This is a genomic window from Dyadobacter sp. 3J3 (assembly GCF_009801115.1).
Taxonomy (GTDB): domain Bacteria; phylum Bacteroidota; class Bacteroidia; order Cytophagales; family Spirosomataceae; genus Dyadobacter.
In genome coordinates, this window is the sequence record NZ_VTOL01000011.1 from 173015 (window position 1) to 230685 (window position 57671).

Genomic DNA, 57671 nt, shown 5'->3' on the forward strand with positions numbered 1-57671 from the left:
GTGGCCGTTACGGGCGTTTTGGCGGCATCTTTTGCACATCCTGACACCTATCCTATAATTGTTCCTGTTTTCATTGGTCTTGTCGGAGGGCTAGCCATTGGTGCTTTTAACGGATTGGTTATTACAAAAAGTAAGGTGCCGCCATTTATTGTAACACTAGGAACAATGACGATCGGAAGAGGTTTGGCCTTGATTCTTAGCAATGGAAGGCCAATTTCCAACCTGTCCGATTCCTTTAATTTTATTGGCGGCGGAAATTTATTTGGAATACCATTTCCAATAATCATTCTTATTCTGGCCTTTTTTATTTGCTCCGCGATTTTAAACAAAACAATTCTGGGACGCTACATGTATGCCGTAGGAGGAAACGAACCTGCGGCGCGGGCTTCCGGAATTCGTGTTAATCATGTTAAAATGTGGGTTTACACCATTTGCGGATTACTTTCTGCTGTCGGGGGAATTTTACTGACGTCCAGAATTACCACCGGACAACCCAATGCCGGAGCCGGATTTGAACTGGATGCTATTGCAGCAGCCATTATTGGCGGCACAAGCACTTCTGGTGGTACCGGTACCATGACGGGCACGCTAATCGGTGCATTGTTGATTGGCGTTATTAGTAATAGTCTTGATTTACTGAATGTTACATCCTATTACCAACAAGTTGTCATGGGTGCTATCATCATTGGAGCAGTGGTTCTGGATAGTATGGGGAAAGATAAAAACTAGGATTTACAGGGTTTGAATGATACTAAAAAAGTGTCTTTTTTGATTGTATTAAAATGAATAAAACATTTATGAAACTGAATTTCTTTTACTCATTTGTATTTCTTGCTTCCGTTCTTGTGGGATGTAATCAGTCCAATAAATCAGAATCTGAAACAAAGGACGGCGCGAAAAAGCTTGTCATCGGAAGTACGATGTTGAGTATGCAAAACGAATTTGTTGTCAACGTGAGTGACGAAATGGAAGCGAAGGCAAAGGAACTTGGCGTAGAGCTCATCACGGTTGACGCCGAACGTTCCGCTTTGAAGCAGGTTGAACAGGTTGAAAGTTTTATTGCGCAAGGCGTGGATGCCATCGTTATGAATCCTTGTGAAGTGGAAGCCAGCTCGCCGGCAGTAAAACTTGCTCTGGATGCCAAAATCCCGATCATCAATGTCAACTCGGAAACTACGGCAAAACCGACATCTTTTGTTGGTTCTGATGATGTTGAATCCGCCAGAATTGCAATGAATTATATTGTCAAAAAGCTGGGTGGAAAAGGGAATGTGATCATGATGCATGGTTACATGGGACAAGCGGCTCAAATTAAAAGAGATAAAGGAGCGAAGGAAATCCTGAAAGCGAATCCGGGTTTGAAACTTCTAGCTGAACAATCAGGAGAATGGGACCGCGCCAAAGCCATGTCTTTGACCGAAAACTGGATTCAGTCGTATGGTACTAAAATCAACGCCATTTTTGCTCAAAATGACGAAATGGGACTCGGTGTTGTGAAAGCCCTGGAAGCCGCCGGACTGAAAGATAAAATAATCGTGGTAAGTATTGATGCAATTCCGGATGCATTGCAGGCTGTCAAAAAAGGAACGCTTGATGCCACCGTTTATCAAAATGCAAAACAACAAGGCAGCAAAGCTATCGAGAATGCGGTAAAAGCTGCCAAAGGTGAGGCATTTGAAAAGGAAGTTTTAATCCCGTTTCAGCTCGTAACAAAAGAAAATTTGAATGAATTTTTGAAATAAATCAAAGTCGATTTTGACATAATCTCATTTGGAAAATATAAGAAATCAATCCTGAACCATGAATAGAAGAATCGGAAAAATAAAATTAGCATTAGCAGGAATCCTTGTGGGAATCTGTTTTCTTACATCGGCACAAGCGCAGCAAACTGAAAAAAAAGCGACGCCTGTCCGGTTTGAAAAAAAGCAGATTGCGTCAGAAAGTAATGAATCGGTAGCGGTTTTTGATGTAAATAACGACGGGAAACCGGATCTTGTCTCGGGTGAATTCTGGTATAAAGGTCCTGAGTTTTTTGATCGCTTTTATATTGGAGAAGTGAAGCGGCATGGTGAGTATTGGGATGATTTTGCAACCATACCCATGGATGTCAACGGTGATGGAAATATGGATTTTATCACAGGTGGATGGTTTAATAAAAGTCTGATCTGGCGCGAAAACCCAGGAAATAACGGGCCCTGGAAAGATCATCTCATTGATGAGACCGGGAATGTTGAAACCGCAAGAGCCTGGGATATTGATAATGACGGCTTTCCTGAAATTGTTCCTAATAACCCAAATCTGCCTCTCAAATTTTACAAACTGGAACGCGACAAAGCCGGGAACGCAACCGGAACTTTTACCAAAATACAGGTTGCTGATAAACAGGACCACGGTATCGGATTCGGTGATGTAAACGCGGATGGACGTGGCGATTTTATTATCAGCACAGGCTGGCTGGAAGCTCCAAAAGATGTATTAAAAGACAAATGGATCGCACATAATGATTTTAAGCTTGGAACAGCCAGCGTGCCGATTCTGGTAGTCGATGTGAATGGTGATAAGAAAAATGATATCATTGTAGGCCAGGCACACAGCTATGGACTTGACTGGTACGAGCAGACCACCAAATTAGGAAAAATTGATTGGATCAAGCATGTTATCGATCCGTTTAACTCGCAATTTCATTCCATGGAATGGGTGGATCTGGATAACGATGGAAAGAATGAATTGCTTACGGGAAAACGATACCGCGCTCATAACGGGAACGATCCCGGAGAAAAGGACCTGGTTGGTATTTATTATTTCCAGTGGAATGGAGAATCTTTTGTGAAACAGGTAATTTCTCACGGTCCGTATGGTGTAGGGAAAGGAATTGGTGTTTACTTTTCAACAGCAGACTTGCACGGAAGTGGCCGTAAGGATATCATAGTGGCCGGAAAAGATGGTTTGTTTGTCTTTTTCAATCAGGGTAATAACTAATTTTGATTTATTCGTTCAGTGGCGGCGCTGGTTAGTAAAATATCCTCGTTGTAATATATTTTTGACATCATTACCTAAACCCCAAATGCATGAGAAAGGTATCGGTCACATTTGGCCATATTTTACTATTGTTACTTACAATTTTTTATAAGCCCGAAGAGGTTCTGGCACAATCAAAAACTTCCGGTTTGGATTTGAAGGACGGGGACCGTGTTGTTTTTCTTGGAAATTCGCTTTTTGAAAATGATTTTCAGTACGGCTATCTGGAACTGGCGCTTACCACCCGTTTTCCTGACAAAAACGTGACTTTCCGTAATCTGGGATGGTCGGGCGATAATGTCTGGGGAGATGGACGCAGCACCTTTACGAATCCGCCAACTGCATATCAGCATCTAATGCAAAACATTATCAAAACGCAGCCAACCGTCGTTTTTCTTGGATATGGTGGTGTGGAAGCACAGGAAGGTGCCGCAGGTTTGGCACATTTTAAAGATGGGTTAAACAATCTGCTGAATAAAATTGATTCCCTGGGTGCAAAAACCATTTTATTGTCAACCATTCCGGTTGCTTCAAGCGATACTTCGATTAATCTTTCCAAACGTAACGCAGATCTGGAACTATACTCGTCGGCGATCGCGAAAATAGCGGCGGATCGCGGGAAGCAGTTTATTGACATTTATAAGCCGATTCTGGATGCCAGCAAACAGATTACCATTATTGAAAATGGTGTTCATTTGAACGAAACAGGATATTACTATCTGGCTAATGTTTTGGAAAATGGTTTAGGTTTGAAAACTGAAAAACCGGTAACGACTATTTCAATTTCCAAAACAGGCGCAGAAGCTTCTGCCAATGCGAAAATTCTGGATTCAGGAAAGGATTTGACCAGTCTGCAATTTGTAATACCTGAAAAATTCCTGCCTCTTCCGGTTTCTCCGGAAGGTGAAAAATTGGCAGATACGGCTCCCGTACTTAAAATAACAGGTTTGAAAAAAGGATTTTATACGCTTACGGCAAATGATGATCAGATTGTAAGCGCTTCTGCCAAAGACTGGGAAAAGGGCGTTGAAATAAAACAAGGTCCGTCTTACTTTCAATCGGCAGAAATAAAAGATATGATATTGAAAAAAAATGAACTTCATTTTTTCCAATACAGACCTATCAACGAAACATACATTATCGGCTTCCGGGCTTATGAGCAAGGCAAACATGTAAAGGATTTGGAGGACCAGGATATTCTGATCAAATGGCTGGAAGGACAAATTGCCTTACAAAGAATGCCGAAAGAAATAGTGTATAGGTTGTCAGCTATTGGCAATTAGCGTTTAGCTAAATCACGACATAAAATCAGAGTTAAATTAAGAAAAGAATTCAGGCGAAACAGGGCTAAAAGCTAAAAGCTAATAGCCAACAGCTAAATAAATATGAAAGCAATAAAACTACTTATCGGGATCATGCTACTGCCGCTGGTCTTGCTTATGACCTCATCGGTAAATCAAAAAAATGTATATGAAGATCCCGATCCAAAAAAAGAATTGGCGTCATTCAAAGTTGCAGATGGTTTTGAGGTAACACTCTGGGCGGCAGAACCGCTTGTGGCAAAACCTATTCAAATGAATTGGGATGCTGACGGCCGGTTATGGGTTGTGAGCAGCACAGCTTATCCACATTTGAAAACAGGGGAAGTTGCCAATGATAAAATCTTCGTAATTGAAGATACGGATGGTGACGGCAAAGCGGACAAGACTACCATTTTTGCAGAAGGTTTGACAACACCAACAGGAATTTTGCCGGGTGACGGTGGCGTTTACGTAGCCAATTCAACGGAAATATTACATTTTTCTGATACCGATGGTGACGGAAAAGCAGATAAAAAACGCAGAATTCTCAATGGTTTTGGAACAGGAGATGCGCATCATTTAATTCATACTTTTCGCTGGGGACCAGAAGGGAAATTGTACTTCAACCAGTCCATTTACATTTTCAGCCACGTTGAAACGCCTTTTGGTACCAAAAGACTTGAAGCCGGTGGTGTGTGGCAGTTGAATCCAAAAACGTTGGAAATTGATGTTTATGCCCGAGGCGGTATTAACTTTTGGGGATTGCAGTTCGATCGTTGGGGGCAGTCATTCCTGACGGATGGTGCGGGTGGTGAAGGAATTAATTATGCTTTTCCGGGTGCTGCGTTTGTTGCTGCCCAGGGTGCTGAAAGAACTATCCGGGGACTAAACCCTGGTCAGCCAAAACATAGCGGATTGGATGTAATATCAGGAAGACATCTGCCGGATGCATGGCAGGGTAGAATGATTGCTAACGATTTCCGGGCAAACCGCATTAATAGTTTCAAGCTGGAAGAACAGGGTAGCGGGTATGCTTCAAAACAAATGGAGGACCTGATGTGGACGGATGATATCGCTTTTCGTCCGGTTGATATTAATGTTGGGCCGGATGGAGCAATTTATGTTGCCGACTGGTATAATCCAATTATTCAGCACGGTGAAGTTGATTTCTTTGACCCGCGTCGTGATCAGGAACATGGTCGTATCTGGAAAATTACGGCTAAAAACCGTCCGTTGGTAAAAGTACCGAAACTGAATAAAGCGCCTGTTGCTGAGCTTTTGGAAGCTCTGAAAGTACCGGAAGAACTTACCCGTACCAATGCAAAACAAGTATTAAAAGAACGCGGAGCTAAAGAAGTTATACCGGCTTTGCGCGCCTGGGTAAGTGCCCTGGATAAAAAAGATAAGGATTACGAACACAATTTACTGGAAGCGTTATGGGTTTTCCAGGCGCTTGATACTGTAAATGAACCTCTTTTGCTAAGTTTAATTGGTGCGGAAAGTCACAATGCACGTGCTGCCGGATTGCGCGCCTTGACATTCTGGTATACCAAAATCAATAATGTGCCGGGTATTCTTGCCAAAGCGGTGACCGACAAACATGCCCAGGTTCGCTTGGAAGCGGTGATTGCGCTTCGTAAAACGAAAACGCCGGAAGCTGCCCGTGCAGCACTTTCTGTCCTTGATTTGCAGATGGATGAGTTTATTGATTATGCACTTTGGCAAACAATTCGTGAATTGGAACCGGTTTGGATGGCAAAATTGAAAACGGATCCAAATTATCTGGGTGATTCCAAAAAGACGGTTTATGCCTTGAAATCTTTGAGTTCACAAGAAGCCGTTGCACAATTGATCAGTTTATATGGAAAAGGCCAGGTGCCGCAGGAATATCAAAAAGATGTGCTCAATGCAATCGCTAAATCCGGACAAACGGCGGATCTGAATATGCTGCTTGATTTGACGGTTCAAAATAAAGATAAAAACATAACACCGCAGCTGGCAACTCTGGAAGATGCAGCGCGCCAGCGGAAAGCAAAACCGGATAAAGATCCTGAACGCGTTGCTGATTTTATTGGCAATGAGGATGAGGCTGTGAGTCTGAGCGCAATCCGTCTTGCCGGATTATGGAAGATGGAAACACTGAACGATCGCCTTACCGGCCTGATCAAAACCGGAACGCCTGCAACCAAAAAAGCTGCATTGGGTGCTTTGGCATCTATTGACAAGGAAAAAGCGATGAAGTTAATGGTCGAAATGACGGGTCCAAAATATACTCCCGAAGTTCGAATCATTTCTGCGGCTCAGCTTGCGGCTTTAAATCCTGCGGAGGGAGCAAAAATTGCTTCGGAGCTTATGCGCACTTTGCCTGCTGACACGGATGTAACTGATCTTTTTATGGCATTTATTCCAGATAATGCAGGAGCAGCTGCATTGGCAGATGCAATAGCGACAAAAAGAATTCCGGCAGAAGCAGCGAAAACAGGACGGCAACTTGTGCAAACACGGGCCGGTTGGAATCGCCAGCGAATTGATGAAATCACCGCATTGAATAAGGCATTGGAAGCTTCTGGCGGAACCTTGCCGGTTCAAAATATGAAACAGGATTTGAATGACAAAGAAATTGCAAGTCTGGCGAAGGTGGTTACGGATCAGGCTGATCCTGCAAAAGGGGAAATTATTTTCAGAAGAGCTGCCACAAGCTGCACAACTTGTCATGCAATTGGTGGCGCGGGTGGCCGTATTGGTCCTGATTTAAGTAGTTTGGGGACTAGCTCTCCGGTTGAAACCATTATTCGTTCTGTACTATATCCAAGTGTATCCATTAAAGAAGGTTATGATCTGAAGCGGGTTGTTAAGAAAGATGGTTCTGAGCTTATGGGGTATCTGGCGAGTGACGGCGCTTCTGAAATTGTGATACGCGATGTAACGGGTAAAGAAGTTTCAATAGCCAAAAGTCAGGTTCAATTGATGGAAAAAGTACCGGGTTCTCTGATGCCACCGGGATTAACGGCTAGTCTGGATAAAAAAGAATTTGTTGATCTGATTGGATTTCTTTCAAAAATGGGTGAATCGGGCAAATTCCGTGTGCCAACCACGCGGTTTGTTCGTAGATGGACCGCTGTTGAAGAAAGTAAAGAAACAGCGAAAAGGATCCTAACCGAAGGCCCGGGATATGTTGTAAAGGATAAATCGAAAATCAGTTTTCAGCCCGTTTATAGTAAAGTTGCAGGAGATCTGCCTCTGGAAGATCTGCCGGTTATTGAAGGTAGTGCTGGTAAAAAATACAGTTTTGTACGGTTTGAAATTGAAGTACTGACCAAAGGAAATGTTGATCTGGCGTTTAGTTCAATTGCCGGAATTACAGCTTGGTCAGATGGGAAACCACTTAAACTTGCTGAAAGTGGAGCCTTGGCAGATTTTTCTCAGGGTATTCATACGATTACATTGGCTGTTGACAGAAGTTTGTTTAAAGACAGCTCATTAAATGTTCAATTGCAGGATGCACCAAACGGAGGCGCGCAGACTCGTTTGGTTATGGGGAAATAATTTTTTTAAGTTAAACAGGAAGAAGAGGTTAGCTCAAAAAGCTGACCTCTTTTTTTGTATCAAAAACAGAAAAATAGAGGTCATATCAAAAAATAGTAAAATCATTCAATCTCTTTCTTTTTAGCCTGAGTGTAAAACAATGTACATCAGCCAATAATATTTCTCGCAACGTTCACTTTCATTTACTTATGGTTCAAACAGACAATCTTTTGGGCAGGATTAATAACAAGAATTTCGTTCCGCTGTTGCTTGTTTTAGCATTTGCCGGTTTGGTAGCCTACCAAACCAAAACCGAAGATGACCGCACATGGAGCATTTATAAAGCTGATAATGAAAGTACCAGTTATTCAAAACTAGATCAGATCAACACCAAAAATGTGACTCAGCTGCAACCTGCCTGGACTTTTGCTTTGAAAGATATGAAAGAAGGTGCGCGATCCGGAAGTAGTGAGTGTAACCCGATTATTGTCGATGGCGTCATGTATCCAACTTCTGCCAAACATTGGGTATATGCCATTAACGCAGAAACCGGCGAACAAATCTGGTCGTTTGATCCGTTTGACGGAGCCGAAGGTGGTGGTGTTAGTCGTGGCGTGACGTATTATGAAGAAGGGAATGACAAAAGAATTCTGGTAACAGGCGGGGATAAACTTTTTGCACTGAATGCTAAAACCGGTAAACCGATTTCTTCTTTTGGAGAAAGAGGATATGTGAATTTGAATGTAGGATTGAGAGATAATCCTGAAACCATTTATGTAATTCCTACTTCGCCCGGGATTGTATTCAAAAATCTGCTGATCATGGGAGCGGAGGTTTCTGAATTGTATGGCGCTCAGCCGGGTTATATCCGCGCTTATAATTGTATTACCGGAAAACTTGAATGGACTTTTCATACGATCCCGCTTCCGGGTGAGCCAGGTTATGAAACCTGGCCGAAAGGTGCCTACAAATATGCCGGAGGTGTAAATGACTGGTCGGGGATGAGCCTGGATATTAAACGCGGGATCGTTTTTCTTGCTTTGGGATCACCTTCCTATGATTATTACGGAGCCGACAGAACCGGCAAAAATCTGTATGGAAATAGTGTGGTTGCCCTGGATGCAGCAACCGGAAAATACATCTGGCATTTCCAGACCATTCATCATGATCTGTGGGATTATGATCTGCCCGCTCCGCCAAATCTGGTGACGGTAAAAAGGGATGGGAAAGATCTGGATGCCGTAGCGCAAATTACCAAACATGGATTTGTGTTTGTTTTTAACCGTGAAACCGGCGAGCCATTATTCCCGATTGAAGAACGAAAAGTACCGGTTTCACATATTCCGGGAGAACAATCCTGGCCGACGCAGCCCTTTCCGCTAAAACCGAAACCTTTTGCAAGACAGTTGTTCAGAGAGCAGGATCTAACATGTTATTCGGAAGCTGGTTATGATTCATTATTAAAAAAATACCGGTCTATGCGTTATGAAGGACTTTTCACACCGCCCGATTTGAAAGGTACTTTAATGCTGCCCGGATCACGTGGCGGAGCAGAGTGGGGCGGAGCAGCTTATGACCCTTCCAGTAGTGTACTTTTTGTCAAATCAAATGATTCCCCTGAAATCGAATCCATGCAAAAAATGGATGAAGAAAAAGAGGCAAAAAATCAGACTGTTTTTGAGCAGGGGAAATCCGTTTACATGACTTATTGCGCTACTTGCCATGGCAAAGATAAAAATGGAGATGAGCCAAATTATCCTTCTTTGGTTTCTTTGAAATCCAGAATTACAAAGGAAGCAGCTTTGGATAAAATCAAAAAAGGCGGTGGAAAGATGCCTGCTTTTGCCAGCATTATCAAAGGAAAAGAAAAAGGAATTATTGCTTTTTTGTATGAAAAAGAACAAAATTCATTGAAAGCTACAAAACTGGAAACCATGCAAACCAAAGCCGGCGCAGATAAATATTTGAACTTAACCGCCTATGGACATTTTCGGGACATCAATGGAAATCCTGCTTTAACACCACCATGGGGAACATTGAGCGCAATCAATTTAACAACTGGTGATTACGAATGGCAGATTCCATTAGGAAATAATGAAAAATTACAAGAAAAGGATGGGCCAGAAACCGGACAGGAAGGTTCTGCTGGTCCGATTGTCACAGCCGGAGGTTTGATTTTTATTAGTGGAACCAACGATAAAACGCTTCGTGCTTTTGAAAAATCAACCGGAAAATTACTTTGGCAAACTGCCCTTCCCGGTGTGGCCAATGCAACGGCTTGTACATATATGGCCGGGGGAAAACAATTTGTGGCACTTTCTGTCGGCGGGAATAATGAAAATCCGTCGGGTTTTATTATGGCTTTTAAATTGCCTTGATTAAAAAAATAAGTTTTTTATCTTAGGTAGGGCCAGGTCAAACCGTTCAGGCCAATTTATTTTTGCCTCTGATGTTTTTTCCTTTTCATTAAAATATAATTATCAAATCCAAGTATTCTGTTATCTTTTTGCAGTATCGGTTATTATCCCTTTTTTAACTGAAATCCTCGCGGATCAGTATTGAACACCCAAAAATTAGCGAAATTTAACCAAATCTCCTTTTGTATAAAATCTGAAAGCCGACTGCCGAAAACCGACAGCAAAAGTATTTTTCCTCTCCATACAACCATTCCGTCCTTAACTTGCCTCTTTAATATAAATACACGTAAACCCTTTCTATGACGACGGAGGCAGAATTGATTTCGGGATGCCTATTACATGACAGAACAGCGCAGCGGCTTTTGTATGACCGTTACAAAAATGCTATGTACACGCTTGCTTATCGGATCACCGGTGATTATGATGATGCAAACGATGTGTTGCAGGACTCGTTTATGGAGGTTTTTCTTCATCTCGACCAGTTTCGCGGTGAAGCAAAACTGGGTGCCTGGATTAAGCAAATCGTTGTCAGGAAATCCACAAAAAAGAAGCGGATCGTAATCTGGCAAAATGTGGAAGAGGAAACGGGTGAAAGTATTAACTGGGGAGAAATAGATATCAATGTGGCGCATTTGCAAACAGCGATTCTGGCTTTGCCCGATGGTTTCAGAACCATATTTGTACTGGCCGAAATTGAAGGATATACACACCGGGAAATAGCGGAGATGCTGAATATTTCGGAGGGTACCTCCAAATCGCAGTTATTTCATGCGAAGAGGAAATTACGCAGCATGTTAACCCAGAGATGATCTTGAAGAATATGGAACATCATAGAAATAGTTTAAAGGACGCATTAGCAAAACTACCCTCTTTTCAGCCAGCCGATTTTATCTGGACTGAAATTAACCGGAGCCTCAATGAGGAGCCGTTACAGAATGCTCTGAAAAGTCTACCGACGCAGGAACCGGATGATTTTATTTGGGAGAATATTGAAAATAAAATCGATGGAACAAAAAGGAAAAGCAAAATGTGGTGGTACGCCGCTGCTATGATTTTTACGATTGGTTTTACCGGCTTTTTGTACAATACCAATAAGAGTGATTCCAGCATTTCGTACTCTCAGGAAGTAATTGATAGCCGTTTACAAACGAAAAAAGATCCGGTAACGGATCAGGAATATGCAAAACTGGTATCCTATTGTGAAGCTGAAACAGTTGTGTGTAACGACAAGAATTTCAAACGATTAAAACAAGAGTACGAGACCCTTCGCTCGGCGACTCAGGAATTGCAAAGGGCGATGGGAAATTATAACACCGAGCCGGAATTAACCCGTCAGTTTAGTATTGTGGAGCAGGAAAAGGCAGAGGTTTTGAATAAAATGGCTAAGATGATCTAGGACAAAATTATGAGAACTACATATAAAAATATTTTCGGACGGATACCGCTTTTCACAATCCTCCTTTATTGGGTTGTTTCTAATGGTTTTCAAATGGCTGAGGCGCAAAATGTATTACAAGTTGCCACCAAAGCTATTGAGAAAACTGTGGCAGCCCCTGCTATACGCACACTTCACATTAATGCAGAAAAGGCTGATATTGAGCTTATTGCCTGGGATAAGCCCGAAATTACGATCAGTATGCAACTCTCGGCCAGGCACCCGGACAGGGCAACTGCAACGACGGATCTGGCTAAGATTCAGTACGTTGCGGATCGGAGCGGCAAGGATTATTTCCTGAGGAATTACATTTTGCTCAAAGAAGGAGAGGCTAAGCCATTGTCAAACTTAAAAGCAAAATACACCATTCACTTGCCCGCATCCTGTGCCATTGATCTGAAAAATACTTTTGGTACGATTCAGATGAAAGGACTTACAAATAATCTGAAACTGAACGCGGATTTCTGTACCACAACGCTGCTGAATATCAAAGGAAAAGGGCTGTTGGAAACCACTTTTGGGGAATTGAAAGGAATTGAAATAACGGGAGATTTTTCGTTCACGAGTGATCATACTAATCTGCGACTGGAAAATATTGGTGGGGCGATTAAAATGAACACCTTATATGGAAATGTGGAGATTCAACCGTCTTCTGGCCTTACCAGTCTGGCGATACAATCCAAAAAGGCAATTGTCACGATGTTTTCAAAAAACTGGCAGCAATTCGACTACGATATCAACAGCGCATACACAACCATGAAGCTCCCAAACGGATTCAAATGGAAGCGGAATACGAGCGATTTTAAGGACGCTTTTTATTCTAAAAACCAGATCGCCAGTGTGCAGATTAATGCAGAATTCGGAAATCTGACGATAAAATAATACTACTTGCCCCTAACTATTAGCCATGAAAAAATTTATACTTTCTTTGAGCATATTGTTTTTCTTTCAATACTCCTATGCTCAGGATGATGTGAAAGTTACGCTTACAGAAGAAACGGACACGCTTGTAAAACAACGTTTTATCGATCGCTACGAAAACGTTTTTATGACCAAAGTGCAAACGCGTCATATGTTTAAAATCGGTTTGTCGCAATATTATCAGTCAAGATGGTTTTCTTTGAAAGAAGGAAATGTGCTGACAAACACTTCTTTGCAATTGGGGTATGAGTTTAAGTTCCTGCCGGCATTTTCAATCGCTATTTCTGGTCACATGCCTTTTTATGGTTTTGATATTCCAATTAAAGATGCCTGGCAAAATACAGTTATTGATACGCAGTTACGCTGGTATGTCAACATGCGTAAAAGAATTAAATCCGGTAAAAGTGCTAATAATTTCAGTGGTAATTATTTGGCGCTCAACTATACACTTCCCGGGACTTTATACGAAGATCCAACGATCGGTTTAAAGTTGGGCTTTCAACGGCGTTTTCTAAACTCCGGATTTATGGATTTTGCAATTGCACTGCAACAGGGTACACCCTGGTTTCATTACGGAGTTTTATATAATTGGTCAATTTCCTCACAAGCCAGTTTCGGGCTCGCATTCGGTGACTGGAAGAAAAGTTCTAAGTTTCCACTTTGTGATCTATTGCTATGCAATGAGCTGATTGGGCAGCAATGGAAAATTCGTTTGCCAGAATTAACAATTGGTCGGTATTTATATCGATTGAATTTAAGTTTTGCATATGAGCGAAAGTTTAACGAATCGCCATTTTCAATTAACTACCAAACTGATATTGGGTTGAATAAGGGATACAATTATATGTTAACACAGATTCCCAAACCAACTAATTTCTTTTCAAAATATCAGGATACACATTCGACAGAAGCTTCAATAACCTTTTCAATTCAACCTAGATATTATTTTTTGCAGGAAAGACAAAAGGTTCGATCGGGAGGTGGAAATGGCATGTCAGGGGTATATGCTGGAATTAATACGGAATATAATTTTTACACGGGTCGTAACAATCCCCTTAGAGGACCTGATACGAAAATAATCACTCAAAATAACATAAGGACCGGCCCGTTACTTGGCTTCCAGCAGCGACTTTTCAGTCATGGTTATATAGATTTTAATACCTCTTATAATTTTCAAAAAGATCTGAATATCCCATCAAGCCATTCCTTTGGATTTAGAGGTAATCTTGGAATTGGATTTGCCTTTTAATTTATTGATAGTTGCATAATTATCACGTTATGAAAAAAAGTTTTCTCCTTCTTTTATTAGTATTACTGACTAAAATTTCCTTCGGTCAGGATACATTAAAAATTATTTATTTTCAGGAAACGGAAACACTTGTAAAACAACGTTTTATCGACCGTTATGAAGATGTTTTTATGACTTATGTTCAACCGCGGCATATCAAATATTTTTTCGGCCTCGGATTTCTTGATTTTAATGTATTACATAATTTCAAAAGAGTGTATTTCGGTACATAATTTCCTGGAAATCAAGAAAAATTTCGGTAAGATTTGCATTTCAAAAGCTAAAAAGCAATCCCGAAAAATTACTTTTTGCTCAATTTAGACACATATAACACGCCATTTTCTCCTTTACAAAAGGAAAAACTATTTCCACCTCCGCAAAAAGCAGCGGAAGCTGATACATAAAGTCGATCCTTTTTGTCAAAATACAGACTATTAATCTGATGATTTTGAGGTAAATTTATTTTCTCTCCTTTTGAAGTTACAATGCCGGACGGTTCAAGACTTCCGCCAATTTCAACCTGATCAATTTTGTATTCTGTGCCTGCCGCTGTAACTGCTTTGTTCAATAATACCCTTGGGTCTTTTTCAGTAAAAGTTACGTTTTCGTAAGGAAACCAACTTATTCCTTTATCCATACTGTAAAAAGAAGGGCGTGTTGCATAAATTAACTGCTCCTTTGCTTTGTTGGATATGTAAGACTTGGTGTTGAAAACTAACAGCGTGTCCTGCACCTCTGTGAAACTAAAAATTCCAATTGGCTTATTATAATTTCCGGTTGTCCAGGTTTTTCCTTTGTCATCGGTTTTATAAATTTTTAAACCGGTGGTAATAACAAGCGATTTATCAATGTCTCCATAAACGCCTTCAATTGGCCTGGCATCGGGTGCGGTTACTATATACCAGTCTGGATTTTCAATTTGGGTTTCAATTTCGACGGGATTTTGAATTTCGATATCATTTTTATCTTTTTGACACGACGACAAAATAAAAATGGACAGGCAGGCTAATAAAATGGGTTTCATAAAAGTGGATGTTTGGTGAGTTTTACTGTTTCAATTTATACATTGTCACCATAATTGTAGTTAATTGGTATGTTATCAAATGATTAAGAATGGACAGTAGGATCTTATAAATCTAAACATGTTAATTTTATGGAAATCTTTACTGATGACGATCTGAAAAATGAAACAAGGCATTAGTTTCGTATATAGTACAGGGGTATTTTTTTTGTACTATTTCCCGATAATACAAACACATTATTTATCAGAATTTTTGGCATCAATCTAAAAGACTGGTGTAGAGGTAGTGTCTCGTTGGTTGAAGTTCCGGCACTTTAATGCTTTTCAATATTTTAAAAAGACTGCGAAGAAAATTTTATAAAAATGAAGTTTGGTAAAATAAAAATTATATATCGAAGAATAATTTCATCGTATTATATATGACAATAATGCACTAACCATACATTATGCTATATTTAAGATTATTAATAACATGACTGGCATGCTCAACATGGTAGACCCTAAATATCTAAATAAAGTATTCAATGCGTTTCCCACCCCAGGAGCAGTACTACTTCCGGATTCTCCTAAATTTACGGTTGTTTACGTAAATCAGGCCTATCTCAATATTACCAATATTGCACGGGAGGATTTTGTCGGAAAAGGCTTTTTTGACGCCCTCACCGGAAATGCCTATTTCAAAGCACAACTTTGGAAAGATCTTCTAGAAGAATCAGTACGAGAAAAAAAGCCTGTTCAAACACCCGTTTTTGATTATAATGTACCGGTGCAAGGCACTTCTGATTATGTAATAAAAAAACTTATAACTTCAATCACCCCAGTTTTAGATGCAAATAATGAAATTGAATTCATTATCCGATCAGTCACAGATGTCACTGAAACGCTTGCTGTTAAGGAAAATGAAAGGGCAGTCAGCGATAACCTGGCCAGGAATGAAAAATTTCTAGAAGAGACTGAGCGTGTAGCAAGAATTGGAAGCTGGGAGGCAAATTTGGTAAATCAAAAGATTACCTGGTCCGATGTGGTGCGGGAAATACATGAAGTCGGGAAAGACTATGTTCCATATGCAGATTCACCAGTTTATTTTTATAAGGAAGGTGAAAACAGAGATTTATTTATAGCTGCTATTGATAAGGCCATTGAAAACGGTTCCGGATTTGACCTTGAACTCCAGATTATTACAGCAAAAGGAAATGAGCGCTGGATCAGGTTAACCGGTCAGGCTGTTTTAAAGGATGGAATTTGTACCAGAATTTACGGTTCTATTCAGGATATTCATGATAGGAAAATCAATGAGGAAGAACTAATTGTTTCAAGAAACCGCTTTGAATCATTGGTCCAAACTGTTGACGGAATTGTATGGGAAGCAGATGCACAAACTTTTGAATTTTCTTTTATCTCCGATCAGGTAATTAATATTCTTGGCTATACGCCACAGGAATGGCTGGCAGAACCTGATTTTTGGGCAAATCATATTCATTCGCTCGACCGTGTACAGGCCGTGGCTTATTGCCGACGTTGGGTGCAAGACGGCCGTAATCATACATTTGATTACAGAATGACCCGCGCTGATGGAAGTATGGCCTGGATAAAGGACGTGGTTTCTGTTATCCGTGAAGATGGTAAACCGATGCTATTGCGTGGTATCATGATGGATATTTCCGAAAGCAGGAGGTTTACAGAGCTTGAATATCTTGAAAAAAAAATACTGGAACTGAATTCTCACAAGGAAATAGCAATTAAAGACATTCTGACTGAATATCTGACCGGAATTGAGACTATTTTTCCTAATATGAAGTGTTCAATTCTTCAGGCTAAAAATGGTCGCCTTTACAACTGGTCGTCGCCATCATTGCCACCTGCTTATGTATCAGATATTCAGGGATTATTAATTGGAAAAAACACGGGTTCCTGCGGTTCTGCGGCTTTTCTGAAAAAACCGGTCATTGTAAGTGATATAAAAAATGATATCCGATGGGCAGATTATAAAGATCTGGCCATAAAATATAATCTGCGTGCCTGCTGGTCGTATCCGATTGTAAATTCTGAAGGCGATGTAATTGCTACTTTGGGTATTTATTATCGGGAAGTAAAAGTGCCGGTAGAAGAGGAATTGAAAGTTATTGAAAAATCAAGTGCCATTTTAAAAGTAATTCTGGAAAATCGGCAAAGCCTGGAAATGCTGGAAGAAACCTTTTTTTTGATGAATCAAGGTCAGGAACTAGCACATTTTGGAAACTGGCAATGGGATATCGTCAATAATGTGGTAAGCTGGTCGGATACACTTTATGATATCTACGGTCTGACTCGAACCGGATTTAAGGCTACTTTTGAAGGCTATCAGGAATTGCTGCATCCGGATGATAAAATACGTGTGTACCAGACAATCCAGAGTGTATTAGAAACCGAAAAAGACGTTGTTTTTGAAGAAAGAATAATTCGTCCCTCCGGCGAAATCCGAAATCTAAAATCATGGGGAAGGCTAAAAATCGATGAAAAGGGAAAGCCACTAAAAATGATCGGAGCCTGTCTTGATATTACCGAAAGCAGGAAAGTCCAGCAAGAATTACTGACGAGTGAATCCCGGTTAAGAAGCCTGGTGGATGCTCAGACAAATTACGTTATAAGACTTGATTTGGCTGGTCGTTATACATATTATAACAAAAAATATGCACAGGATTTTGGGTGGTCTTTCAAGGATGAAGATCTGAATGGAGAAAGTTGTATTACTATCGCTATTCCGGAGCATCATGTCAGGTTTTTGGAAGTTTCTGAATTGTGTAAACAAAAGCCAGGCAAAATTTATCAGATTGAGATTGATAAAATCGGTAACGGAGGTAAAATTATTTCTACTTTGTGGGATTTTGTCTGTTTGGTTGATTCTAACGGAAAACCTATTGAAATTCAATGTACAGGTCTTGACGTAACTGACCGAAAAAAAATGGAAGATGCCCTCAAAAATAGTAATGAGCGGTATGAACTGGTAAACCAGGCCACAAATGATGCGATTTACGATTGGGATTTAGACATAGATCACATTGCCTGGGGTGATGGTTACCGTCGTTTGTTTGGCTATGAAGTGAATGGAGAAAGATATTCGTTGGAGAAATGGACGTCAAATGTGCATCCTGTCGATCTGGATGAAGTAACGCGCAATCTTAATATAGCTCTTGCTGACGAAACGCAACAAAACTGGTCGGCTGAGTATCGCTACCAAAAACTTAATAGAACTTATGCATTTGTACAGGAGAGAGGTTTTATTATCAGAAATCCTGTTGGTAAACCCGTAAGAATGATCGGGGTGTTGCGTGACATTACTGAAATAAAACAAACTCAGATAAAACTTCTTCGGAAGTCAAAATTTTTGGCTGTCATTGCAGAAGTAAACAACAGTCTTTTACAATTTAACGACTGGTCGGAAGCGTTAGATAAATCTTTCGGGATTGTGGGACTTGCCGTCATGGTAGACAGGGTGTATTATTTTGAAAATTACACGGACAGAGGTTCGGGACAAAAATTCTCGAGTCAGAAATTTGAATGGAATGCAGGTACCTTTGATTCTCAGATTGATAATCCAAGATTGCAAAATGTGCCTCATGATACCCTGGTTGAATTAATTAACCCGCTGAATGAAAACAGGCCCTTCAATGCGATCATAAGTCAGCTTCCCGATTCTGATTTTAAGGCCGATCTCATACAGCAGCAGATCAAGGCTATGCTGATACTTCCAGTTTTTGTAAAGAATAAATTTTATGGTTATCTGGGATTTGATGACTGCCGTCATGAAAGAGAATGGGATGATGACGAGATCTCCTTTTTAAAAACCATCGTTGTTAATCTGGCAAAAGTTATTGAAGGACAGGAGGCGGATGAAGCACTGCTCGCGGCTTTTGAAGAAAAAAACAAAACACTTGAAAGTATCCAGGATGGCTTTTTTGCTGTCAATGAGGACTGGACGGTAACTTATTGGAATAAGGAAGCAGAACGTTTGCTGGGTATTAAACGTGAAGAAATCGTAAATCATAATTTGTGGGATATTTATAATAAAAATAAAGCACCGAAATCCTATTATCAATATAGCAAGGTACTGCAAGAAAAAATACCTGTAAGATTTGAGGAATATTATGTGCCTGTGCATCGCTGGTTTGAAGTCAGTGCCTATCCTACAAGCGCAGGTATAACAGTTTATTTTAAAAATATCACGGAACGTAAATTAGCCGAGGTTAAGCTGAAAGAATTGCATCAGGAATTGGAAAATAATCTAAAAATTCTGGCAATTTCTAATTCCGAACTCGAACAATTTGCATACGTGGCTTCACACGACTTGCAGGAACCGCTGCGAATGGTTACCAGTTTTTTGACACTCCTTGAAAAAAAATACAGCGATTCGCTGGATGAAAAGGCAAAAAAATATATTTTTTTCGCTGTTGACGGAGCTAGAAGAATGCGCCAGATTATTCTGGACCTGCTTGATTTTTCAAGAGTCGGGAAATCGGAGGAGAAGCTCGAAGAAGTTGATTTGAATGAATTAATAGAAGAAATAATGCTTCTTTACAGAAAAAATATTGAAGAAAAACACGCGACCATCAAATTTGCTGATCTACCTGTGCTTAATACATTTAAAACACCTTTAAGACAGATTTTTCAGAATCTGATAAGCAATGGATTGAAGTATCAGCCGCATAGCAGAGTGCCACAGATAGATATTTCATCCAAGGAGACCGGGTCGCACTGGGAATTCGCCGTCAGGGATAACGGAATCGGGATTAACGAGCAGTATTTCGATAAGATTTTTATTATCTTTCAAAGACTTCATAATAAAGACGAATATTCGGGCACTGGGATGGGGCTGGCGATTACGAAAAAAATTGTGGAAAATCTGGGCGGGACAATCTGGTTAAAATCAGTAGAAGGAAAAGAAAGCACTTTTTATTTTAGCATTGCAAAACAGTAACCAACAACGTTATGAAAAGTATACATATTTTATTAGTGGAGGATAATGAAGGTGATATTTTGCTCACAACAGAGGCTTTGCAGGAAGCAAGAATTTTAAACAGAATCAGTGTTGTCAGAGACGGAGAAGAAGCGATTGATTTCTTAAAGCAGGAAGGAAAACATACACTGGCAGAACAGCCGGATCTAGTACTGCTGGATGTAAACCTTCCCAAAAAAAATGGACATGAAGTACTTAAGTATATTAAGAAAAGTGATGAGATAAAGCATATTCCTGTAATAATGCTAACTACATCATCCTCAGAAAAGGATATTAATCTTTCCTATAAGAATCATGCGAATTGCTACATCACCAAACCGATAGAACTGGATAGTTTTTTGAATGTGGTCAGGCAGATCGAAAATTTCTGGATCAGCATTGTAACGTTGCCATCCGTAAACATAAATTGATGGAAAAGGATAAAAACAGATATAAAATTCTTGTCATTGAAGATAATGCCGGAGATTTTGCGCTAATTGAAGATTTTCTGGATGAGCAGATCTCTTCTCCTGAAATTTTCCAGGCTAAAAATTTCAAGGAAGGGAGGTCTTTACTTGTAGAGGAAAAACTGCCTGTAAATGTCATTTTACTTGATCTTTCTTTACCTGATAAAAGCGGGGAAAATCTGATCATGGAAATAGTTGCCCTCAGCGCAGGAATTCCGATCATTGTTTTAACAGGATATCCGGACATATCTTTCAGTGTTAAATCACTTTCTCTGGGTGTTTCTGATTATTTACTTAAAGACGAATTATCTGCTTCCAATTTATACAAAAGCATCCTTTACAGTATTGAGCGAAAGAAAAAATCGGCTGAACTGGAAGAATCAGAAAAACGCTACAGTGATCTTTTTCAGCTAAGTCCTCAGCCAATGTGGGTTTATGATCTTGAAACATTGCAATTTATGAACGTTAATGATGCCGCGATCAGGCATTACGGATATAATCTCGAAGAATTTCTTGAGATGACGATCAGTGATATACGGCCGGTTGAAGATCTTAACCAGGTTGAAGAATCATTGAATCAGACAAGAAGACAATCAACTTTTCATTACAACGGTATCTCCCGGCACCGAAAGAAAAATGGGGAAATAATACAAGCAGAAATTCAAAGTAACGTTATTTATATAAATGGTAAAAAGGCCAGGGTAGTTTTGGTAAATGACATTACCGAAAGGTTGCATTACATTGAAGCGATTGAACGTCAAAACCAAAAATTGCAGGAAATTGCCTGGCTTCAATCTCATGTCGTTAGGGCTCCCGTTGCCAGACTGATGGGTATTGTTGACCTGATCAAAAATTACCATCATTCAGAAAATGAAAAAAAGGAATTGTTGGATCATATGCTTATTTCGGCTAATGAGCTTGACGGGATTATTAGGGATATAGCGAATAAGACAAAACTAATTTGAGATTCTCCTATCAAAGTCGACTGACTTTGATAGGAGAATATGTTTAATCATGACTAATAGTATTTGTTTTAGCTGCGATCCCAAAACGCAGGCGGCTCTATGCCAAGTGCTCTAAGGTAAACGTAGCCCTGTGCGCGATGGTGGATTTCGTTGTCAATGATATATAAAGTTGTAAAATAAACCGGACCATCATATTGTCCGAAAGCAGCATCCATTTCATGGAAACGTGATACCGGGATTTTTGGCCAGATTGTGTTAATCTCCTCTGTAATTTTATCCCAAAGTGCCAGTACTTCTTGCTTGGTAGCTGGTGGCGTTGATGTAAAATTTAGAGGAGGATCACCGTAGGTCCATTCTCCAGACAAAATCCCATGAATTCCTGGCCCTGAAAGTACCATGATTTCCATAATTAATTCTGCAAAAGTGCGCATGCCTCCAATAGAAAAGGTGTAAAACTGGTCGTCAGGAAATGCTTCAATCGCACGGCGCGTAATCCGACGGTGTCCCTGCCAGTGATTTAACAAGGCATCCTGTGTGATGAAAACTTCAGATTCAAGAAGTTCTTTTACCTCACTAGTGTTATTTTCCATTTTGCTAAAAGTTTATGTTTTTACTATTTCCATTACAAAGGAAATACATGCCAGTGACAGCCCTATGTCAGCAGGGTTTTTAGGGTGGAAAATATTTTTTAATGAATCAAAATTAAAGAAAGAGAAAGCAAGAATCAGGTTTTAAGTAAAACTTCGTGACAGTAATTTTAAGGAAACAAACCTGAATTTTACGATGATTATACTGCATAGTAGCCTGGGGATTGACAAGCCTACAATTCAAAGAAATTTGGGAAGGTTAATCCGTAGTGGCGAAATTACACTGGGTGGCTACAAAAAGGCGAGAATTTATGGCACCCTTCATTGCCGCTCTGGAAAAAGAATGAAAATAGAAAACCGGGTTTTCTTTAAAGATGAGCAGCAGGCAATTACAGAAAAGTACCGGCCATGCGCGCACTGCCTTCCTGGAAAATATAAGTTGTGGAAATTAAATAACGATTTGAAAATCGTGTATAATGATAATTCTCACGCAGATTCCGATCTTTTAGCAAGGCTCCTCCATAAATAAAAAGCCATGTAACTTTCCCATCCTCTCATTTCCTGAAAAAAATTATTGATTTGTAAGCTGTCTTTTTTGTCGGTTATGATTTCATGCACTAACAGCGCCTGTAATAAACCCGAGTCACCATAGGGAACACTTGACGGTTCTTTTAAGCTTTTCATCAACGCATAATTTGCTGTCCATATACCAATGCCTTTAACAGACATCAACACCTTTTGCCGTGCGTCATAATCGGGGAGGGAAAGTAGGATTTCTTTGCTTAGTTTTCCAGCCTTAAAAAGTTTCGAAATGTTAATAATATATTCCACTTTTTTAGAAGAAAACTGCATGGCTTTCAAGTCATCCGGATCGGCTTCAGCCAGTATTTCAAAAGAAGGAAAAATATGAAATTGCTGATTCTCAAACGTAGTATGACACCCATATTTTTCGACAAGTCTTCTTTTAAGCTTGTAAGCAAATGTCAGGTTGATTTGCTGTCCGATAACACTCCAGCACAAGGCTTCAAAAAGATCGGGAATTCCTATAATTCGCAAGCCCTTAAATTCCTCAGCCATGTAGGCAATTTCGCTGCGCTGATTAAGAAGCTGATAAAAAGGATTCAAATCCCTGTCAATATCCAGCCAGTCAATAACATAATCTTTGATAGCCGCCGTGGTTTCTAAATCACATGGGCCAAACAGGATTTTTATTTGCAACGCCTGCCCATTTTGAGCTATTGAAAATACAAAGAAAACATCCCGGATGAGTACGGCTTTTAATATTTTGTCAACAGTGAGTGAATGCATACAATCGTCATAATTACGATTGAGAAACCACAGACATTCGCTGAAACTAAAACTTGATTTTATGTTTATTAAAATAATGTTATTGCTCATTTAAAGTATCCTATCATTCGTCATACCAGATAAGTAAAACTAGCTTCGATCAGTTTTACAAACAATCCGAAACTTGCGGTATAAAAGAAATGATCAGGCTTGATTCCTCAAATTCATTAACAATTGTTTTCTCGCTAAGCCGGATTCCTCCAATAAAAACCCGTGATATAAATTTTGAAGCACAGCATTGCATATATAGCGTTTGCCAGTTAATACAATTTCAATGGATCGTAATAGTTCAGATGGGTTGTTTTGTTTTAAAACATAACCTTCAATTCCAAATTCAAGGTATGGAAGTGTTTTGAAATCGTAAATGATTTCATCATATACAATAACCGGTGATATCGGGAAAAACTGTTTTACCGCATAATACAATTCCAAATCTTGTTTCCTGGAATTATCATTTATACCCAAAATTATTAGATCCGGCTTTATCTTTTTCTCAAATTGGGGAATATCTTTTAAAGATTCTACTTCTGTAATTTGGATATCTTCAAAGTTATTTCTCAATAAATTGTTAATTCCGTAACGAAGTATAGGGTAATTGTCTAAAACTATGATCGATAACATTGATATGGGGTTTAATTATGTGGAAAACAAAAATCGTGCCAGTAAATTATTAATTCAGTTGGGATTCTTATTATCACTTTTATTGGGTAATATATAAACGTCATGCAGGTTTTAACCTGTTACCCAATACGCCGGAAAACAGGTATTCTGAAATATTTCATGGGGTTAATATCATTATCAATAATCTTTTGCTGGCTCTGTACCAATTAAATTCGGTGCTGCCAACACAAGGAATTTTAGATGATGGAACCACGGAATAAACTCCATGGCTATCATGTCGTTCATGCCTAAGGCGTTAACGCTTCGATATTTTGGATTTCTAACCATGGAAGAAATCGGTTGTATAACCTTTAATCCTTACGGCACTTTGATAATGCTTTGAATTAATTTCCTTTGGTATAGATTATAGCCTACCTATTTTGGTCGATGAAATGACATCTTTTTTGATACATATTTTGGACCAAAAAGAAAATTCCAAGTTCATATCGCAATTAGGTCAGACACAGAAATTAAAATGCCTTTAGGCATGATTGATATGGAAATTGAATGAAAGATTTGACGCTAGCGATTAAGATAAACATCGTTTTGGCTAACAATTTCCTGAAATATGCTTCTAAAATCATTCGTGATATACTTATTAAACAAACTTTTATTTAAATTGAGAAAGACATTTTTCGTCGATTGCGGGAGCAAATCAAATAATAAAGAAAAACGTTAACTGATTTTTATTGAAGCAAAGATAGTGTGTGAAGTAGTGCTGAATAAAACCGGACTATTGAATTCCTCAGCTTTCGACATTGTGACAGTCGGGCTGTTACCTGCCTTTGTTTTTTTCAAGCCGGCCTCCGGGAACAAATTCTCCTTCAATCCACCGGACGAAGTTTTTGGCATGGGTAAGATAAATGTTTGCGGCCAGTGGTTTTAATTCCGACGACTGTATCTCGCTGATATACATGTCGAGGAGCCGGCTGATTTCCGTTAAAGATTCTGAATCGGTTTGCATGATACTGGGTTAAATATGTGTGAAAATAGTTATTGAATTCTTGTGTATACTACCATACTGAGGAAATTGAATAACGGGCCAATTTTATTTCAATTAAATTTAAAGCCCTAACCGTTAAATAAATAGAATTATAATTTCACTGTTTTAATATAAAGAAATAAGGTATTATCCTGAAAGTCTTTAACAAATAATTCTTCTGGCTTATATACCTCTGAGGAAGGCGGAAGGTTTCATTGTCTGGATAGTAAGTAAATAGCACTTTGTAAATAAGTCGTTTGCAACAACAATCTACGCATCTGTAATTTAAATTATTGAAGATGGTTTAGTATTATATTTTGAATATTAAAATTATTTGTAATAAAATGTTGTTGTACAAAGAGCATAGGTTAATTTTGGACCATTATTCGATTTTAGTCGAAAAATAATTAATAGAAGATGTTAAATAAAGATGAAATAATTAAGGCAAAAATTCTGGAAGGGGCTAACAAACTTTTTCAGAGATATGGTTTGAGCAAAACGACCATGGAAGATATTGCCAAGGATGCAGGGAAAGGGAAAAGCACGCTTTATTATTATTTTAAAAGTAAAGAAGAAATTTTTCAGGCCATTATCAGCAGAGAAAAAGACGATTTTTTTCTGATACTCCAAAGTGAGATTGCCAAGTCGCCTACGGCCTGGGAGAAATTCAAGACATTTTATCTTAAACGTTTTGAAATGATGAAAAAAATGGCAAATCTCTACACAGTATTGGTATCAGAAACCCGGGAGGCAATGTTTGCAACCGGAGGAGACTGTCATTGGCGAAAAAAATATGACGAAAAGGAGATTGTGATCCTTAAAAGCATCCTCGAATACGGTATGGTCAGCGGAGAATTCCGAATATTAAGCGATAGTGAACTTAACAGGCTGGCATTTGTACTTACGAGTGCGCAAAGAAGTATTGAGTTTGATCTTATCATGTATGACAAACTTGATGAGATGCATGACTATCTTCAACTCCTCATGCAATTGGTCATGAATGGGCTAAAAAAATAACATTGGGTTAATATACTGACTCTAATACGTTATTAGTTTTAAAGTTTAGATAAGCGTGTTCAGAATTATTATATTCGCAATAACTGTCAGGAGATTAAGTATTTGGATAACTTAGTGATATCGGATACAATTTTAAAATAACCGCGCACATTTATTGCAGTTGCTACCCGGCACTTTGCGAAAAGTTAACAGAAAATTAAATAAACATTAAAATAGGCAGATATTGAAAAAGAGGGGTGAAGAACCAATGGAAAAATATTTTCTTTGCCAGGCTGTAACAGTTCATAGAAATAATAATTCTATTTAACACAAAAAACTGGCAGTTTTTAACGAAAGAAAGTTTTAAAAATACAATTTTTATATCTTTGTAAAAATATAATAAAATCGGTTTTTATATTTTTTAAAAGCAGGGTATATACATTAAAAAGATTGATATATCACTTGTCTGGTATGTTTAAAAGGAATATTGAAGATTTTTCTGATAAATCAGGTTTTTGAAAAAGTTTTCATAAGAATAGGTTTTAAATCTTGCCTGAACTTAAAAAAACTGTTTTTGTTATAAATTTTTGAAATAAATTAATTCAAGTAAAAACCTTTATTGAAGTTAACATGTTAGGTAATACAGGCGAAACAATGCTTTTACATTGCCTTAATATGATTAAATTACTTTTTTAATGACAAAAAAAATGCATAACCAACTGGAATTAACTGGAAATCAGGAAGTAGGTGCATGTTTCTGACACTAAATATTTATGGGGAATAAACTACATGCCCGGGTTTCTGAATTCAGAGATTCGAAGGTAATTAAGGAAAGAGGGCTTTACCCTTATTTTAGGCCAATTGAATCAGGACAAGATACTGAGGTAATCATTCATGGCAAAAAAGTGCTGATGTTTGGTTCAAATTCGTATCTCGGTTTGACAAATCATCCTAAGGTAGTGGAAGCGGCTCGTGAAGCAACTACTAAATACGGAACCGGATGCGCAGGCTCACGTTTCTTGAATGGTTCGCTGGATATCCATGAAGAGTTAGAGACAAAACTTGCAATATATACCGGAAAAGAGGCCGCTGTACTTTTTAGTACTGGTTTTCAGGCTAATTTGGGTGCTCTTTCCAGCATTACAGGTAGGAATGATTACCTGATACTGGATGATGCAAATCATGCCTCTATTATTGACGGCAGCCGTTTGTCTTTTTCAAAAGTGGTCAAATACAGCCATAATAATATGGATGATTTGAGGAATAAATTGAAAAACCTTCCGGAAGATGCTATTAAGCTAATCGCAACGGACGGGATTTTCAGCATGGAAGGTGACATCGTCAAGCTTCCTGAAATGGTGGCTATTGCTGAAGAGTTTGGAGCCAATATTATGGTGGATGATGCCCATAGTCTTGGTGTTATTGGAGTTAACGGATCAGGTACAGCATCTCATTTTGGTCTTACCTCCAAGGCAGATCTTATTATGGGTACTTTCAGTAAATCATTTGCCTCACTTGGCGGTTTTATTGCGGCTGACGAAGAAACGATAGAATATCTCAAACACCGCGCACGTGCTTTGATGTTTAGTGCCAGTATGACTCCTTCCTCTGTTGCCACAGTTTTGGCGGCTCTTGAAATTGTTCAAAATGAACCGGAGCATATCGAAAAACTTTGGGATAATACACATTATGCCAAGAGGTTGTTGCTTGAAAGTGGATTTGATTTAGGGAAAACCGAAAGTCCGATTCTACCTGTATACATACGGGACAACGAAAAAACCTTCCAGATTACCAAGATTTTACATGAAGATGGTGTCTTTGTAAATCCTGTCGTATCTCCTGCGGTGCATACCACGGAATCTCTGATTCGTTTTTCTTTAATGGCAACCCATACTTTTGCGCAGATTGAAGAAGCAGTAGATAAAATGACTAAGGCTTACAAACACATATATTCCGACCCTATTATTTCTGAAAGTGTATGACCCAAGTTTTACCCGTTACCTCTAATAAGGATTTAGACCGTTTTGTTGATTTTCCTCATGACCTTTATAAGGATGATGTAAACTACGTTCCGGAAATATTTATTGGGCAAAAAGATTTGCTTTCTCCCGGTAAACATCCTTTTTATGAACATTCATCGTCGCAGTGTTTTTTAGCATTTGATGACAATGGTAAGATAACGGGTCGAATTGCTGCCATACACAATAAAAACCACAATGAATTTGTTGGGGCTAACGATGGTTTTTTTGGTTTTTTCGATTGCATAAACAATCAGGAAACTGCCAACTTACTTTTTGAAAAAGCCACAGATTGGCTTAAAGAAAAGGGACTGGACAAAATTCAGGGGCCTGCAAGTCCTACGACCAATGATGTCTGCGGACTTTTGGTTGATGGTTTTGACATGCCTCCTGTTGCGATGATGCCATATAATGCGCCATACTATTTGACGCTCCTTGAAAATATCGGTTTTACAAAAAAAACAGATTTGCTGGCTTACAAAGTGATGCACGCAACTGTAAATGACAAATCGATAAGAATGCTGGATTTGCTTCAAAAACGATTACTGGAAAGAAATGGTATTGTTATTAGAAAAGTAAATCTTAAAGATTTCAAGAATGAGGTCGTAAAGATCAGGGAGATCTATAATTCGGCATGGGAGGAAAATCTTGGATTTGTTCCTATGACGGAACACGAATTTGAGTATCTGGCCAAGGACTTGAAAATGATCCTGAATCCTGATTATTGTTTGTTAGCAGAAAAGGATGATAAAATCGTTGGTTTTGTTCTGGCGATTCCGGACATCAATCAGATCTTGATCAAAATCAAAAAAGGAAGATTATTACCAACAGGGATTTTCAAACTTCTTTTCCTGAAAAAGAATATTGACATGTTGCGGATCTTGACTTTGGGTGTTGTTGATGGTTACCGTAAACTGGGGATTGAAGCCTGTTTGTATGGTGGCATTATCAAAAATTCGAAAGGCACTAAAATAAAAGGTGGAGAGTGCTCGTGGATGTTGGAAGATAATCATATGATGAACAGGGCATTGGATCAGATGAACGGAGAGCTTTACAAGCGTTATAGATTGCTTGAAAAGGAAATATGAGTGAAAGAATTTTGATAACAGGAGCAAGTGGATTTATAGGATATCATCTTATAAAAGCTGCGCAGGAGGCCGGATATGAGGTTGACGCGGCAGTACGTTCATCGAGCCAGTTATCGCATTTAAACGCTTTGGCACCTAATTTTGTAACGGTCGATCTTGGTTCAAAAGAATCTTTGATCAGCAATCTGGAAGCGGGTCAATATTCGTATATCATTCATGCGGCCGGTGCAACCAAGGCAAAAAGTATAGAAGAATATAATTTCATTAATGCCGGATATACCCAAAATCTTGCTCTGGCAGCAGAACAGGCGAATATTCAGCTTAAAAAGTTTGTCTTTGTAAGTAGTCTGGCTGCGATTGGGCCAACGGACTATGATAATGAAGAGCTCTTTACAGAAAATAGAAAAGCCAACCCGGTGACGGCTTACGGAAAAAGTAAATTGCTGGCGGAGCAATATTTAAACGACAGCAATTTGCCGCTAGCCATTTTGAGACCAACCGCGGTTTACGGTCCTGGTGAAAAGGATTTATACATCGTTTTCAAAATGTTGCAGGACGGGTTGGATATGTACATTGGTAAAAAACCTCAGCGTTTCAGTTTTGTTTATGTTCAGGATCTGGTGAATGCTATCATGCTTTCTTTACATGCTGAAAATAAGACAGAACGTACTTATAATATATCAGACGGCAATGTCTATGGCCGTTATGAGCTTGCCGATACTTTTAAGGATCTGCTCGGAAAGAAGACAATACGTTTTCATATTCCGGAAAGTGTAGTAAAAGTAGTGGCTAACGTGCTGGAATTGGCTTACACGAATTCTGAAAAAACGCCTGTTCTTAATAAAGAGAAGCTGAATGAACTTACAGCACCCAACTGGGCTTGTAGTATCGAAGCAGCAAGAAAAGATTTGCATTACCGCCCCTTATACAATCTAAAATCAGGTTTGTCAGAATCAATTCAGTGGTATACACAAGAAAAATGGCTTTAAATCACCTCTAAAATTTAAGATTATGAAGTACGTAGATCAGCATGTCAGTCCACCTGGACTCTAAAGCGGACACTGTGCTTTCATGACCTGGGGCGTGGTAAGAGATAATAATGAGAGATTAAAAAGGTCTTAGATAAAATTTTTGGTCTGTTTCTTGATTTCTAAGAATCCAGGCCTTGTAGAATGGAAATAACCTGAGAATAATGAGTCAGTTGCATAAAATTATTGCAACATCCCTGGGGATAGGATATGTCGGGAAAGGTGGCGGAACAGTCGCAGCTGTATTTACTTGTATTTGCTGGTATTTTTGGCAAATCTATTTTACACCATCAATCTGGTTTGGTTTTGGAATAACACTCTTTATTACAATCATAGGGACAATTTCTTCGGATGCAGTTGAGCCTTTTTGGGGAAAAGATGATAAAAAAGTAGTGATCGATGAGGTCGCGGGAATGTGTATCAGCTTATTATTTTTGCCTTCAACTATTGCTTATATTATAACAGGACTTATACTGTTCAGGTTTTTCGATATTGTTAAACCTCTCTATATCAGAAAAGCAGAAAAATTACCCGGTGGGTATGGAGTCATGCTTGATGATGTGCTTGCCGGTATTTGTGCAAACATCCTTCTGCAAATAGCATTTAGATTTAATCTCTTGTAAAAAATGTTAACGTTTATCAAGGCGCAGGCCTCTTCATTGATTGCAACATTTCTCGACTTTTCGACTGCAATCGTTTTGGTGAACTTTTTTGGACTAGAACCGTTTAGTTCAAGTATAGCAGGAACATTATTGGGTGGGGTGGCTAATTTTACGATTAACAGATACTGGGTATTCGAAGCGGCAAACGATAAAATAAGTGGGCAAGCATTAAAATATTTTGTTGTCTGGATCGGAAATCTGATTTTGAATGCAGGAGGAATGTATTTGTTATTGGAAAAAACAAATTTGAATTATGTTATAGCTAAAGCTGTTGTAGCCGTTATTGTTGGTTTTGGATATAATTACATTTTTCAGAAAAAACTTGTTTTCAGGTGATCATCACAGAACTTAAATGAGTTTTTCATGGCTTAATCAACCTGACAGCCTTGAAAAGCAAAAAAAAATTAAAAATGTTAGTAAAATTTAAAATAGCAGGTGTACTATTCTTTCTGATTCTGTTTGGCTCAGACACTGTCCGCGCACAAACTACAATCATCAGAGGAGTACTTACAGACTCTGCTTCGAAGGAAACCTTGCCTTATGCCAATGTGCAGATTCCCGGTACTACAATTGGGGCACTTGCAGATGACGAAGGCCGTTATTCAATCAAACTGGAAGGTACTTATTCCAAAATTCAGTTCGGTTACATCGGGTATAATACTGCGGTGAGAAATATTACACCGGGCATTGAACAGGTGATGAATATCAAATTAAGTGTAAATGCTTCGATGCTTACCGAAGTAGTTATTAAAGGAAAAGCACGTTACCGCAATCGAAATAATCCTGCTGTTGAATTGATCCAGAAAGTGATTGACCATAAAAAGGAAAATCAAATGGACGCCAATGATTTTGTTCAGTACGAACAGTATGAGAAAATTTCTTTGGCACTTAGTAATCTGTCTGACAAATTCCGGGAAAAACGGATTTTTAGAAACTACCAGTTTCTTTTCACTGAACAGGATTCCAGTACGATCGGAGGTAAAAATATGCTCCCGGCTTATCTGCGAGAGCGACTTTCACAAATCTATTTCCGTAAAGATCCTTATAAAAAGAAGCAACGCGTATTAGCAGACCAGCGTGCAGAATATGATTCTCGTTTCATTGATAATGACGGTTTGAGTACATACTTCAACAGGCTTTATGAAGATATAAATATTTACAACAATAATATTTCGGTTGTCACCAATCTTTTGCTTAGCCCAATTGCCGGTACTGCACCTACTTTTTATAAGTTCTTCATCACCGATACTATAAAAACACAGCAGCCATGGTTAATTGAGTTGAGTTTTATCCCAAGAAATAAAACAGATCTTCTTTTTCAGGGTAAACTGTATATTACTTTAGATGGCCATTATGGTGTTCAGCATGCTTATTTGACTGTTAATAAGGATATTAACCTGAACTTCATGCGTGACCTTGAAGCCAAGCTTGAATTTGATAAAAGTTCCGACGGAAGATATCATCTTAGCAAAAGTACGCTGGGAATGGAATTCGCTTTTGGAGATAAAGGAGGTGGGATTTATGGTCAGCGAACGGTAACGTTTAAAGATTACGAAATTAATAAAGCACAGGATGACAGTATTTATCGCGGTCCTGCGGAAGAGATAGTTTATAAGGAAGGCGAAAAGAAAAGTCCGGACTTCTGGGTTAATTCACGTCATATTCCTTTGGAGCACCGTGAAGTGGAGATCTATAAAAATGTCGATACGTTGCAAACCATTAAGTCTTTCAGACGTACAATGGATATCGGAACGCTTTTACTGGCGGGATATAAAGCGCTTGGCCCTGTCGAAATTGGCCCTGTAAATACGTTTTATAGTTTCAATCCGGTTGAAGGATTGAGGTTGCGTTTCGGAGGGAGGACTACACCTATTTTCAGCAAACGTGTTTATTTCGAAACTTATGCTGCTTATGGTTTTAAGGATCAGAAATGGAAATATTTTGCAAGTGGTACTTATTCGCTAAACAACAAATCCATTTATCATTTCCCGCTGCATTATTTTAGATTTAGCTATCAGCACGATACTAAAATACCCGGACAGGAACTGCAATTTGTGCAGGAAGATAATTTTCTTTTGTCTTTCAAAAGAGGTAAGAATGACAAATGGCTTTATAATGATATTTATAAATTCGAATATGTCCGGGAATTTCCAAGCAGATTGTCCTACAAATTTGGTTTTACGCAGTGGAAACAGGCGCCAGCCGGTGCTTTGGTTTACCAGCGTTATGATGCAGGAAGTGATGGTTTGGTTAATATTAATTCCTTATCAAATGCAGAAGTCAGTCTCGAATTGCGATATGCTCCTCATGAACAATATTATCAGGGTAAATTGTACCGTACGCCTATTCCTAATAAATATCCGATTTTTACGATGCGGTACAGCAAAGGGATTAAAGGACTTTTACAAGGAGAAACCAATTACCAGAATATCACGGGGAATGTGGCAAAAAGGTTTTTCCTTTCCCAGTTTGGCTACGCGGATGTGACGGCCGAAGGCGGTTATATTGTCGGAAAAAATATTCCTTTTCCGTTGCTTACCATTCACAGGGCTAATCAGAGTTATGCTTATCAGTTAAGTTCATACAATTTAATGAACTTCCTTGAATTTGTGAGTGATCATTACGCCAGCATGAGTGTGGAGTACTATTTGAACGGGTTCATTTTTAACAAAATACCGTTGTTGAAAAAATTGAAACTTAGAGAAGTGGTAGCATTCAGAGGATTGTATGGCGGATTAAGAAACGAAAATAATCCGGCTAACAATCCAAATCTGTATAAGTTTTTGACAAATCCGGATGGGAGCTCGGCGACTTATTCGTTGAATAAAGAACCTTACATGGAAGGAAGTGTCGGTATCGCGAACATTTTTAAGTTATTACGAGTTGATTTGGTTAAACGGTTCAACTATCTTGACAATCCTAATGTTGCAGAGTGGGGAGTCAGGGCGAGGGTTAAGTTGGATTTCTAGTTTAAAAGAGTTAAAAATGAACAAAGACGAGTTGCGTGTTGCTTTACAGCAAGGCATTTATAAAGTAATTAATCCATTTGTAAGGTTCCTGATCAAAGCTGGATTAACACCCAATATGGTGACTACCATTGGGTTGGCATTGAATATTGGAGTAGCAGTAATTTTTATAATAGGTGTTGAAGAAGGTAACCGGGGAGATTTGACTTATGTGGGCTGGGCAGGTTTTCTGGTACTTTTTGCCGGAATATTTGACATGCTCGACGGACAGGTAGCCCGGCTTGGTAATATGAGCTCTACTTTTGGGGCTTTCTACGATTCTGTTTTAGACAGATACAGTGAAATGGTGATGTTTTTGGGGATATGTTATTATCTCGTTGGGCATCATTATTTTTTCAGTTCACTCTTTGCATTTATTGCCCTGATAGGTTCTGTGATGGTAAGTTACACGCGCGCCAGAGCGGAAGGTCTTCGTGTTGAATGTAAGGAAGGATTAATGCAAAGGCCAGAACGTGTGGTTTTGGTGGGTATTTCGGCTATTTCCTGTGGTGTGGCGTCAAACTACATTGGTGGTGATTATAAATTGTTCATTCCTGGCATTCCTTTTCATGTTTTTGAAACAATGTCAATTTTTACAATTCCAATCACTGTGATGGCCGTTCTTACCAATATCACCGCGGTAAACCGATTGTTGAGTGTAAAAAAAATATTGGATAAAAAAGATTCCGATGAGATTTCTATTAATCGCTAGTCTGATTGCAATTCTTGCAACGGGCAGCAACGCTTTCGCAGATAAAAAAAACAGGGAAAATCTTGCCGTAGCAGCAGTTGACACGTTTCCTGTACCAAAATTGCCCAATCTCCTTTTTTATATTCAAAGAGACCCGAATACAAATACGATCTGTTATGAATTGAATGTAAATGATCAGGGACAACTGGACGAAGAAAATCCTGTGCATCCTTTTTGGATAAGATATCCGGAAGGCGGCGGTCGGAAAGAACTTAATTATTTACAAAAAAAATTCGCTTACGGAATCATTGTAAAAAAAGCGGGCAAGGATTATTTTCAGTTAAAATCAGTCGCTTATTCAAAAACACCACTATATCTTAAAAAAGGTTCGAACAACAAGTATCAGGTGTACATGGCGATTAACCAGAAGCAATGTGTTTTGACAAAGATTTTTGTCAGGATCGAAGGCGGAACTTTCTGGGTGCCAAATGTCAGGTATATTGAAGTTACGGGAACGGATCCCGCGACAGGTAAGACAGTAGTAGAAAGAATTAGTAAATTTTCCTGATGTTTCTTCATGGCCAAGAACTATGTATCCAACTCCAAAGAATCGGTTAGGATGTTCAAAAGCGATATCCTCGAATCGGTTTCCAAAGTGCACTTTTCTGTGCCCCTTTTCATTTTCATTCCCGTAATTCTTTATTTTGCCTGGAAGGCAATCCGGCAGCAGGAGCTTTCCACGATTGAATTTGCGGGCTATTATCTGTCAGGACTTTTAGTTTGGTCACTCACAGAATACGTTTTGCACAGGTTCATTTTTCATCTTGAACCGAAAAAGGGAAATAAAATACAGGAACGTATACATTTTATTTTCCACGGTGTTCACCACGATTATCCCAGTGATGCACACAGGCTGGTAATGCCGCCTTCGGTAAGTATTCCCCTGGCGGCGACGTTTTATTATCTGTTTTCTCTAATTTTGAGATCAGGTCCACTGGCAGCATTTTTTTCTGCTTTTATGACCGGATATTTATTTTATGATATGACACATTATGCCCTGCATCATGCTAACTTTAAAAATAAATTCTGGAAAAAGCTAAAAAAACACCACATGCTGCACCACTATGACGATGCATCCAAAGGATACGGAGTAAGTTCACCGCTGTGGGATAAAATATTCAGCTCCGATTTTTTAAAAAATAAAAATGATTGACAATTTAGAAACTACAGTAAGCATTCACAAAACCGATTTTTATGGTATAAAGCCTATCATCACGATGTTGCTGATATCGGTGGCTTATTTGGTATTGTCTGTTTATCTTGTGGGATTTCGTAGTGATCAGGTTGTGCTTTTAGTGATTACAAATAGCTTTTATTTTTTCTCCGAAGCAACGCGCAAATTCATCACTGCATTTTCAATTTTTATTGTGTACTGGATTTTGTTTGATTATATGAAGGCATTCCCGAACTATAATTATAATACAGTACATATTAAAAGTCTGTACGATCTGGAAAAATCCATTTTCGGAATTAATACCGGAAGTTCGGTTATAACACCAAATGAATTCTGGATTTTACACCAGAACTCTTTTCTTGACGTCATGTCAGGCTTATTTTATCTGACCTGGATTCCATTGCCTTTGTCTTTGGCGGGATATCTTTTTTACAAAAACAGGACGCAATTTTTCAATTTCGCATTTACTTTTTTACTGGTCAATATGATTGGTTTTGTGATTTATTATCTATATCCGGCCGCGCCTCCATGGTATAGCCAGCAATATGGTTTTGAATTTATTGCAAACACAAAAGGAAATACAGCCGGGCTTTCACGCTTTGATGCATTTTTCAATGTGGGGATTTTTAAATCGATTTATGAGAAGAGCTCAAATGTTTTTGCTGCCATGCCTTCATTACATTCCTCTTATCCGCTTATCGCTTTGTATTATGCGGTGAGAAGTAAAATTAACGCAGGTTTGGCAACTGTGATTGGTATTACAATGCCGGGAATCTGGTTTGCGGCAATTTATACAAGTCATCATTATGTCCTGGATGTTATCGCTGGTATATCCTGCGCCATCACGGGTATCATTATTGTGAACCTGATTGCAGCCAGAAGATTAAGAAAAGAACACTGAAATAGATGAATTATAAAAGTTGGAAATGTCTTGAAACATAAGATGTTTCCAGCTTTTTTATTTGTCGACTGAGAAGTTTTGTCTTCAAAATACTTTCATTTTCCAACCATGATAATATTTCTGTTGTCATGATTATGATAAGAAAACGGTTAGTATCTCGTTTCAATAAATAATTACCCTTTTTGAAAATACCAGAAAATTAATGATATCGATCATAATCTGCTCAGCCAACGCCGAAGAATTAAGAGAAGTTTCAAAAAATATTGAAGAAACGATAGGTGTCGAATACGAAATTATCGGGATTGATAACAGTGATGGAAAACGAGGTATTTGTGCGGTTTATAATGAAGGAAAGCAGAAAGCGAAGTTTGATATTCTGTGTTTTATGCATGAGGATATTGAAATAAAAACGGAAAATTGGGGTGAGGTTCTTTTAAATATATTTTCCGAAAATAAGGAAATTGGAGTAGTAGGAGTGGCTGGTGGCGGTTATAAAGCATTGGCTCCGTCGGGCTGGTATTGCGTGGAATACAATTTTCCTGACCGTATGTTTCATAATGTTATTCAGGGTTATAAATTTAAAGAGAAAGAAGATCTTCATGCCTACCATAACCCCTATTCTGAAAAACTGAGTGAAGTTGTTTGTGTGGACGGGATGTGGTTATGCGCCAGAAAGGACATCTTGCAAGACAAACCTTTTGATGAAGATCTGCTTAAAGGATTTCACGGTTATGACGTCGATTTTTGCCTGAATATTTTCGGGAAACACAAGATTGTCGTGACCTTTGATATTTTGATGAAACATTTTTCCGAAGGTAACTTTGATCAGAAATGGTTCGAAACTATTTTAAAGCTTCACAGAAAATGGAACGCTTATCTTCCACTGACAACGTCTAAACTAGTATCTGAAAAAGATATTTATCTTACCGAAAAACGGGTTATCAAGAACGTCGTGGAGCAAATGCTGGAATGGAAATATTCTTTCAGCGAGATCCAGCGAGTGCTTATTTCTGGTGCAAAATCGAAAAGAATGCCTTTAAGGCTTTTCTTTAAAGGCTACGTACATTTAGTTGAACAACATTTTGGAATAGGAGATAATAAATTATCCAAAGATTCTCGCCCATAAAATCTTCGATTTCATTCCCCAAACATGCCGGAAAACATAGGCAGACTGACTTGCCTTTTTGTATTTTGGAATAAAATATAGCGACTGATATTCTTCATTCAGCAATCGTGAATATTGGAATGACAGGAATGTGCCTAATCTTTCTTCAAAAAGCGTCACGAGTTTGCTAACAAAGTCCTGATATTTATTGAATTTATAACTCTCGCAATGTTTTAGCCATTTCAGCTCTTTTTGCATTTTAAGAATATCCCGGTTTTCGTGGTATTTTTTATTGATCTTTTTTCTTTTGTTCATAATATCCGTAGAGCTGGTGCTATGCTGACGGTACTGAACCAATGAATCATGGATCACTTCGATTTTTCCGACATTGGCAGCCACATAGGCCAGCCACTGGTCATGAAAGAAATCTTTGTGAAAAGGAAGCGCCCAGGTTAAAAGCTCTTTCCGGATCATGCAGCTATGGCCGGAAATGCAGTTGAAAAACAGAAAAGTTTTTGGATTGTCGCCGCTATAAAGATTGATAATATCAGACATTTTTTTGCCCGTCGGCTCACCTTTTTCATCAATGAGCGTGGAGTCGTGATACAGGAGCTGACTGTCGCCAATAGCTTCCACTTGCAGTCTGATTTTGTCAAGATCCCAAATATCATCCTGGTCGGATAACGCAATAAATTCACCTTTGCACAAGGAAATTGCCTTTTCGAAATTCTTCACGTAACCCAGATTTTCTTCATTTTCGAAGAAAGTAAAAAAAGGATATTTATCAGAATATTCTTTCAAAATCTCTAATGAAGAATCTTTGCTGCGATCGTCAACTGCGATAATTTCAAGGTTAGGGTACGTCTGGTTTACCAAAGTTTCCAGCTGTTCCCTCATATATTTTTCTCCGTTGTAAATGCAAAGTGCAATGGAGACAAGCGGTGTATTTTTTTGATCGTTCATTCCGGATTGGCAGTCTGACAGCTGCCTTTTAGGTTTAGGAAGGGATTAAATCGGCTTGTCTAAATGATTCGTTTTGTGCCTGGTCCCCATATTTTTCTTAAAGTAAAGAAGAATTTACTGGTCTTGTTTTTTTTCAACAGGAACAATAACAGTTCTTCATTTTTCCAGATTTTCCAGCCGTAGGAAAGATTTATGTAAGAGGAATTTCTTTTTAAACAAAGCTGGTAAAGTTTCATTATCAGATCAAAATTTGATGCTTCGCTGTGTTCAGCGCAAACTTTGAGCCAAAGACTTTCCTGTTTGAGTTTTTCAATTTTAACTTCCTTACTGGTTTTTTGCAGTTTGCTTCTGACTGCAAGAATATCCGTCGAGTTTTTCTCATGCTGGCGATACTGAACCAGACATTTTTTAACAAAATCAATTTTTCCCTTATCCGCAGCGATGTATGCCAGCCACTGATCGTAGTGAAATCCCTCGGGGAAAGGAAAAATATTTTCTAACAGCGACTTTTTGATTAACACACTATGACCCGAAACGCAGTTCATAAACAAAAATGGAAGCGGGCTGTTTCCTCTATAAAAATTGAATTTATCCGACATTTTAAAATTTATCGGATTACCGAGTGAATCAATAAATTCGGAATCGTGATAAATTAATTCACTATCACCAATAGCTTCAGACTGTATTTTTATTTTATCAATATCCCAAATATCATCCTGGTCGCACATGGCTATAAACGCACCGGTACACAATTTGATAGCCTTCTCGAAATTCCTATTATAACCCAGATTTTTGTCGTTTCTGAAAAGTTTTATTTTTTCATTGTTCAACACATACTGATTCAAGATGAAAGCAGTATTGTCGGTTGAACAATCGTCCACGACAATAATTTCGAGATTGGAATAGGATTGTGACAGTAAAGAATTCATCTGTTCCTTAATGAATTCTTCGCCGTTATACGTGCATAAAGCAATAGAAATTAATGGTAACTCTGCCATTTATACTTCTGTAAACTGCTGCATATCAATCAGTTTTTTGTATAAACCGTGACTTGCCATCAGCTGCATGTGATTACCAGTTTCAATTATTTGTCCATCTTCAAGCACCACAATCAAATCAGCATTTTGAATAGTACTTAATCTGTGTGCGATAACCAGTGAAGTTCTGTTTTTCATCAGATTATTCAACGCTTCCTGAACCAGTTTTTCCGATTCTGTATCAAGTGCCGAAGTCGCTTCATCTAAAAGCATAATCGGTGGATTTTTCAAAACCGCTCTGGCAATACAAATGCGTTGTTTTTGTCCGCCCGAAAGTTTCATTCCGCGATCGCCGATATTACTTTCATAACCTTCATCGGTTTGAAGAATAAAGTCGTGAGCGTTTGCAATTTTCGCTGCATTTTCAACCTCCTGCTGCGTGGCATTTGGCATACCAAAAGCAATATTATTGAAAATACTGTCATTGAAAAGCATTGATTCCTGATTGACAACGCCAATCATTGACCAAAGCGATTCCATGGTGATATCTTTAACGTCAACGTTATCAATGGTAACTTTTCCTTTTTCTGCTTCAATAAATCTTGGAATCAAATCCATCAAAGTAGATTTTCCTCCACCGGACGGTCCAACCAAAGCAATGGTTTTTCCTTTTGGAATTGTAAGGTTTATATTTTTAAGAACCGTTCTTTCCGAGTAAGTGAAAGATAGATTTTCAAGACGGATGGCTTCGTTGAATGAAGTGATTGCAACAGCATTGGGAGAATCGGTGATTGTTGGTTTTTCGTCAATCAAATCCAGAACACGTTCCCCGGCGGCAATACCTGCATGAATTGTACTAAAAGATTCTGTAATTGCTTTTGCCGGACGCATTACCTGCGAGAAAATACCGATGTAAGAAATAAAGAGAGCAACACTCAAATCGGATTGTTTGTCAAGAATCAGTGATCCGCCATATAGAACAATAGAGGTTACCATAAGAACACCCAAAGATTCAGAAACCGGCCCCCCAAGCTGTTGCCGACGAGCCATTTTTCTCCCCAGGTCTGAATATCGTACGTTTTCAGAATCAAATTTGGACTTAATGGCTTGGGTTGCATTAAAAGACTTTATAATTTTAATACCTGTCAAAGCTTCATCGAGATAGCTGATCATTAATCCGAACATTTCCTGCGCCTGTTTGGCTTGTTCTTTCAATCGTTTAACAATTTTGGATATAAGAAATGCAGAAACCGGGATGACGAGAACGGCAAAAATTGTCAATTTGAACGAAATCGAAAACAACATGAAAACATAAGCAAGAAGCTGTAAAGGTTCCTTAAATACTACTTGCAGTGTTCCGGTAACGGAAAATTGAACCACACCAACGTCAGATGCAATTTTTGCTATAATATCTCCTTTACGCTGGTTGCTGAAATAACCGACTTGAAGATTCATAACATTATTAAAAACTGTTTTACGAAGATTTAATAAGGTATGAATCCGAAGGTTTTCCATAATTCTTTGGGAGAAATAACGGAAAATATTTCCTAGAAAAACGGATCCTACAATCACAGCGCAAACAAGTTGCAAAGCGCCATAAGGTCCGTATGTTAAATTGGCCTGTTGTGCGAAATAATTTAAATAATCAGCTACATCAAACCAGCTTTTAGGCTCTTTGATCAATTCAGTACCAGCTGTTCCGCTTTTAAATAAAGTCATCAGCAGTGGTGCTAAAAGTGCCAAATTTAGCGTAGTGAAAATTACACCCAGTATTGTACATATGACATATGGTATGGCGAATTTTTCAATTGGCCGGGCAAAAGATAATAGTCGAAAGTATGTTTTCATTTTTTATTTAAAGGCACAAAGATAAGTTTTTATGCCATAAGGGACAGAACCCTTTCAAGATTTATATTGAGACAAGATATTTAACAACGAAAAAGCATCGGTTTTAATTTTAGTAAGTCATCTGAAATTGTGTTTTTTCGGGAAATGCATTTTGTAATGAGACCCGCGTAATGAGAAAAGGTTGGAAAATGAATTGAGAATTTTTGCTCTGGAATAGCTTTTTTAATATATAGGTTCAAAAAAGAAGTTATGAAAAACGAGATATCAAGGCGCCAAGCAATGCTGCAAATTGGTTGTTTAGGAGCTGCTTCATTATTAAATTTTGAAAATACAAGAGCCGGTAATCACCAATATATGTTACAAAGAAATATTCCGGGAACAAAAGAGAAATTGCCGGTAGTCGGATTGGGATCCTGGATTCAGTTTGATGTCGGCGATTCGATTTCAGAAAAAGCAGAGTTGAAAGAAGTTTTGAATCATATGAACAGTCTGGGTGGGAAACTTATAGATTCTTCACCAATGTATGGTAAGGCCGAACAGGTAATTGGTGACCTGACGGCAGGATTGGATTTTAAGGATAACTTTTTTTATGCAACAAAAGTCTGGACTACCGGAAAACAAACGGGAATTGATCAAATGAATAAATCTTTTCTCAAAATGAGAAGAAAGACGATGGATCTTATGCAGGTTCATAATTTGCAGGATTGGCAAACACATTTAAGAACATTGAAAGGGTGGAAGGAAGAAGGGAAAGTGCGGTATGTGGGTATAACGCATTATTCCGTTTCTGCGCATCAGCAGCTTGAACAAATTGTCAGATCCAAAGTGGTAGATTTTGTTCAGTTCAATTATTCCATTAAAGTGAGGAATGCGGAAAAAAGTTTGCTCAAAGCAGCTCAGGATAATGGTGTTGCCGTTATTATCAATGAGCCTTTTGACAGCGGTGCCTTGTTTAAAGTGGTGAAAGGGAAAGAATTACCGGATTGGGCGGTGGAATATGATATCAAAAGCTGGGCGCAATATTTCTTAAAATATATTCTTGCAAATCCGGCTGTCAACTGCGTGATTCCGGGAACATCCGACAAAAAACATCTGATTGACAACATGGGGGCAGGTTATGGCAAACTCCCGGATCAGGAGGGCTTAAAAAGGATGTTGAATTATATTGATACTCTTTAACAACCAATACTTACATGTTAGCTTGAATTATAATTCACTTTGAGGTTACTTCTCGGTGAAACGTATAGCTGTCGGGTTTACAAAATATTAAATTAAAATTAAATGAGAATACAGTTGCATCACTGACAGTCTTTTTTTCGTAAGTTATAAATATTGGCACAGCGTTTAAAATCTGAGACTCCCGAAACGATCCAAATCGACAACATTACCATATTGAAAAATGTCCAAATCAAATATTGATGCATTAAATTTATATAAACTTGTAGTTATAATTTCTCTTCTGGCATTTCCAATTTTTGTAAACGCTCAGGACAGATGTGCTACAATGCCGCTTTTGGAACAGCGATTTTCAACAAATCCTGGATTAAGGCAAAAATTCAGCGAAAGAGAACTACAACTGCGCAAGCTCGTTGCCGAGCGTATTGCAAGTAGAAAATCCATGAAGACAGGCGGATTAGTAACCGTACCTGTTGTTTTTCACGTGGTAATGAGAAATCAGGCACAGGTTACGGATGCGCAGATACAGGCACAGCTTGATACGATTAATAAAGATTATGCAGGGTTGAATGCGGGTGCTGCAAAAATTCCATCTTATTTTAAAAGCTTATTTGGGTCGTCCGGAATTCAGTTTTGCCTTGCACAACGCACGCCGAATGAAGAACCAACAACGGGTATTGTCAGATATAGCACTACACAAACATCCTTTGATTATACCAGCAATTATGTAAAACACAAGTCTACCGGTGGTGCCGATGCCTGGGACCCGGATAGTTATTTGAATATCTGGGTATGTGTTTTGTCAAATAATACGCTGGGTTATGCTACTTTTCCAAATGACGGAAATCCTGATGAACAAGGCGTTGTTGTTGCTTATAACAGTTTACCCGGTGGAAATGCAACTGGTTTTAACGAAGGTAAAACGCTTACACACGAAATTGGTCACTATTTTAACCTCTTACATATTTGGGGTGATGATAACGGAAGCTGTTCAGGGAGCGACGGCGTTACTGACACTCCTAATCAGGGAAATAGTTCAAGTACGTGTAGAACGGGTGTGGTAACTGATAATTGCACAACTACCTCGCCGGGTATCATGTATCAAAATTATATGGATTATACGGCTGATGCCTGTCTCCTTATGTTTACGATTGAGCAAGTAGCGAGGATGGAAACCGCTTATTCCAATTATCGGTCAATTCTAAGCTCTTCAAAAGGATGTCAGCCTCTGAATTTGAAAAGTAAGGATGCTTCGATTAAGCAAATCACACAGCCAGATCAGCGTTTGTGTACCAGCACATTTACGCCACAGGTTATTCTCCGAAATCGTGGAAGTGAAACCATTACTTCTGTAACCATTAACGCCAGTGTAGACAATGGCCCTGTGGTAAGTTACAAATGGACAGGTTCTCTGGCAAGCTTTTCAGAAACAACGGTTACATTGGCAGGAATGACAGCTGTTGAAGGAAATCATGTTCTGACCGTTACTTCTGTCAATCCAAATGGCGCTCAGGATGAGGATACCTCAAATGATATGCTAAGTTTTGATTTTATATATTATCTACCGTCTGCGCCACCAATTGTGGAAGGTTTTGAAGGTGAATTTCCCCCGGTGGCCTGGGATATTGTTAATCCTGATGGCGGACAAACCTGGGAAAAAACAACGGAAGGGGCAAAAACCGGAAATGCTTCTGCCAGGATGAGGAATTTTGATTATCCGGCTATCGGTCAGAAGGACTATTTGCGCAGTCCGACGGTTAATATTGCCGGAGTAGATTCAGCCTTCGTATCCTTTCAGGTAGCCGCAGCAACCTATACGGCATCAACAAGTGCGGGAAATGTGTGGGATACACTTCAGGTGATGATCAGTACAGATTGTGGATTGTCCTATACGAGTTTATATAAGAAATGGGGGCCAAATCTTATTACCCGGACGTCCGCAACCAGAACTGCATTTGCCCCTACCGCTGGCGAATGGAGAAAAGAAGATTTGAATATCTCGGACTATATCAGCAAGGGAAATGTGCTTATTGCATTCATGAATATCAATGGAAACGAAAATGACATTTATCTGGATGATATCAATATCCGAACGGTAACGGTCAATCCAAACCTCAAAGAAGCAGGATTTCTTGTGACACCGAATCCCACAAGTGGAGAAATATCCGTTCAGTTTTATCCGCATCCGGCAGGTTTGCAGTCGATTACAATATATTCTGTCACGGGGCAGGAAGTTGCAAAACTAAATTTGCCAAGTGGTGAGGTAAGTACAAATGTTTTTGATTTTAACCTGCAAAATTCGGCAGCCGGATTGTATATTGTGAAAGCTGTATTTGATACAAAAACACTTACGAAGAAGATAGTGAAATATTGAAGTGAGGCTTTCGGCCATCAGCTTTCGGCTTTCAATTTGTTGTTATCAATAATTGTATAGCCGATTGCCGACCGCCGAAAGCCTAAGAACGAATTTAACCTACGCTCAATTGTTACGTAACGCTTTACTTAGACTTCGGTTGGTGAAGCGTTTTTTTTATTTTATGAATAATAATGAGGTCAAAATAATTCCAACTGTTCGGGATCGCGTGGTTTTCTTGGTTTTATTTCTGGCTCACCGAAATTAGAAATAGAGATTCCCAGTAAACGAACTGTTCTTTCTTCCATATCGACCTTTTCCAAAAGCTTTTTGACCGTATTTAAAATGGTTTCAAAATCTCCAACAGGATGCAGGTAGGAGAAATTCCGTGTAATTTGTGTGAAGTCGCTATATTTTATTTTCAGCGTTATCGTCCGCCCCTTCAATTGACTTTTTTGTAATCTTTTGAAAACTGTTTCGGCTATGATATCCAGTTCTTTGTGCATTTCTTCCGTTGTGCTCAAATCATAGGTGAAAGTGTCTTCAGCTCCCAAAGATTTGGTTTCCCGATGGGTTTGGACTTCCCGTTCATCAATTCCTCTTACAATTCTGAAATAGAAATGACCCGTTTTTCCAAAGTGTTTTACCAGTTCATTTTCAGTAAGTTTTTTCAGATCCGCCCCGGTGAATAACTGCATATTATTCATTTTCTGCGCTGTCACTTTTCCTACGCCGAAAAACTTTTCAACCGGAAGATTATTTATAAATGTTTCAATTTTAGAGGGACCGATAAAAGTCAGACCGTCAGGTTTATCAATATCGGAGGCAATTTTCGCAACAAATTTATTTGTAGAAATACCGGCAGAAGCAGTCAGATTAAGTTCGTCTTTTATTGCTTTTTTGATCTGTCTGGCTATTTCAAGTGCAGATCCTATTTGAAGTTTGTCTTGTGTCACATCCAGAAAAGCTTCGTCCAGAGAAAGTGGTTCTATGATATCGGTATATCGTTGAAATATTTCTCTGATATTTCTGGAAGCTGCTTTATAGGCGTCAAATCTTGGAGGTACAAAGATAATTTGTGGACAAAGCTTTATTGCTATTCTGGAAGACATCGCTGAGCGTACGCCGAATTTCCGGGCTTCATAACTTGCAGTTGCAACCACGCCGCGGCCGGTCGGAGAGCCTCCCACAGCCAAAGGTTTTCCCCTGTATTCGGGGAAATCCCGCTGTTCTACGGACGCATAAAATGCATCCATATCAATGTGGATTATTTTACGGTGAGATGGCGTCGAATCAGACATTGTTCACGAAACATAGTAAATTTTATTAATGTTCCTTGGCGTAATTTTTCTCCCCGGCTTCAATTTTCGCTGTTAAGTGATTACTGGCAGGTGGAATAGGACAATTATATCCGTCGCTGTAAGCACAATATGGATTGTATGCTTTGTTGAAATCCAGTTCAACCATATTATTTTTAATATCACCCGTACTTAGATCAATATACCGGCCTCCGCCATAGGACTGAATGCCATTGGTTTTGTCTTTAAAAGGTAAAAAAAGGTGATCCCGGTATTGGGGAAGTGTCTGCAAACTCAAACTACGGTAAACAGTAAGTGTTTGTTTGCGGCCATTAAGTTTAAATCTTAGCAGCCCATATTTAACATAGGTTTTATTGGTATCGCTGTAAGTTGGCATTTCAAATGGCCTGCTTTTAAGAATTCTTTTGAAGACTGCTTTGATCCGATAGGTTGAATCTGGTTCAAAAAAGCGCAGATATGCCAGGTCGTCCTTTTTTAAAGGAGAATTTTTAGATTTTATAAAATCCTCTTTGTAATGTTTCCTGAAAAGTTCAGTCTCTTTTTCAAAGGTCTGAGCTTTTGTGGAGATGCAAATAATTAATAATAGAGCCAGGTTAAGAATATTTCTCATATTGAGTAAAAAATAAATCCGGTAAAAAGTTACCGGATTTTGTGATTTTTTGCAACTGTAATCCGAATAAAGTACAGTGGTATACCTGCTTCAAAACATTATTTAGCAGGATATTTTGCTATTTTACTTTCGTCAATGTTATAAAAGTTTTTCACAGCGTTGTAGTCGCTGTAATCAACTGTACCGCTTTTTCTTGAGCTGAAATCAGATGGGATGATCACAACACGGAAAGTTTGGTTTTGCGTGTAAGACGCTGGTAGTTTAGAATAATCTACATTGCCATCCAGAAAGATCGAGAAATCTGTGGTTGTACGGTCAAAATTGTAAATCAAGGCTCCCAAACCAGTATCGTAAGTAGTTTGAGGCATTAATCGCCAGGTATCCAACGCATTTCCAAGTACATCCTCACCCCAGTAAATATAGATCAAAACAAGGTCTGATTCTAAAACTTTAACATTTGGCGAAGTTGCAGCAAAGGTGTAGCTGGTTACATATTTGTTTGCAGGAGTGAAATTAACCTTTGTAAGATCAAATGTCGTCCCCAGTACGGTTCCTCCATCAATCCCCGGAGCACCGTCGTCTCCTTTACACCCCTGAAAAAGAATTGCAATAACGAATAATAATGGAATTAGCTTTTTTGTCATGACTATTTAGATTTTAAGAGTTGTTACTGGCACAAATTTGCGCTAAGTTTTTTAAATGCCCTAATAAAGTAGGCATGTTAACTTTTTATTGACAAAATAATGCCAGAGGTGTAAAATGAGGCTAAGCATTAATAATTAAATAATTTGCATTGGTAATTGTAAGGTAGTATTTTTCACATTGATATGTTTAACACAAATAATTATTCAAAAAATAAATAAAACCATGATCAATCGTAGAGCAAATGCCGTTTGGAAAGGTACGGGAAAAGAAGGTACCGGTACTATGAGTACTCAGAGCACTGTCCTTGAAAATACACAATATTCTTTCAATACCCGTTTTGCGGACGGAGTAGGAACCAACCCTGAGGAGCTTATCGCTGCTGCGCATGCAGGATGTTTTGCCATGCAATTGAGCTTTCTTTTAAACGAGGCTGGTTTTACTGCTGATGAACTTAATGTATCTGCCGTTATCACGCTAGATCCCTCACAAGGTGCTATTACTAAAAGCGCTTTGGTTTTGAAAGGAAAAGTTCCTGGTATTTCAGCTGAGAAGTTTGACGAAATTGCACATGCAGCGAAAGAAAAATGTCCTGTCTCCAAAGTTTTGAATGCTGAGAAAACACTGGAAGTAGAATTGCTTGCATAATTTTTGACCAATTCTTTTTGAATTGAATTAGAGCGGCTGAATGATTTTAAAATCATTCAGCCGCTATTTTTTTTGCCTGAATAAACCGAAAATTTCTTCAATAAGTATTAGGCATCCAATTACTTCGAAAGTGGTGTAATTATACTTTTATATCTAATCCACAAATTTCTACGTATTTATAAAGTGCAATTAAATTAGTTCTACGGCTATGGTTGATATAATGTTTTTTTAATCATTTATGCGTAACAAACTTAAAATGCTTGTTATATTTGTCTTTGTTAATATTCTATATATGAGTATGTTGTAAGTTTTGAAATAATATTTTACTCTTATGGTCTAAATATTTGAATTGTGCGTACCTAGAAATAAATTTTTGATAAAAATTGAAATAGTACAATTATTAATCTTAACCCGGACTCTATGAAAACGTTCTTTAAATTTAATTCTGTAAAGCTTGCAGGCTTACTTTTTATCAGTGTAATCCTCGGTTCAATGAGCCGGATTTATGCACAGTGTTCTTCCACAGTTGCGCTGACTGTACCGGGTAATTACTTTGGTGCAGGCTATAACGGAAATGGAAACTTCAATGCACTTATTTTTGGAAATCTGGACGCGACCGGTGGCGATTCAGAAGGAAGACTAGCGGTTGGTGGCAATTTTACTGCTCCGAGCAGCTATTCGGTAGGTCATGGATCAATCGGTGATCCTGCACCAAGTACAACGGATAACTTTATTGTGAATGGAAATTTCAATAATGCCAATAATTATTCGGTCGTAGGTAATTTTATCTATAACACGGTAACGTCGGGCTCGCAATATCCAACACATGCCAGTGGGCAAGGCAGCAATATTGGACCCGTCACGAATCGTCTTTCTTTTGGAACGCTAAAAACAAATTACGTAAACTTATCGAATACGCTGGCAGCTATTCCTACTACAGGAACCGTAGTTTACAATGACTATGACAATTATGTTGATATTCAGCTCAACGGTACCACAGCCTCTACAAACGTATTTAGTCTGACCATTCCAACAGGAAAAACATTTGGTTTAACCTTTAATAATATCCCGGCATCTTCACAGATCCTGGTAAATGTGACAAATAAAACTGTGGATATAAATGGAGGTTCAATGCCGCAAAATTTAAGAGAGCGAATGTTGTTTAATTTTCCTTTGGCAACCAATATTTCCCTGGCCAGCTATGCGCTTCAGGCTGCGGTGTTAGCTCCAGTGGCGAATTTGCTGGGAAATGGTGGCAGTATTAATGGTCAGGCTGTAATCGGCGGGAATGTGGATCAGACAAATGGCTTCGAGTTTCATAATTTATGCTCCACTTTTGTAAAGCCATCCACTACTCCGTTGCCTGTAACTTTAACCTCGTTCTCCGCGGAAAAAGAAGGTAATCTGTCTATTTTAAAATGGGCAACTACATCCGAAACCAACAGTGATCGTTTTGATGTACAATACAGCGTTGATGCCAAAAACTGGAATTTGATTGGAACTGTTTTTTCAAAAGGAGAAAGTGCGAGTTTGTCAAATTACCAGTTTGTTCACTCTGACCCGTCAAATGGAGAGAATTATTACATGCTTAAAATGATTGACCGGGATGCTACGTTTGCATATAGCCGCGTGATTGAAATCTCACTTGATCTTCCTTCTGCGATTTCGGTTTATCCAAATCCTGTGGTAAGTCAGGCAATGATTGAAACGCCGGACTGGAGTAAAGTGAAAGAAGTGTTTTTGATCAACACAGCAGGAAAAAGAATTTCCATGTCGGCCGCTTCTGACAAAATCGATTTGTCAAATGTGAGTTCCGGAATATACATTATTCAGCTAAAACAGATAAACGGTTCAATTAGTACCGCTAAAATTGTAAAGCAGTAAAGGTAGTGCCTAACCTAAGTTGAACTTTGAATTTTAATCAAATCGGGGTGTGTGGAATTTATAATTCTACACACCCCTTTTGACGTTTAGCTGCTGGCTAATAGCTTTTGGCTTTTAGTGTTGCCGATAGAAATCCTAATCCAGAAACAAATCACTTGCTATTCTGTCGGCGAATAATTTTCCGGCATGTGTTAGCAGAATTGTTCCGTTATCAATAAACAGCCAGCCTTTTTGAGCCATCATGGATATTTCTGCGCGGTTTTGTATTTCAAATCCATTGTCGGACAATTTATTAAGCGTTGATATGTCGCATCCCCACTTCGTACGAAGTCCTGTCAACAAATATTCATTTACCTGATCCGCGGAAGAGAGAATTTCAATCGTGGAAGGGATTCTATCATCCAGAATAGCTGCAAGATATTGGGCATTGTTGGAAATATTGAATTCTCTACTAACGCCATTGTACGAATGGGCACTTGGGCCAACGCCAAGATAGTGATGCTGTTTCCAGTAAGAACTATTATGTCGACTGTATTTCCCGTTTCTGGCAAAATTTGAAATTTCATATTGTTCATAACCGTTTGAAGCAAGTCCGGCCATTAAAATCTCAAATTGCTGTGCAGCAAATTCTTCATCAATTGGCTTAATCTTCTTCTTTTTCAACCAGCTTCCAAAAGCCGTTTGTGGTTCAATTGTCAGGCAATAAGCTGAGATATGAGCAACGTCAAGTTCAAATGCCTTTTGAATATCAGATTCAAGAATCGCGTGATCAGGTGCCGGAATTGCATAGATCAAATCAATAGAAATATTATTAATCCCAACTTCCTGCGCAAGTTTCACACAATTTCCAGCTTCGTAAGAATCATGGATCCGGTTAAGATGTTTCAGGTGCGGCTCATGGAATGATTGAATTCCAATGCTAAGCCGGTTGATACCAGCTGATTGAAGTTGAACAAGTTTTTCTTTATTCAAATCGTCAGGATTTGCCTCTAGTGTTATTTCTGCATCCGCATCTACTTTAAAGTTTGAACGGATTGTCTGCATCAAGAATCCAAGCTCCGATTCATCCAGCAACGAGGGTGTCCCGCCGCCAAAATATATGGTTTCCAGTTCGCCTGATGATAGATATTCTTTTCTTAGGATAATCTCTCTTGCAATGGCTTCCACAATCGCCCGTTTATTTTTAGTATTCGTGCTGAAATGAAAATCACAATAATGACAGGCTTGTCTGCAAAAGGGAATATGAATGTAGAGATGCAAATTTTAATTGTTAATGGTTAATTGTTAAGGGTTAATGGTGGCTCAATGACAATTTTTGGCCCAATATACTGATTGCGGTTTCAAAAGAACAGGAGAAAAAGACTTGGAGTTTCATTTGATAATAATCATATTAAAAAAAATAAACCGGAAATTACCAAAAACACAAATTGAAGAAACAAGCCACCAACTCACAAACCGCCATCATTAACCCTTAACCCTTAACAATTAACAATTATTTCTTCCATTCCCAGCCAATCTTTACACCAGCCCAAAGGTTGTTTTTGGGAGCACTGTTGTAGTAACGGTTTCCGAAGGCGTTTAGGTCGTAGCCGAGACTGTAAATGGCAGCGTTAACTTTTTCGGCAGAAGCAGAAAGTTCGCTGTACAAATGATTTCCCCAGCTTTTTTTCCAGGCAGCACGGGCTGTAAATTGGTTGTAAGGCGTATTTTTAACTGTATTTGCATCGTTCAGGTACAGTGAGCTGCCATGCTGATAGGTTGCATAAAGAGAAAATCCATATCTGAATTTTGCATCAAGACCAGTAGTCTGTATAAGTCTTGGGATTCCCGGAATCAGTTTTCCGCTCAGATTCACATCGCCCGACTGATAATTGTCATAGGTATATTTTGTATACGTTCCGGAATCCCAGATTCTTAAGGAAACCGGTGATTTTGGATTTGCGATCAGATCGTATCCCAGGTTCCATTCCAGGCCGATTTGTTTTGTTTTTCCAGCATTGATAAAATATTCAGAACCTGCTTCATTTGTTCTTCTAACAATGGTCTGTTTCAGGCCAAAATGATAGGCGTTAATTTCCGCTGTAAATCTGTTGCCTATTTTACGAATACCAATTTCGGTATTCATGCCTCGTTCTGCTTCAAGATCTCTGCGGAATCCGCCAGCCGAGGGACGGACTTCCTGTAAAGTAGGAGGAGAGAATCCGCTGCTGTATGATGCTGTAACTGCCCATGTTTTTGCAATGATTTTGTTAAGGGCGAATCTTGGCACAAAAATCCCGTCAAATGTTCTTTGTTCCTTGCTATATGGAAGCACAAAGAAACGTTCGTATTTATATTTTGATGTATTATAACTGACACCTGCTGTAACCGTTAAGTCAGAAAAAAGAACAGCTTCCAATTGTGTGAAAGCGGATAAGGCACTTGTGCGGACGTCCTCAACGGTTTGTTGTTTTCCGGGAACTCCTCCGTTATTATCATAATTTCTTTGTGCTGATTTACTGTATTGCCACTCAAAACCGGTTGTCCAGTTTGTTTTTACATTACCGATCTGGGCAGTATTTTGCCAGATATTTCTTCCACCCATTCCTTGCTCGTCACGTTTTTCATAATTGGAAATAAATGGATTGGCAAAATCATTAGTCGTTAAATAAAGTGCAGTACTTTGCGTCCAGTTATCGTTAAGTGCAATGGAATAATTGCCTCCCAAAAGAGCAAATTTGGTATAAATGGCCGCATGTTGCGCCTCACTTCCCGGAACTGTTGGAGAAGACTGACGGGCAAGTTTTGGATCTGATTTGTATTGTGCAAGAGTGATTCCGCCGGGAGTCTGATACATCAGATCCGAATACATTCCAAGCAACGAAAGCGTACCTTTTCCAACTTTGCTGTTTGATGTAAACCGAATAGCATCTCGCACCATCCCGCTTTGTTTCCGATAGCCATCTTGTTCCTGATGACCGTATTGGACAGAAATATCACCAACCTGCAAAGTTGTGCTACGACTTTGAAAACCGTATTTCCCATAACCCACACTTTGCTCAACCCGGTTCATGCCAGGATTATCGGTACGACTTTGCATTAAAACAACCCCACCGGTTCCGGCACCATAAAGACTGCTTCCAGGTCCTTTGATCACTTCCATACTTTGCACAGATCCAAAATCGAGCGAATTTAAAGGAGTATTTCCACCAGCATCTGTGAATGGTATTCCGTTCCAGTAAAATTTGACATTACGAATACCAAACGGAGAGCGAATTAAACTTCCTCGAACAGAAAATCGATAACTTCCCGGCGATCTTTCTTCCATTCTCACGCCCGGAATCGCATTTACTGCGTTGGTCCAGGTAGTTGAGGAAAATCGTTCAATTGATTTTGCAGTGAGTAAACCTACCGTTGCAGTCGTTGAGAGCCGGTTGGTTTTTGATTCAAAAGCGTTGACCGTAATTTCATCAAGTTGTCTTGCTGCAAGCGTATCGTTTTGCATTGCGTTTTGGGCAAAGCTTTGAAAAATTGGCAGGCAGGAAAATATGGAAATTAATAAATGTCTTGACATAGGTTTTGTTTAGGAATGTATGACAAAGCTCTTTATTAAAAGGGATAGTAACAAACAAGTACTTTAAAAAAAGCATGGTATTTGTGACTAAAACTGAAAGGATTCGTCTCAAATGCCTTCCGAAAATAATCTTGCATTCTTAGTTTAAACAGATGAGTATGTTTTTCCACAACTAAACAGTTTTGAAAACGAATATCAAGTTGGTAGGATATTTTTAATACTACCAATGAATTAATGATACAATTCAAACTTTTAAATTAAACACAACAAAAATGAAAAAAATAACCTGGATCGTAGCTTCAATGTTGACAGTTGGAATGTTGACTTTTAGCAGTTGTTCTGAAAAGACGAAAAATTCTGCTGAAGATACTGCGGAGGCAGCTCAAAATGACGCAAAAGAAAATATTGATGATGCAAAATCAGATATGAAAGATGCAGGTGATGATTTCAAATCTAAATTTAAAGATGAAAAAGAATCTCTGAAAACCGATATTGATGATTCAATCAGCAAAATCGATAATAAAATAGAGGAAGCAGATGCTAAAATGGATAAAGCTACTGCCAAAGAAAAAGATAAATGGAAGGAACGTAAAAAAGAGCTGCAAAAAGAAAAAGAAGATTTGAAAGAATCACTTAACAAATTGCAGGCTGAAACAGACGAGAAATGGGATAATTTCAAATCTGATACACGTGCCAAAATGGATAAGATTAAAGCTGATTTGAAAGATTAATCAAATCAAGTATTTAAAAAAAAGGAGTCGGCTTATTTTGGTCGACTCCTTTTTACGTTTACTGATTCAGTTTTATCGAAGTGGCAAATGAATTTCAGTCATCATACAACGTGCAGAACCGCCTCCGTAACCCTCAATGACAGACAAATCGGAATGAATTATTTTAGCATAATCCAGTAGAGCCTTATGCTGATTTTCGGTCAATGCATCATAGGCTTGCGTTGACATCATCAGAAACTTATCGCCTTTTAAATTTCTGACCATCAACATATTTCCTGCAAAATGCCGGACCTGTTCCAGAGAAATTTCAACAATATATTTGTTTGTTTCTTCAAGTAAACTTCTCACTTTGAGCCGCTCATCCGGGTTTTTAATTGCTTCCAGACAAACAATTGCAAAAATATCACCAACACACATCAGGACGTTGGTATGGTAAATGGCCTTGTCGTTTTCGTCTGAGGCTGAGAACGTTACAATTTCATAGCCCAATGCATCGGCAAAAGCTTGCAAGACTTCCGGATGTGTTCTTGGTGAAAGACATGCGTATGCTATTTTATAACGCCGGTCCAAAACCATACTTCCGGTTCCTTCCAGGTATTTTCCTTCATTTTCAAAATGTGTCAGGTCAATGATTTCCTCAACCAGAAAATCTTTTCTAAGTTCTTCGATAATATCCAGTCTGCGTTCCGCTCTCCGGTTTTCCGCCATCATCGGATATAAAACCACTTTCCCGCTTTGGTGAAAAGAAACCCAGTTATTAGAGAAAACGGCGTCGGGTCTGTAAACCTCGTCGGTATCATCGAAAATATGTAGATCAAGTCCCGTCAGGGATAGTTGCGAAATCATCAGGTCAAATTCTTCCTTTGCCTTTTCCTGCGCAATTTCGTTCGTTTTTACTGCGTGTTCTTTTTGCTGAAACTCATTGCTTCCGGCAGTCTCGCTATTAAAACCGAATTGAGCAGGCCGGATCATCATGATCCTGGCAGTGGACTGAGGTTGGGTAAAAATCGATGTGGCTATAGGGCGCATAGGAGTAATGTTTAATTAGTTGAGAAGTAAATGCAATTTACAACCTAAATGGTCAGTTTGCAATCTGATTTCAATCTCTTAATATAGGCATGCTCATACAATGTGATCCGCCTCGCGCTCTGGACAATTCGGCCGATGGAAGTGTTATGAAAGTGTTTGTCAGAGTATCAGGAGAAAGCTCATCGTCTTCAAATTTTTGAATTAAATCTTTTGCCCTGATGATCCTGAAACCCTTTTCACGGAAAGCATCCAGTGTTTTATCATTCCGGTCATAACCTATCACAACGCCGTCTTTTATCGCCAGTAAATTACAGGAATCCGTCCATTGCTCGCGCTCGCCGTACGGGAATTCATTATTTCCGGAATAAATAAACTGAACGTCTTCTTCACATTTCAAATCATTCTTGCTTATATCCGTAAGCAGATCTTCCAGGTTTTCAATTTCAACAGGATTTTGCTCTTCTCCTTTGGTAAACTGTAAAATCTGAAAGTCCGGATTGGTTATTTTTGGTGCGAAAAAATGCAAAACATCTTTCTTTTTTGCTTCGTCACCAAGTCTTCCAATACTGCTTAATAAAACCCAGACATTCTTTTTGACTTGTGTGAAAATCGTATCGATATGCATGTAATCCCGTTTCTTCGGAATTTTTATGATGGAAATTTTCCCGACTACATTTTTATCAAATAATATTTTCATCACTTGCTGGGCAGCATATAAGGAGGTTCGCTCGCTGCACCCAATTAGCAAATGTCCGGGAGCGACCATCATCACATCACCGCCTTCTAGTGTACAGCGATGGTAATCACTTGCTTTTTCATCATCCGGAAGTAAAAAATGCCGCTCATTTTCCGGGATTTCAATAATGTTATCCTTAAATGCAGCGAACATTGGGTGATGAAAGAAAATAAACTGTGCTAAAATGGATTCTCTCGTCCGGGCCGATTTTGCCGGTTTATTTAATAAAATATGATCATTGATAACGATCCCAATATCACGCATGAAAATTAAATTTGGCAAAGGCGCGAACAACATGCGTTTGTCTGAAAATGAGCCGGAAATGAAGATTTTGGCAAGCTCATTGGCGTCAAAAGTATTCAGTTCATTTTGTGTTTGATACGAACAGCGTTCAATCCCGCATATCGCGGCGGTTAATTTTATTCTGATATTTTCGTCAAGCAGAATTTCAGCCAAAAGCTTTTGGATGTCAACGACTTTGTCCGAATTAAAATATTTTTCAGACCCCGGAATGTAAAAAGCTCGGGATTTATCGTCGTTTATTTCTTTTAATTTTCCTTTAATCTTTTCAGGATCAAGAAAGTATAAAAGAAGTTTTACATAATAATCATATTCTTTTTTACGCATTGTGTTCAGGTGAACAATATCTTCAAAAAGCCAGTCCTGTGCCTTTGAAGGAATAACTTTTCCTAATCCACGATCCGGACTATGAATAAGTAATCTTCTTAATGTCCCAACTTCGGTTGAAACCATTATTTCAGATGACTTTGTTTTATCTGTATTTACCATATATCAAGCTTAAAATCAGGTCGCAAAGTAATGCGGATAATTTACAATTGGGATATTTGTTGATTGCTTTGCCTACTTTTATAGTAAAGTATGTCCAAAATATCCTCCTCTAGGGAACACAGATGCCCTGAAAAAGGTTAATAAAGATGTATTACCAGAATGTTTGTTTTGAACCGGGGTGGTTATTTTCATATACGACCAAAGCTTACTACTTTTGCGGTAAATTACCAAGAACTACATATACAAGTATAAAATCAGTTATGCTCTCAATTAATGGATTGCGCGCCTCGATAGACGGCAAAGAAATATTAAAAGGCATTAACCTGGAAATCAAACCAGGTGAAGTTCATGCTATCATGGGTCCGAACGGATCAGGAAAAAGCACTTTGGCATCTGTTTTGGCAGGAAGAGAAGAATATGAAGTAACAGCAGGTACTGTTACTTTTGACGGAAAAGATTTATTAGAACTTGCAGCAGAACAAAGAGCAGCGGAAGGAATATTCCTTGCTTTTCAGTATCCTGTTGAAATTCCAGGTGTGACTACCATAAATTTCCTTAAAACTGCGGTTAACGAAATTCGTAAATATAACGGTGAAGAACCTTTGGATGCAGCACGTTTCCTTAAAATGGTGCGTGAAAAAGCGAAATTGGTTAGCATGAACGATTCTCTTTTGAAACGTGCTTTGAACGAAGGTTTCTCGGGTGGAGAGAAAAAACGTAATGAAATTTTCCAGATGGCGGTGCTTGAACCAAAACTTGCTATTTTGGATGAAACCGAT

At 38.7% G+C, this 57671-nt stretch carries 48 protein-coding genes (2 of these 48 running past the window's edge); 33 read left to right on the forward strand and 15 right to left on the reverse strand.

The window, feature by feature from the left end:
* The 11 genes from FZF08_RS22870 to FZF08_RS22920 form a co-directional block, all read left to right on the forward strand.
* Positions 1-729, forward strand: partial view of an ABC transporter permease gene (locus FZF08_RS22870; RefSeq protein ID WP_159473902.1) — the 3' portion only. It extends 222 nt beyond the left edge of the window; only the last 729 of its 951 coding nucleotides appear in the window; its start codon lies beyond the left edge, outside the window; it ends in the stop codon at positions 727-729.
* Between the two features lie 53 nt (positions 730-782).
* A complete protein-coding gene (locus FZF08_RS22875) occupies positions 783-1742 on the forward strand; it encodes a sugar ABC transporter substrate-binding protein (protein WP_229216654.1) in 960 nt (319 codons plus the stop codon).
* A 58-nt stretch (positions 1743-1800) separates the two neighbouring features.
* Positions 1801-2979, forward strand: coding sequence for a VCBS repeat-containing protein (locus FZF08_RS22880; protein WP_159473903.1), 1179 nt, complete (start codon positions 1801-1803; stop codon positions 2977-2979).
* An 89-nt stretch (positions 2980-3068) separates the two neighbouring features.
* Positions 3069-4301, forward strand: a complete 1233-nt coding sequence (locus FZF08_RS22885; protein WP_159473904.1) for a GDSL-type esterase/lipase family protein — start codon at positions 3069-3071, stop codon at positions 4299-4301.
* A 102-nt stretch (positions 4302-4403) separates the two neighbouring features.
* A complete protein-coding gene (locus FZF08_RS22890; protein WP_159473906.1) occupies positions 4404-7865 on the forward strand; it encodes a PVC-type heme-binding CxxCH protein in 3462 nt (1153 codons plus the stop codon).
* A gap of 188 nt (positions 7866-8053) precedes the next feature.
* A complete protein-coding gene (locus FZF08_RS22895; RefSeq protein ID WP_159473909.1) occupies positions 8054-10222 on the forward strand; it encodes a PQQ-binding-like beta-propeller repeat protein in 2169 nt (722 codons plus the stop codon).
* Between the two features lie 338 nt (positions 10223-10560).
* The gene (locus FZF08_RS22900; RefSeq protein ID WP_159473911.1) at positions 10561-11070 is read left to right on the forward strand and encodes an RNA polymerase sigma factor; all 510 of its coding nucleotides are present in this window, start codon (positions 10561-10563) and stop codon (positions 11068-11070) included.
* 11 nt (positions 11071-11081) lie between these two features.
* On the forward strand, positions 11082-11657 hold the full coding sequence (locus FZF08_RS22905; protein WP_159473913.1) for a hypothetical protein: 576 nt from the start codon (positions 11082-11084) through the stop codon (positions 11655-11657).
* 9 nt (positions 11658-11666) lie between these two features.
* Positions 11667-12578 (forward strand): hypothetical protein, encoded by a 912-nt coding sequence (locus tag FZF08_RS22910; protein ID WP_229216655.1) that lies wholly within the window; start codon positions 11667-11669, stop codon positions 12576-12578.
* 25 nt (positions 12579-12603) lie between these two features.
* Positions 12604-13866: a hypothetical protein gene (locus FZF08_RS22915; protein ID WP_159473915.1), complete on the forward strand. Its 1263-nt coding sequence runs from the start codon at positions 12604-12606 to the stop codon at positions 13864-13866.
* 29 nt (positions 13867-13895) lie between these two features.
* Positions 13896-14138, forward strand: a complete 243-nt coding sequence (locus FZF08_RS22920) for a hypothetical protein (RefSeq protein WP_159473917.1) — start codon at positions 13896-13898, stop codon at positions 14136-14138.
* Positions 14139-14206: 68 nt separating this feature from the next.
* Here FZF08_RS22920 and FZF08_RS22925 read toward each other — a convergent pair whose 3' ends face one another.
* Positions 14207-14929 (reverse strand): hypothetical protein, encoded by a 723-nt coding sequence (locus FZF08_RS22925; protein WP_159473919.1) that lies wholly within the window; start codon positions 14927-14929, stop codon positions 14207-14209.
* Positions 14930-15416: 487 nt separating this feature from the next.
* Here FZF08_RS22925 and FZF08_RS22930 point away from each other — a divergent pair, with 487 nt between their 5' ends.
* The 3 genes from FZF08_RS22930 to FZF08_RS22940 are packed head-to-tail and all read left to right on the forward strand — an operon-like array spanning position 15417 to position 21330.
* Positions 15417-19880 (forward strand): PAS domain-containing protein, encoded by a 4464-nt coding sequence (locus FZF08_RS22930; protein ID WP_159473921.1) that lies wholly within the window; start codon positions 15417-15419, stop codon positions 19878-19880.
* Between the two features lie 11 nt (positions 19881-19891).
* A complete protein-coding gene (locus FZF08_RS22935) occupies positions 19892-20329 on the forward strand; it encodes a response regulator (protein ID WP_159473924.1) in 438 nt (145 codons plus the stop codon).
* Positions 20329-21330, forward strand: coding sequence for a PAS domain S-box protein (locus FZF08_RS22940; protein WP_159473927.1), 1002 nt, complete (start codon positions 20329-20331; stop codon positions 21328-21330). Before FZF08_RS22935 ends, FZF08_RS22940 begins: the two co-directional genes overlap by 1 nt.
* Positions 21331-21398: 68 nt before the next feature.
* Here the strand turns inward: FZF08_RS22940 and FZF08_RS22945 are convergent, their stop codons facing one another.
* Positions 21399-21920, reverse strand: a complete 522-nt coding sequence (locus FZF08_RS22945) for a DinB family protein (RefSeq protein WP_159473930.1) — start codon at positions 21918-21920, stop codon at positions 21399-21401.
* A 193-nt stretch (positions 21921-22113) separates the two neighbouring features.
* Here FZF08_RS22945 and FZF08_RS22950 point away from each other — a divergent pair, with 193 nt between their 5' ends.
* Positions 22114-22446: an Ada metal-binding domain-containing protein gene (locus tag FZF08_RS22950; protein WP_159473933.1), complete on the forward strand. Its 333-nt coding sequence runs from the start codon at positions 22114-22116 to the stop codon at positions 22444-22446.
* Here the strand turns inward: FZF08_RS22950 and FZF08_RS22955 are convergent.
* The 3 genes from FZF08_RS22955 to FZF08_RS22965 all read right to left on the reverse strand — a co-directional run bounded on the left by FZF08_RS22955 (position 22404) and on the right by FZF08_RS22965 (position 24888).
* Positions 22404-23225, reverse strand: a complete 822-nt coding sequence (locus FZF08_RS22955) for a DNA-3-methyladenine glycosylase (protein ID WP_229216656.1) — start codon at positions 23223-23225, stop codon at positions 22404-22406. The genes FZF08_RS22950 and FZF08_RS22955 overlap by 43 nt on opposite strands.
* Positions 23226-23408: 183 nt before the next feature.
* The gene (locus FZF08_RS22960; RefSeq protein WP_159473939.1) at positions 23409-23885 is read right to left on the reverse strand and encodes a hypothetical protein; all 477 of its coding nucleotides are present in this window, start codon (positions 23883-23885) and stop codon (positions 23409-23411) included.
* A gap of 814 nt (positions 23886-24699) precedes the next feature.
* Positions 24700-24888, reverse strand: a complete 189-nt coding sequence (locus FZF08_RS22965; RefSeq protein ID WP_159473942.1) for a hypothetical protein — start codon at positions 24886-24888, stop codon at positions 24700-24702.
* 435 nt (positions 24889-25323) lie between these two features.
* On the opposite strand from FZF08_RS22965, the gene FZF08_RS22970 reads away from it, so the two are divergent.
* The 12 genes from FZF08_RS22970 to FZF08_RS23025 all read left to right on the forward strand — a co-directional run bounded on the left by FZF08_RS22970 (position 25324) and on the right by FZF08_RS23025 (position 37655).
* Entirely contained in the window at positions 25324-25923 is a 600-nt protein-coding gene (locus tag FZF08_RS22970) for a TetR/AcrR family transcriptional regulator (RefSeq protein WP_159473945.1), read from the forward strand.
* A 752-nt stretch (positions 25924-26675) separates the two neighbouring features.
* Positions 26676-27884 carry a serine palmitoyltransferase gene (gene spt / locus FZF08_RS22975; protein ID WP_159473948.1) on the forward strand — a complete coding sequence of 403 codons (1209 nt, stop codon included), beginning with the start codon at positions 26676-26678 and terminating at the stop codon, positions 27882-27884.
* Positions 27881-29008 carry a hypothetical protein gene (locus tag FZF08_RS22980; protein ID WP_159473951.1) on the forward strand — a complete coding sequence of 376 codons (1128 nt, stop codon included), beginning with the start codon at positions 27881-27883 and terminating at the stop codon, positions 29006-29008. The genes spt and FZF08_RS22980 overlap by 4 nt, the downstream gene beginning before the upstream one ends.
* The gene (locus FZF08_RS22985) at positions 29005-29997 is read left to right on the forward strand and encodes an NAD(P)-dependent oxidoreductase (RefSeq protein ID WP_159473954.1); all 993 of its coding nucleotides are present in this window, start codon (positions 29005-29007) and stop codon (positions 29995-29997) included. Before FZF08_RS22980 ends, FZF08_RS22985 begins: the two co-directional genes overlap by 4 nt.
* Positions 29998-30200: 203 nt before the next feature.
* Positions 30201-30659, forward strand: coding sequence for a phosphatidylglycerophosphatase A (locus tag FZF08_RS22990; RefSeq protein WP_159473957.1), 459 nt, complete (start codon positions 30201-30203; stop codon positions 30657-30659).
* A gap of 3 nt (positions 30660-30662) precedes the next feature.
* Positions 30663-31034, forward strand: coding sequence for a GtrA family protein (locus FZF08_RS22995; protein WP_159473960.1), 372 nt, complete (start codon positions 30663-30665; stop codon positions 31032-31034).
* Positions 31035-31108: 74 nt separating this feature from the next.
* Positions 31109-33667 (forward strand): DUF5686 and carboxypeptidase-like regulatory domain-containing protein, encoded by a 2559-nt coding sequence (locus tag FZF08_RS23000; RefSeq protein WP_159473963.1) that lies wholly within the window; start codon positions 31109-31111, stop codon positions 33665-33667.
* 16 nt (positions 33668-33683) lie between these two features.
* Positions 33684-34415 carry a CDP-alcohol phosphatidyltransferase family protein gene (locus tag FZF08_RS23005; RefSeq protein WP_159473966.1) on the forward strand — a complete coding sequence of 244 codons (732 nt, stop codon included), beginning with the start codon at positions 33684-33686 and terminating at the stop codon, positions 34413-34415.
* Positions 34393-34962, forward strand: coding sequence for a DUF4833 domain-containing protein (locus FZF08_RS23010; protein WP_159473969.1), 570 nt, complete (start codon positions 34393-34395; stop codon positions 34960-34962). The genes FZF08_RS23005 and FZF08_RS23010 overlap by 23 nt, the downstream gene beginning before the upstream one ends.
* Positions 34963-34971: 9 nt before the next feature.
* The gene (locus FZF08_RS23015) at positions 34972-35607 is read left to right on the forward strand and encodes a sterol desaturase family protein (protein WP_159473972.1); all 636 of its coding nucleotides are present in this window, start codon (positions 34972-34974) and stop codon (positions 35605-35607) included.
* Positions 35600-36529, forward strand: a complete 930-nt coding sequence (locus FZF08_RS23020) for a phosphatase PAP2 family protein (protein WP_159473975.1) — start codon at positions 35600-35602, stop codon at positions 36527-36529. The genes FZF08_RS23015 and FZF08_RS23020 overlap by 8 nt, the downstream gene beginning before the upstream one ends.
* Before the next feature lie 202 nt (positions 36530-36731).
* Positions 36732-37655, forward strand: coding sequence for a glycosyltransferase (locus FZF08_RS23025; RefSeq protein WP_159473977.1), 924 nt, complete (start codon positions 36732-36734; stop codon positions 37653-37655).
* Here the strand turns inward: FZF08_RS23025 and FZF08_RS23030 are convergent.
* From FZF08_RS23030 to FZF08_RS23040, 3 genes are read right to left on the reverse strand one after another with little or no spacing between them, the layout of a single operon-like run.
* Positions 37632-38597 (reverse strand): glycosyltransferase family 2 protein, encoded by a 966-nt coding sequence (locus tag FZF08_RS23030; protein ID WP_159473980.1) that lies wholly within the window; start codon positions 38595-38597, stop codon positions 37632-37634. The genes FZF08_RS23025 and FZF08_RS23030 overlap by 24 nt on opposite strands.
* A 59-nt stretch (positions 38598-38656) precedes the next feature.
* Positions 38657-39595, reverse strand: a complete 939-nt coding sequence (locus tag FZF08_RS23035) for a glycosyltransferase family 2 protein (RefSeq protein ID WP_159473983.1) — start codon at positions 39593-39595, stop codon at positions 38657-38659.
* Positions 39596-41422: an ABC transporter ATP-binding protein gene (locus tag FZF08_RS23040; protein WP_159473986.1), complete on the reverse strand. Its 1827-nt coding sequence runs from the start codon at positions 41420-41422 to the stop codon at positions 39596-39598. It lies immediately after the preceding gene.
* Between the two features lie 249 nt (positions 41423-41671).
* On the opposite strand from FZF08_RS23040, the gene FZF08_RS23045 reads away from it, so the two are divergent.
* Positions 41672-42601: an aldo/keto reductase gene (locus tag FZF08_RS23045; protein WP_159473988.1), complete on the forward strand. Its 930-nt coding sequence runs from the start codon at positions 41672-41674 to the stop codon at positions 42599-42601.
* 220 nt (positions 42602-42821) lie between these two features.
* The gene (locus FZF08_RS23050) at positions 42822-44972 is read left to right on the forward strand and encodes a M43 family zinc metalloprotease (RefSeq protein ID WP_229216657.1); all 2151 of its coding nucleotides are present in this window, start codon (positions 42822-42824) and stop codon (positions 44970-44972) included.
* Between the two features lie 179 nt (positions 44973-45151).
* On the opposite strand, the gene dinB is transcribed toward FZF08_RS23050, so the two are convergent.
* The 3 genes from dinB to FZF08_RS23065 all read right to left on the reverse strand — a co-directional run bounded on the left by dinB (position 45152) and on the right by FZF08_RS23065 (position 47524).
* Positions 45152-46252, reverse strand: coding sequence for a DNA polymerase IV (gene dinB / locus FZF08_RS23055; RefSeq protein ID WP_159474001.1), 1101 nt, complete (start codon positions 46250-46252; stop codon positions 45152-45154).
* 25 nt (positions 46253-46277) lie between these two features.
* Positions 46278-46880 carry a DUF1684 domain-containing protein gene (locus FZF08_RS23060; protein ID WP_200837155.1) on the reverse strand — a complete coding sequence of 201 codons (603 nt, stop codon included), beginning with the start codon at positions 46878-46880 and terminating at the stop codon, positions 46278-46280.
* Positions 46881-46978: 98 nt separating this feature from the next.
* The gene (locus FZF08_RS23065) at positions 46979-47524 is read right to left on the reverse strand and encodes a hypothetical protein (RefSeq protein ID WP_159474004.1); all 546 of its coding nucleotides are present in this window, start codon (positions 47522-47524) and stop codon (positions 46979-46981) included.
* Between the two features lie 223 nt (positions 47525-47747).
* Between FZF08_RS23065 and FZF08_RS23070 the strand changes: the two genes are divergently transcribed.
* Entirely contained in the window at positions 47748-48170 is a 423-nt protein-coding gene (locus tag FZF08_RS23070) for an OsmC family protein (protein WP_159474007.1), read from the forward strand.
* 420 nt (positions 48171-48590) lie between these two features.
* On the forward strand, positions 48591-50054 hold the full coding sequence (locus FZF08_RS23075) for a choice-of-anchor A family protein (RefSeq protein WP_159474010.1): 1464 nt from the start codon (positions 48591-48593) through the stop codon (positions 50052-50054).
* A 135-nt stretch (positions 50055-50189) separates the two neighbouring features.
* On the opposite strand, the gene hemW is transcribed toward FZF08_RS23075, so the two are convergent.
* Positions 50190-51314 carry a radical SAM family heme chaperone HemW gene (gene hemW / locus FZF08_RS23080; RefSeq protein WP_159474013.1) on the reverse strand — a complete coding sequence of 375 codons (1125 nt, stop codon included), beginning with the start codon at positions 51312-51314 and terminating at the stop codon, positions 50190-50192.
* Between the two features lie 232 nt (positions 51315-51546).
* A complete protein-coding gene (locus FZF08_RS23085; protein WP_159474016.1) occupies positions 51547-53607 on the reverse strand; it encodes a TonB-dependent receptor in 2061 nt (686 codons plus the stop codon).
* A gap of 272 nt (positions 53608-53879) precedes the next feature.
* Between FZF08_RS23085 and FZF08_RS23090 the strand changes: the two genes are divergently transcribed.
* A complete protein-coding gene (locus FZF08_RS23090) occupies positions 53880-54338 on the forward strand; it encodes a hypothetical protein (RefSeq protein ID WP_159474019.1) in 459 nt (152 codons plus the stop codon).
* 72 nt (positions 54339-54410) lie between these two features.
* On the opposite strand, the gene ctlX is transcribed toward FZF08_RS23090, so the two are convergent.
* Together ctlX and FZF08_RS23100 are read right to left on the reverse strand one after the other, a co-directional pair.
* On the reverse strand, positions 54411-55367 hold the full coding sequence (gene ctlX, locus FZF08_RS23095) for a citrulline utilization hydrolase CtlX (protein ID WP_159474022.1): 957 nt from the start codon (positions 55365-55367) through the stop codon (positions 54411-54413).
* A gap of 70 nt (positions 55368-55437) precedes the next feature.
* Positions 55438-56892 carry an arginine deiminase family protein gene (locus FZF08_RS23100; RefSeq protein ID WP_159474025.1) on the reverse strand — a complete coding sequence of 485 codons (1455 nt, stop codon included), beginning with the start codon at positions 56890-56892 and terminating at the stop codon, positions 55438-55440.
* 260 nt (positions 56893-57152) lie between these two features.
* Between FZF08_RS23100 and sufC the strand changes: the two genes are divergently transcribed.
* A protein-coding gene (gene sufC, locus FZF08_RS23105; protein ID WP_159474027.1) for a Fe-S cluster assembly ATPase SufC crosses the window boundary here: on the forward strand, positions 57153-57671 show its 5' portion. Its footprint extends 246 nt past the window's final position; 519 of the gene's 765 nt are visible here — the first part of the coding sequence; it begins with the start codon at positions 57153-57155; its stop codon lies beyond the right edge, outside the window.

What these genes read in the sequence shown, in the direction of transcription:
- FZF08_RS22905 (WP_159473913.1), top strand. Translation starts at nt 11,082, where the DNA reads ATGGAACATCATAGAAATAGTTTAAAGGACGCATTAGCAAAACTACCC.
- FZF08_RS22960 (WP_159473939.1), bottom strand. Translation starts at nt 23,885, where the DNA reads ATGTTATCGATCATAGTTTTAGACAATTACCCTATACTTCGTTACGGA.
- FZF08_RS22890 (WP_159473906.1), top strand. Translation starts at nt 4,404, where the DNA reads ATGAAAGCAATAAAACTACTTATCGGGATCATGCTACTGCCGCTGGTC.
- FZF08_RS23090 (WP_159474019.1), top strand. Translation starts at nt 53,880, where the DNA reads ATGAAAAAAATAACCTGGATCGTAGCTTCAATGTTGACAGTTGGAATG.
- FZF08_RS23035 (WP_159473983.1), bottom strand. Translation starts at nt 39,595, where the DNA reads ATGGCAGAGTTACCATTAATTTCTATTGCTTTATGCACGTATAACGGC.
- FZF08_RS22935 (WP_159473924.1), top strand. Translation starts at nt 19,892, where the DNA reads ATGAAAAGTATACATATTTTATTAGTGGAGGATAATGAAGGTGATATT.
- ctlX (WP_159474022.1), bottom strand. Translation starts at nt 55,367, where the DNA reads ATGCGCCCTATAGCCACATCGATTTTTACCCAACCTCAGTCCACTGCC.
- FZF08_RS22990 (WP_159473957.1), top strand. Translation starts at nt 30,201, where the DNA reads ATGAGTCAGTTGCATAAAATTATTGCAACATCCCTGGGGATAGGATAT.
- FZF08_RS22875 (WP_229216654.1), top strand. Translation starts at nt 783, where the DNA reads ATGAATAAAACATTTATGAAACTGAATTTCTTTTACTCATTTGTATTT.
- FZF08_RS23065 (WP_159474004.1), bottom strand. Translation starts at nt 47,524, where the DNA reads ATGACAAAAAAGCTAATTCCATTATTATTCGTTATTGCAATTCTTTTT.
- FZF08_RS23045 (WP_159473988.1), top strand. Translation starts at nt 41,672, where the DNA reads ATGAAAAACGAGATATCAAGGCGCCAAGCAATGCTGCAAATTGGTTGT.
- FZF08_RS23075 (WP_159474010.1), top strand. Translation starts at nt 48,591, where the DNA reads ATGAAAACGTTCTTTAAATTTAATTCTGTAAAGCTTGCAGGCTTACTT.
- FZF08_RS22950 (WP_159473933.1), top strand. Translation starts at nt 22,114, where the DNA reads ATGATTATACTGCATAGTAGCCTGGGGATTGACAAGCCTACAATTCAA.
- FZF08_RS22945 (WP_159473930.1), bottom strand. Translation starts at nt 21,920, where the DNA reads ATGGAAAATAACACTAGTGAGGTAAAAGAACTTCTTGAATCTGAAGTT.
- FZF08_RS23010 (WP_159473969.1), top strand. Translation starts at nt 34,393, where the DNA reads ATGAGATTTCTATTAATCGCTAGTCTGATTGCAATTCTTGCAACGGGC.
- FZF08_RS22910 (WP_229216655.1), top strand. Translation starts at nt 11,667, where the DNA reads ATGAGAACTACATATAAAAATATTTTCGGACGGATACCGCTTTTCACA.
- FZF08_RS23085 (WP_159474016.1), bottom strand. Translation starts at nt 53,607, where the DNA reads ATGTCAAGACATTTATTAATTTCCATATTTTCCTGCCTGCCAATTTTT.
- FZF08_RS22985 (WP_159473954.1), top strand. Translation starts at nt 29,005, where the DNA reads ATGAGTGAAAGAATTTTGATAACAGGAGCAAGTGGATTTATAGGATAT.
- FZF08_RS22880 (WP_159473903.1), top strand. Translation starts at nt 1,801, where the DNA reads ATGAATAGAAGAATCGGAAAAATAAAATTAGCATTAGCAGGAATCCTT.
- FZF08_RS23005 (WP_159473966.1), top strand. Translation starts at nt 33,684, where the DNA reads ATGAACAAAGACGAGTTGCGTGTTGCTTTACAGCAAGGCATTTATAAA.
- FZF08_RS22925 (WP_159473919.1), bottom strand. Translation starts at nt 14,929, where the DNA reads ATGAAACCCATTTTATTAGCCTGCCTGTCCATTTTTATTTTGTCGTCG.
- FZF08_RS22965 (WP_159473942.1), bottom strand. Translation starts at nt 24,888, where the DNA reads ATGCAAACCGATTCAGAATCTTTAACGGAAATCAGCCGGCTCCTCGAC.
- dinB (WP_159474001.1), bottom strand. Translation starts at nt 46,252, where the DNA reads ATGTCTGATTCGACGCCATCTCACCGTAAAATAATCCACATTGATATG.
- FZF08_RS22955 (WP_229216656.1), bottom strand. Translation starts at nt 23,225, where the DNA reads ATGCATTCACTCACTGTTGACAAAATATTAAAAGCCGTACTCATCCGG.
- FZF08_RS23100 (WP_159474025.1), bottom strand. Translation starts at nt 56,892, where the DNA reads ATGGTAAATACAGATAAAACAAAGTCATCTGAAATAATGGTTTCAACC.
- FZF08_RS22980 (WP_159473951.1), top strand. Translation starts at nt 27,881, where the DNA reads ATGACCCAAGTTTTACCCGTTACCTCTAATAAGGATTTAGACCGTTTT.
- FZF08_RS23040 (WP_159473986.1), bottom strand. Translation starts at nt 41,422, where the DNA reads ATGAAAACATACTTTCGACTATTATCTTTTGCCCGGCCAATTGAAAAA.
- FZF08_RS22900 (WP_159473911.1), top strand. Translation starts at nt 10,561, where the DNA reads ATGACGACGGAGGCAGAATTGATTTCGGGATGCCTATTACATGACAGA.
- FZF08_RS22970 (WP_159473945.1), top strand. Translation starts at nt 25,324, where the DNA reads ATGTTAAATAAAGATGAAATAATTAAGGCAAAAATTCTGGAAGGGGCT.
- FZF08_RS23050 (WP_229216657.1), top strand. Translation starts at nt 42,822, where the DNA reads ATGTCCAAATCAAATATTGATGCATTAAATTTATATAAACTTGTAGTT.
- FZF08_RS22885 (WP_159473904.1), top strand. Translation starts at nt 3,069, where the DNA reads ATGAGAAAGGTATCGGTCACATTTGGCCATATTTTACTATTGTTACTT.
- FZF08_RS23070 (WP_159474007.1), top strand. Translation starts at nt 47,748, where the DNA reads ATGATCAATCGTAGAGCAAATGCCGTTTGGAAAGGTACGGGAAAAGAA.
- FZF08_RS23060 (WP_200837155.1), bottom strand. Translation starts at nt 46,880, where the DNA reads ATGAGAAATATTCTTAACCTGGCTCTATTATTAATTATTTGCATCTCC.
- FZF08_RS22895 (WP_159473909.1), top strand. Translation starts at nt 8,054, where the DNA reads ATGGTTCAAACAGACAATCTTTTGGGCAGGATTAATAACAAGAATTTC.
- spt (WP_159473948.1), top strand. Translation starts at nt 26,676, where the DNA reads ATGGGGAATAAACTACATGCCCGGGTTTCTGAATTCAGAGATTCGAAG.
- FZF08_RS22995 (WP_159473960.1), top strand. Translation starts at nt 30,663, where the DNA reads ATGTTAACGTTTATCAAGGCGCAGGCCTCTTCATTGATTGCAACATTT.
- FZF08_RS23025 (WP_159473977.1), top strand. Translation starts at nt 36,732, where the DNA reads ATGATATCGATCATAATCTGCTCAGCCAACGCCGAAGAATTAAGAGAA.
- FZF08_RS23020 (WP_159473975.1), top strand. Translation starts at nt 35,600, where the DNA reads ATGATTGACAATTTAGAAACTACAGTAAGCATTCACAAAACCGATTTT.
- FZF08_RS22940 (WP_159473927.1), top strand. Translation starts at nt 20,329, where the DNA reads ATGGAAAAGGATAAAAACAGATATAAAATTCTTGTCATTGAAGATAAT.
- FZF08_RS22915 (WP_159473915.1), top strand. Translation starts at nt 12,604, where the DNA reads ATGAAAAAATTTATACTTTCTTTGAGCATATTGTTTTTCTTTCAATAC.
- FZF08_RS23000 (WP_159473963.1), top strand. Translation starts at nt 31,109, where the DNA reads ATGTTAGTAAAATTTAAAATAGCAGGTGTACTATTCTTTCTGATTCTG.
- FZF08_RS23030 (WP_159473980.1), bottom strand. Translation starts at nt 38,597, where the DNA reads ATGAACGATCAAAAAAATACACCGCTTGTCTCCATTGCACTTTGCATT.
- FZF08_RS22930 (WP_159473921.1), top strand. Translation starts at nt 15,417, where the DNA reads ATGGTAGACCCTAAATATCTAAATAAAGTATTCAATGCGTTTCCCACC.
- FZF08_RS22920 (WP_159473917.1), top strand. Translation starts at nt 13,896, where the DNA reads ATGAAAAAAAGTTTTCTCCTTCTTTTATTAGTATTACTGACTAAAATT.
- FZF08_RS23015 (WP_159473972.1), top strand. Translation starts at nt 34,972, where the DNA reads ATGGCCAAGAACTATGTATCCAACTCCAAAGAATCGGTTAGGATGTTC.